52 protein-coding genes and 1 riboswitch (2 of these 53 only partly in view) are annotated in these 57,671 nt (G+C 70.3%); of the genes, 14 read left to right on the forward strand and 38 right to left on the reverse strand.

Features of this window, described 5'->3' with window-relative positions; all coding sequences use genetic code 11:
* Positions 1–282, forward strand: the 3' portion of a protein-coding gene (locus tag R9X44_RS22340; protein ID WP_319816197.1) for a molybdopterin-dependent oxidoreductase. Its footprint begins 1,815 nt before the window's first position; the window shows 282 of its 2,097 coding nt (coding positions 1,816–2,097); its start codon lies off the left edge, out of view; the stop codon is at positions 280–282.
* 103 nt (positions 283–385) lie between these two features.
* Positions 386–1,315: a Rieske 2Fe-2S domain-containing protein gene (locus R9X44_RS22345; protein WP_319816198.1), complete on the forward strand. Its 930-nt coding sequence runs from the start codon at positions 386–388 to the stop codon at positions 1,313–1,315.
* 14 nt (positions 1,316–1,329) lie between these two features.
* On the opposite strand, the gene R9X44_RS22350 is transcribed toward R9X44_RS22345, so the two are convergent.
* From R9X44_RS22350 to R9X44_RS22360, 3 genes are all read right to left on the reverse strand, one after another.
* A complete protein-coding gene (locus tag R9X44_RS22350) occupies positions 1,330–1,563 on the reverse strand; it encodes a hypothetical protein (RefSeq protein WP_319816199.1) in 234 nt (77 codons plus the stop codon).
* 31 nt (positions 1,564–1,594) lie between these two features.
* Entirely contained in the window at positions 1,595–2,350 is a 756-nt protein-coding gene (locus tag R9X44_RS22355) for a sulfite exporter TauE/SafE family protein (protein ID WP_319816200.1), read from the reverse strand.
* A gap of 67 nt (positions 2,351–2,417) precedes the next feature.
* Positions 2,418–3,206 carry an ABC transporter ATP-binding protein gene (locus R9X44_RS22360; protein ID WP_319816201.1) on the reverse strand — a complete coding sequence of 263 codons (789 nt, stop codon included), beginning with the start codon at positions 3,204–3,206 and terminating at the stop codon, positions 2,418–2,420.
* A gap of 88 nt (positions 3,207–3,294) precedes the next feature.
* Here R9X44_RS22360 and R9X44_RS22365 point away from each other — a divergent pair, with 88 nt between their 5' ends.
* A complete protein-coding gene (locus tag R9X44_RS22365) occupies positions 3,295–4,023 on the forward strand; it encodes a hypothetical protein (protein ID WP_319816202.1) in 729 nt (242 codons plus the stop codon).
* On the opposite strand, the gene R9X44_RS22370 is transcribed toward R9X44_RS22365, so the two are convergent.
* The 4 genes from R9X44_RS22370 to R9X44_RS22385 form a co-directional block, all read right to left on the reverse strand.
* Positions 4,020–5,552: a protein kinase domain-containing protein gene (locus R9X44_RS22370; RefSeq protein WP_319816203.1), complete on the reverse strand. Its 1,533-nt coding sequence runs from the start codon at positions 5,550–5,552 to the stop codon at positions 4,020–4,022. The genes R9X44_RS22365 and R9X44_RS22370 overlap by 4 nt on opposite strands.
* A gap of 78 nt (positions 5,553–5,630) precedes the next feature.
* Positions 5,631–6,305 carry an RDD family protein gene (locus R9X44_RS22375; RefSeq protein WP_319816204.1) on the reverse strand — a complete coding sequence of 225 codons (675 nt, stop codon included), beginning with the start codon at positions 6,303–6,305 and terminating at the stop codon, positions 5,631–5,633.
* Positions 6,306–6,363: 58 nt separating this feature from the next.
* Positions 6,364–6,747 (reverse strand): DUF2752 domain-containing protein, encoded by a 384-nt coding sequence (locus R9X44_RS22380; RefSeq protein ID WP_319816205.1) that lies wholly within the window; start codon positions 6,745–6,747, stop codon positions 6,364–6,366.
* A gap of 101 nt (positions 6,748–6,848) precedes the next feature.
* The gene (locus tag R9X44_RS22385; RefSeq protein WP_319816206.1) at positions 6,849–7,616 is read right to left on the reverse strand and encodes a PP2C family protein-serine/threonine phosphatase; all 768 of its coding nucleotides are present in this window, start codon (positions 7,614–7,616) and stop codon (positions 6,849–6,851) included.
* Positions 7,617–7,928: 312 nt separating this feature from the next.
* On the opposite strand from R9X44_RS22385, the gene serB reads away from it, so the two are divergent.
* Positions 7,929–9,116 carry a phosphoserine phosphatase SerB gene (serB, locus tag R9X44_RS22390; RefSeq protein ID WP_319816207.1) on the forward strand — a complete coding sequence of 396 codons (1,188 nt, stop codon included), beginning with the start codon at positions 7,929–7,931 and terminating at the stop codon, positions 9,114–9,116.
* A gap of 368 nt (positions 9,117–9,484) precedes the next feature.
* Here the strand turns inward: serB and R9X44_RS22395 are convergent, their stop codons facing one another.
* The 4 genes from R9X44_RS22395 to R9X44_RS22410 form a co-directional block, all read right to left on the reverse strand.
* Positions 9,485–11,530 (reverse strand): FUSC family protein, encoded by a 2,046-nt coding sequence (locus R9X44_RS22395; protein ID WP_319816208.1) that lies wholly within the window; start codon positions 11,528–11,530, stop codon positions 9,485–9,487.
* A 35-nt stretch (positions 11,531–11,565) separates the two neighbouring features.
* The gene (locus R9X44_RS22400; RefSeq protein WP_319816209.1) at positions 11,566–12,030 is read right to left on the reverse strand and encodes a SixA phosphatase family protein; all 465 of its coding nucleotides are present in this window, start codon (positions 12,028–12,030) and stop codon (positions 11,566–11,568) included.
* Between the two features lie 355 nt (positions 12,031–12,385).
* Positions 12,386–12,751 (reverse strand): ATP-binding protein, encoded by a 366-nt coding sequence (locus tag R9X44_RS22405; RefSeq protein WP_319816210.1) that lies wholly within the window; start codon positions 12,749–12,751, stop codon positions 12,386–12,388.
* A gap of 5 nt (positions 12,752–12,756) precedes the next feature.
* Positions 12,757–13,104 (reverse strand): STAS domain-containing protein, encoded by a 348-nt coding sequence (locus tag R9X44_RS22410; RefSeq protein ID WP_319816211.1) that lies wholly within the window; start codon positions 13,102–13,104, stop codon positions 12,757–12,759.
* A gap of 195 nt (positions 13,105–13,299) precedes the next feature.
* On the opposite strand from R9X44_RS22410, the gene R9X44_RS22415 reads away from it, so the two are divergent.
* The gene (locus R9X44_RS22415) at positions 13,300–15,540 is read left to right on the forward strand and encodes a DEAD/DEAH box helicase (RefSeq protein WP_413774971.1); all 2,241 of its coding nucleotides are present in this window, start codon (positions 13,300–13,302) and stop codon (positions 15,538–15,540) included.
* Positions 15,541–16,886: 1,346 nt separating this feature from the next.
* Here the strand turns inward: R9X44_RS22415 and R9X44_RS22420 are convergent.
* The 9 genes from R9X44_RS22420 to R9X44_RS22455 form a co-directional block, all read right to left on the reverse strand.
* The gene (locus tag R9X44_RS22420) at positions 16,887–18,434 is read right to left on the reverse strand and encodes a hypothetical protein (protein WP_319816213.1); all 1,548 of its coding nucleotides are present in this window, start codon (positions 18,432–18,434) and stop codon (positions 16,887–16,889) included.
* Positions 18,435–18,477: 43 nt separating this feature from the next.
* Entirely contained in the window at positions 18,478–19,416 is a 939-nt protein-coding gene (locus R9X44_RS35795; RefSeq protein ID WP_413774974.1) for an Rv3654c family TadE-like protein, read from the reverse strand.
* A 131-nt stretch (positions 19,417–19,547) separates the two neighbouring features.
* The gene (locus tag R9X44_RS22425; RefSeq protein WP_413774975.1) at positions 19,548–19,958 is read right to left on the reverse strand and encodes a TadE family type IV pilus minor pilin; all 411 of its coding nucleotides are present in this window, start codon (positions 19,956–19,958) and stop codon (positions 19,548–19,550) included.
* The gene (locus R9X44_RS22430; protein ID WP_319816215.1) at positions 19,955–20,128 is read right to left on the reverse strand and encodes a DUF4244 domain-containing protein; all 174 of its coding nucleotides are present in this window, start codon (positions 20,126–20,128) and stop codon (positions 19,955–19,957) included. Before R9X44_RS22430 ends, R9X44_RS22425 begins: the two co-directional genes overlap by 4 nt.
* Positions 20,129–20,228: 100 nt before the next feature.
* The gene (locus R9X44_RS22435) at positions 20,229–20,912 is read right to left on the reverse strand and encodes a type II secretion system F family protein (protein ID WP_319816216.1); all 684 of its coding nucleotides are present in this window, start codon (positions 20,910–20,912) and stop codon (positions 20,229–20,231) included.
* Between the two features lie 114 nt (positions 20,913–21,026).
* Positions 21,027–21,713: a type II secretion system protein gene (locus R9X44_RS22440; protein ID WP_319816217.1), complete on the reverse strand. Its 687-nt coding sequence runs from the start codon at positions 21,711–21,713 to the stop codon at positions 21,027–21,029.
* Positions 21,710–22,885: a TadA family conjugal transfer-associated ATPase gene (locus R9X44_RS22445; RefSeq protein WP_319816218.1), complete on the reverse strand. Its 1,176-nt coding sequence runs from the start codon at positions 22,883–22,885 to the stop codon at positions 21,710–21,712. The genes R9X44_RS22440 and R9X44_RS22445 overlap by 4 nt, the downstream gene beginning before the upstream one ends.
* Before the next feature lie 74 nt (positions 22,886–22,959).
* Positions 22,960–23,952, reverse strand: coding sequence for a septum site-determining protein Ssd (gene ssd / locus R9X44_RS22450; protein ID WP_319816219.1), 993 nt, complete (start codon positions 23,950–23,952; stop codon positions 22,960–22,962).
* A 661-nt stretch (positions 23,953–24,613) separates the two neighbouring features.
* Positions 24,614–25,369, reverse strand: coding sequence for an oxidoreductase (locus R9X44_RS22455; protein ID WP_319816220.1), 756 nt, complete (start codon positions 25,367–25,369; stop codon positions 24,614–24,616).
* Positions 25,370–25,517: 148 nt separating this feature from the next.
* Here R9X44_RS22455 and acs point away from each other — a divergent pair, with 148 nt between their 5' ends.
* The 4 genes from acs to R9X44_RS22475 all read left to right on the forward strand — a co-directional run bounded on the left by acs (position 25,518) and on the right by R9X44_RS22475 (position 29,236).
* Positions 25,518–27,440 (forward strand): acetate--CoA ligase, encoded by a 1,923-nt coding sequence (acs, locus tag R9X44_RS22460; RefSeq protein WP_319816221.1) that lies wholly within the window; start codon positions 25,518–25,520, stop codon positions 27,438–27,440.
* Positions 27,441–27,557: 117 nt separating this feature from the next.
* Positions 27,558–27,956: a phage holin family protein gene (locus R9X44_RS22465; protein ID WP_319816222.1), complete on the forward strand. Its 399-nt coding sequence runs from the start codon at positions 27,558–27,560 to the stop codon at positions 27,954–27,956.
* Complete coding sequence (locus R9X44_RS22470) at positions 27,946–28,818, forward strand: alpha/beta hydrolase (protein ID WP_319816223.1); 873 nt, start codon at positions 27,946–27,948, stop codon at positions 28,816–28,818. Before R9X44_RS22465 ends, R9X44_RS22470 begins: the two co-directional genes overlap by 11 nt.
* Before the next feature lies 1 nt (position 28,819).
* Positions 28,820–29,236 (forward strand): DUF309 domain-containing protein, encoded by a 417-nt coding sequence (locus R9X44_RS22475; protein ID WP_319816224.1) that lies wholly within the window; start codon positions 28,820–28,822, stop codon positions 29,234–29,236.
* A 9-nt stretch (positions 29,237–29,245) separates the two neighbouring features.
* Here R9X44_RS22475 and R9X44_RS22480 read toward each other — a convergent pair whose 3' ends face one another.
* From R9X44_RS22480 to R9X44_RS22495, 4 genes are all read right to left on the reverse strand, one after another.
* Positions 29,246–30,457: a MarP family serine protease gene (locus tag R9X44_RS22480; protein WP_319816225.1), complete on the reverse strand. Its 1,212-nt coding sequence runs from the start codon at positions 30,455–30,457 to the stop codon at positions 29,246–29,248.
* Positions 30,458–30,542: 85 nt separating this feature from the next.
* Positions 30,543–31,130, reverse strand: a complete 588-nt coding sequence (locus tag R9X44_RS22485) for a CoA pyrophosphatase (protein ID WP_319816226.1) — start codon at positions 31,128–31,130, stop codon at positions 30,543–30,545.
* Between the two features lie 164 nt (positions 31,131–31,294).
* Positions 31,295–33,712, reverse strand: coding sequence for an FtsX-like permease family protein (locus R9X44_RS22490; RefSeq protein WP_319816227.1), 2,418 nt, complete (start codon positions 33,710–33,712; stop codon positions 31,295–31,297).
* The gene (locus R9X44_RS22495; protein ID WP_319816228.1) at positions 33,709–34,464 is read right to left on the reverse strand and encodes an ABC transporter ATP-binding protein; all 756 of its coding nucleotides are present in this window, start codon (positions 34,462–34,464) and stop codon (positions 33,709–33,711) included. Before R9X44_RS22495 ends, R9X44_RS22490 begins: the two co-directional genes overlap by 4 nt.
* 86 nt (positions 34,465–34,550) lie before the next feature.
* On the opposite strand from R9X44_RS22495, the gene R9X44_RS22500 reads away from it, so the two are divergent.
* The gene (locus R9X44_RS22500) at positions 34,551–35,156 is read left to right on the forward strand and encodes a response regulator transcription factor (RefSeq protein ID WP_319816229.1); all 606 of its coding nucleotides are present in this window, start codon (positions 34,551–34,553) and stop codon (positions 35,154–35,156) included.
* Here R9X44_RS22500 and R9X44_RS22505 read toward each other — a convergent pair whose 3' ends face one another.
* The 4 genes from R9X44_RS22505 to R9X44_RS22520 form a co-directional block, all read right to left on the reverse strand.
* Positions 35,157–37,274: a histidine kinase gene (locus tag R9X44_RS22505; RefSeq protein WP_319816230.1), complete on the reverse strand. Its 2,118-nt coding sequence runs from the start codon at positions 37,272–37,274 to the stop codon at positions 35,157–35,159.
* 46 nt (positions 37,275–37,320) lie between these two features.
* Entirely contained in the window at positions 37,321–37,977 is a 657-nt protein-coding gene (gene nth, locus R9X44_RS22510) for an endonuclease III (RefSeq protein WP_319816231.1), read from the reverse strand.
* A 389-nt stretch (positions 37,978–38,366) separates the two neighbouring features.
* The gene (locus tag R9X44_RS22515; protein WP_319816232.1) at positions 38,367–39,683 is read right to left on the reverse strand and encodes a HEPN domain-containing protein; all 1,317 of its coding nucleotides are present in this window, start codon (positions 39,681–39,683) and stop codon (positions 38,367–38,369) included.
* A 77-nt stretch (positions 39,684–39,760) separates the two neighbouring features.
* The gene (locus R9X44_RS22520) at positions 39,761–42,154 is read right to left on the reverse strand and encodes a hypothetical protein (protein ID WP_319816233.1); all 2,394 of its coding nucleotides are present in this window, start codon (positions 42,152–42,154) and stop codon (positions 39,761–39,763) included.
* A gap of 257 nt (positions 42,155–42,411) precedes the next feature.
* On the opposite strand from R9X44_RS22520, the gene R9X44_RS22525 reads away from it, so the two are divergent.
* Entirely contained in the window at positions 42,412–43,248 is an 837-nt protein-coding gene (locus R9X44_RS22525) for a hypothetical protein (RefSeq protein WP_319816234.1), read from the forward strand.
* On the opposite strand, the gene R9X44_RS22530 is transcribed toward R9X44_RS22525, so the two are convergent.
* From R9X44_RS22530 to R9X44_RS22570, 9 genes are all read right to left on the reverse strand, one after another.
* A complete protein-coding gene (locus R9X44_RS22530; RefSeq protein ID WP_319816235.1) occupies positions 43,155–44,312 on the reverse strand; it encodes a hypothetical protein in 1,158 nt (385 codons plus the stop codon). The genes R9X44_RS22525 and R9X44_RS22530 overlap by 94 nt on opposite strands.
* Entirely contained in the window at positions 44,309–45,442 is a 1,134-nt protein-coding gene (locus R9X44_RS22535; protein ID WP_319816236.1) for a hypothetical protein, read from the reverse strand. The genes R9X44_RS22530 and R9X44_RS22535 overlap by 4 nt, the downstream gene beginning before the upstream one ends.
* On the reverse strand, positions 45,439–45,714 hold the full coding sequence (locus R9X44_RS22540; protein WP_319816237.1) for a DNA-binding protein: 276 nt from the start codon (positions 45,712–45,714) through the stop codon (positions 45,439–45,441). Before R9X44_RS22540 ends, R9X44_RS22535 begins: the two co-directional genes overlap by 4 nt.
* On the reverse strand, positions 45,711–46,433 hold the full coding sequence (locus R9X44_RS22545; RefSeq protein ID WP_319816238.1) for a hypothetical protein: 723 nt from the start codon (positions 46,431–46,433) through the stop codon (positions 45,711–45,713). The genes R9X44_RS22540 and R9X44_RS22545 overlap by 4 nt, the downstream gene beginning before the upstream one ends.
* A gap of 9 nt (positions 46,434–46,442) precedes the next feature.
* The gene (locus tag R9X44_RS22550; RefSeq protein ID WP_319816239.1) at positions 46,443–48,086 is read right to left on the reverse strand and encodes a hypothetical protein; all 1,644 of its coding nucleotides are present in this window, start codon (positions 48,084–48,086) and stop codon (positions 46,443–46,445) included.
* Positions 48,087–48,276: 190 nt separating this feature from the next.
* A complete protein-coding gene (locus R9X44_RS22555; protein WP_319816240.1) occupies positions 48,277–48,888 on the reverse strand; it encodes a hypothetical protein in 612 nt (203 codons plus the stop codon).
* Positions 48,889–48,977: 89 nt separating this feature from the next.
* Positions 48,978–49,601, reverse strand: coding sequence for a Crp/Fnr family transcriptional regulator (locus tag R9X44_RS22560; protein WP_319816241.1), 624 nt, complete (start codon positions 49,599–49,601; stop codon positions 48,978–48,980).
* 486 nt (positions 49,602–50,087) lie between these two features.
* Complete coding sequence (locus R9X44_RS22565; protein WP_319816242.1) at positions 50,088–50,486, reverse strand: hypothetical protein; 399 nt, start codon at positions 50,484–50,486, stop codon at positions 50,088–50,090.
* Positions 50,487–50,540: 54 nt separating this feature from the next.
* On the reverse strand, positions 50,541–52,130 hold the full coding sequence (locus R9X44_RS22570) for an oleate hydratase (RefSeq protein ID WP_319816243.1): 1,590 nt from the start codon (positions 52,128–52,130) through the stop codon (positions 50,541–50,543).
* Positions 52,131–52,490: 360 nt separating this feature from the next.
* Here R9X44_RS22570 and R9X44_RS22575 point away from each other — a divergent pair, with 360 nt between their 5' ends.
* A complete protein-coding gene (locus R9X44_RS22575) occupies positions 52,491–52,850 on the forward strand; it encodes a YciI family protein (protein WP_319816244.1) in 360 nt (119 codons plus the stop codon).
* Positions 52,847–54,352, forward strand: a complete 1,506-nt coding sequence (locus R9X44_RS22580; RefSeq protein ID WP_319816245.1) for an RNA polymerase sigma factor — start codon at positions 52,847–52,849, stop codon at positions 54,350–54,352. The genes R9X44_RS22575 and R9X44_RS22580 overlap by 4 nt, the downstream gene beginning before the upstream one ends.
* On the opposite strand, the gene R9X44_RS22585 is transcribed toward R9X44_RS22580, so the two are convergent.
* The gene (locus R9X44_RS22585; RefSeq protein WP_319816246.1) at positions 54,336–55,493 is read right to left on the reverse strand and encodes a PfkB family carbohydrate kinase; all 1,158 of its coding nucleotides are present in this window, start codon (positions 55,491–55,493) and stop codon (positions 54,336–54,338) included. The two genes, R9X44_RS22580 and R9X44_RS22585, sit on opposite strands and share 17 nt — an antisense overlap.
* A 1,143-nt stretch (positions 55,494–56,636) precedes the next feature.
* Positions 56,637–56,839: riboswitch (cobalamin riboswitch) on the forward strand.
* A gap of 90 nt (positions 56,840–56,929) precedes the next feature.
* Here R9X44_RS22585 and R9X44_RS22590 point away from each other — a divergent pair.
* Positions 56,930–57,671, forward strand: the 5' portion of a protein-coding gene (locus tag R9X44_RS22590; RefSeq protein ID WP_319816247.1) for a ribonucleoside-diphosphate reductase subunit alpha. Its footprint extends 1,484 nt past the window's final position; only the first 742 of its 2,226 coding nucleotides appear in the window; the start codon lies at positions 56,930–56,932; the stop codon falls past the right edge of the window.

A 57,671-nucleotide genomic window follows, 5' to 3' on the forward strand; every position in this document is an offset into this window, starting at 1 on the left:
GACGACGCCGCCGAGCTCGGCATCGCCCCCGGCGCGCGCGTCAAGGTCGCCTCGCGCACCGGCGCGGTCGAGGTCGAGGCCGAGCCGCACGACGAGATCATGCGCGGCGTCGTCAGCCTCCCGCACGGGTGGGGCCACGCGCGGCCGGGCACAAGGCTCGGCATCCCCGCCGAGCGCGCGGGCGTCAGCGCCAACACCCTCACCGACGAGTCGACGATCGACGTGCTGTCCGGCAACGCGGTCTTCAACGGCGTCCCCGTCACCGTCACGCCCGTCGGCTGACGCACGCTCCCGGGGGTGCTGCCCACCCGCGTCACCCAGCGTGTGGGTTAGTGTCGAAACTGTCGGCTTGGCCCGTAGCGAACACCCAGAGGGGGTCCAGTCTGTGAACCGGGGAAGAGCAGGCAGGCTGATCAACAGGGTGGCGACGCCGATGCGCCGGGCTGCCGCGCGCGCCCATCCGGTGGGCCTCGCCGAGCGGCTTGAGCTCGACTCGCGCGCCGACGCCCGCATCCGCGACATCAGCGCGGTGATCAAGCGGGTGCTCCCGCGCGGGACCGTGCGCAACACCTTGTACGGGGTGCCTTTGGGCCATCCCGCGCACGCGCCCCTCACCGACCTGCCTATCGGCGCGTTCGGCTCGGCGGTCCTCCTCGACTTCCTGCCCGGCACCCAGCGCGCGTCCAAGACGCTGATCTTCGCGGGGCTCGTCGCGTCCGCGCCCACCGCCGTCACGGGGTGGGCGGACTGGTCGGCGCTGCACCGCGAGCAGCAGCGGGTCGGCCTCGCGCACGCCGCCGCCCAGGGCGCGGCGAGCCTCATGTTCGGCGCGTCGCTGCTGGCGCGGGTCAGGGGACGCACGGCCACCGGCAAGTTCCTCGGCCTCGCCGGGCTCGGCACCCTCGCCGCCGGGGCCTACCTGGGCGGCCACCTCGCCTTCCGGATGGCCGCGGGAGCCAACCACGCGCCTTCGGCGGCCCACCTTGTGCCGCTCGGCTGGCACGACCTGTGCGCGCTCGATGAGCTGCCCGACGGCTGGCCCGTCCACCGGACCCTCGGCTACATCGACCTGTTCGTCCTGCGCCAGGGCGAGACCGTGCACGTCCTCGCCGACGCCTGCGCCCACCTTGCCGGACCCCTGCACCAGGGCCGCGTCGTCGCCGTCGAGGGGCAGACGTGCGTCATGTGCCCCTGGCACGGCAGCACCTTCCGGGTCACCGACGGCGCGGTGGTCGACGGGCCCGCCACCGCCCGCCAGACGGCGTTCGACACGCGGGTCGAGGAGGACGGCAGGGTCCAGGTCAGGCCGATCTAACCGGACCAGCCGGACTAGCCGGACTGCTCGGCGTCCTCCGCCGGGTACTCGACAAGCGCGACGACGCGTCCCGCCATGAACCGCGCGGTCCGCACCGGCGTGCCCGTGCGCGTCACCTCGGCCACCTCGACGAGCCCGCGCCGGTTGACGATCTCGACACGCCGCCCGGCCTTGGTGGCGACGACCTCGTAGGTGCGGGGCGAGCCGTCTCCGGCCTCGACGACGATCTCGACGCGGTCGCCTTTCAAGGGTCACCTCCGGGGAACTCCTGTTCGAGTTCTACCCGAGGACGAGGTTCGCAATCGCCGTCAAACCAACACAAACAATGACAGTTCTCAGCGCCCACGGCGGCAGTTTCCGGCCCACCGAAGCACCGAGGTACCCGCCGAGCATCGCCCCGATGCCGATGAGCAGGACCGCCCACCAGTCGACCTCGGCGATCACGATGAAGATCACCGCCGCGGCGGCGTTGACGATCCCGGAAAGCCCGTTCTTGATCCCGTTGACCGTCTGCATCTCGTCGGCGAGGAAGATCCCCAGCAGCGAGATCAGCAGGATGCCCTGCGCCGCGCCGAAGTAGCCGCCGTAGACGCCCGCGAGGCACACCAGGAACCACAGCAGGACGCCGCCGTGCGCGACCGCGGTCTTGCGCCGCTCGGCCACCCACTTGTTCAGCCTGGGCTGCACCACGACCAGCACGAGCGCGATCGCGATCAGCACCGGGACGATCATCTTGAACGCCTCGTCCGGCAGCCGCAGCAGCAGGATCGCGCCGATCACCGAGCCGATCAGCGAGGCGCTGCCCAGGCGCACCAGCAGCTTGGAGCGGCCCGCCAGCTCCTTGCGGTACCCCCAGGTCCCGGTGATCGCGCCGGGCACGAGGCCGATGTTGTTGGAGACGTTCGCGACCACCGGCGGGTAGCCGAGCGCCACGAGGGTCGGAAAGGTGATGAGCGAGCCCGACCCCACGACGGCGTTGATGCCGCCTGCGGCGGTGCCGGCCACGAGGATCGCGGCCGCTTCCCACGGTGTCATGGACCTCGATCGTAGACAGCGACGCCGGTCACCCGGCATGTGGGGTCGGGCGACTCCCGAACGCCGCTCAGACCGGCAGGGCGCGGGCGAACCAGCGCCCGTTCGCCTTCTCCACGCTCAGCGGCAGGCCGAAGCACTCCGTCAGGTTCTCGCCGGTGAACACCTCGTCCACCTTGCCCGCGGCCACCACGCCGCCCTTGCGCAGCAGCAGCGCGTGGGTGAACCCCGGAGGCACCTCCTCCAGGTGGTGCGTCACCAGCACCATCGCGGGGGCGGTGATCTCCTCGGCCAGCCGGGACAGCCGCCGCACGAGGTCCTCGCGCGCGCCGAGGTCGAGGCCCGCGGCGGGCTCGTCGAGCATCAGCAGCTCGGGGTCGGGCATCAGCGCCCGCGCGATCTGCACCCGCTTGCGCTCGCCCTCCGACAGCGTGTTGAACCGCCGCCGCACAAGATCCGACGCGCCCAGCGCCTCCAGCAGCTCCACCGCGCGCGCCACGTCCGAGGAGTCGTACTCCTCCTGCCACCGGCCGAGGATCGCGTACGACGCGGTGAGCACGAGGTCGATCACCGTCTCGTTCGCCGGGACCTTCTCGGCGACCGCCGCGCTCGCGAACCCGATCCTGGGCCGCAGCTCGAACACGTCGGTCGCGCCGAGCCGCTCGCCCAGCACATGGACGGCGCCCTCGGTCGGAAAGAGCGTGGTGGCCGCGACCTGGAGCAGGGTTGTCTTCCCCGCGCCGTTCGGTCCGATGACCACCCAGCGTTCGCCCTCGTTGACCGTCCAGTCGACGCCGTCGAGCAACCTGGCCTGTCCGCGCCGGATCACGACGCCCTCAAGCCTCAGTACCTCACCCATTCAGTCCTCCGCGCACCACCCTATTGCAGCGGGCGCGCGGCATCACCGGTCAGGCGAGCGCACCGGGACGCCGGTTACTGTTGATGTCATGCGTGACCGCCGTCCCTCCCCCAGCCTGGTCGCCTGGGCCAACGCCTGGCTCACCGGGCACACCGGGCTCGACCAGGCCGTAGACGCGATCGAGCGCTCAGGGCCGCACGTCGTCGGCGAGGTGCCGTTGCGCGCCTGGCTGGCCGGGCTGCGCCCGTCCGGCCTCGCGGGCCTGCGCCTCGCCCTGCCCGCGCCCGGCGACCCCCTCGGCCTGAGCGGCCCGCCCGAGTTCAACACCGCCGCGATCGAGGCGGGCGAGGCGGCCGTCGCCGTCCTCGACGGCACGGCCGTCGGGCTCGTCCCCGCCGCCGACCTGCGCGGCTCCTCCTACACCGGCACCGCCTGGCGGGTCCTGCCCGCGCGCACCGAGCAGCCCGACGTCCCGTCGCTCGCCGAGGCCGACCGCGCCCTCACCGCCGCCATGCGCGAGGTGACGGAGATCATGACCACGATCGACGACGTCAACGGGCAGCGCTCGGCCGTCCTGAAGGCGCTGCGCGACGACGCCGACAGCGGCCTCGCCCCCGGCTACCCCGCCCGCGCCCACCGCGTCGACGCCCAGGCTTGCCGGCTCGCGATGATCCTCAAGCTCGCCGACCGCACCGCGGGCCACACCCTGACCTCGCGCCAGGCCCTGGCCCGCGCCGAGGCCCTGGCCGTCCTCGACCGGGCGGTCCGACGGGCCCACGTCGCCGCGCACGCCGCGGTGTTCGAGCCCGCGCGCTAGCGGGTCATCACCCTCGCCAGGCAGACCTTGTCGGCGATGGTCTGCTTCTTGGGGTCCCACAGCGGCCACAGGAAGCCGATGAAGCAGGTCAGCCAGTTGAGGATCTGCGCGAAGACCCGCGCGACGCCCCGCGCCATGCCCAGCGGCGCGCCGGTGCGCTCGTCCAAGACCTGGAGCCGGAACAGGCCCTTGCCCGGACCGAAGCCCAGCGCCCCCTCCATCGCGCCGAAGACCAGGTAGACCAGCGCCCAGACCGTCATCATCGCGTACCCCTGCGGGTCGCTCAGCTCGGCCTCGCGCGGGTCGTTGACGGTGATCACCGCGACGAACGCGATGACGATCACGAACGCGATCACCCAGTCCACGGCGAACGCGGCGAACCTCCGCAGATACGAAGGATCCCTGACATGCGGGTTGCCGACCGCCCAGGGCGGCAGGGCGTAGGCCCCGGGATGCTGCGGCGGCGGAACAGGCGGGCCGGCGAACTGCTGCGGCGGGGCCGTCGGCAGCTGCGCGAACGGCTGCGGGGTCGGCGTCGGCGGCTGGGCGAACGCCTGGAGCGGCGGCTGCTGGGTGTGCTGAGCGGGCTGCTGGAACGCGAACGGCAGCTGGGTGCCCGCGCCGCCCGCGGGCTGGGTCCCGGCCTGCACGGGCGGTCTGGTGAACGCCTGCGGGGGCGGGGTGTGCGGCGGGGCGGAGCTCATTCCGCCGAACCCGGTCGCGGGCCCGTCGAAGCGCACCGCCTCGAGCCTGGCCAGCGCCTCCTCGGCGGAGGCGGGCCGCGCCGCGCGGTCCTTGGCGAGCAGATCGAGGATCAGCCGGTTCAGTGACTCAGGAAGGCCCGGATTCACCGCGCGCGGCGGCTCGGGCTCCCGGTACAGGTGCGCGGCGACGAACTCGGGAAGCGTCTGGCACTCGAACGGCATCCGCCCGGTGAACAGCTCGTACAGCAGGACGCCGAAGGAGTACAGGTCGCAGCGCGCGTCCACGTCCTTGCCGGAGAACTGCTCGGGGGCCATGTAGCCGGGGGTGCCGATGACCGAGCCCGTCATCGTGGAGTCGGCGAAGCGGGAGATGCCGAAGTCGAGGATCTTGAGGCCGCCCTTGTCGAGCAGCATGACGTTCGCGGGCTTCACGTCGCGGTGCACGACGCCCTGGTTGTGCGCCGCGCCGAGCGCGCCGAGCAGCTCACGCGCGACGGTCAGCGCCCTGTCGCGCGGCAGTCCGCCGGACTTGAGCGCGCGGGACAGGTCGTGGCCTTCCAGGTACTCCATGACGACGTAGAGCGTCTGCTCGTACTCGCCGATGTCATGGACGACCGTGATGCCGGGATGGGACAGGCTCGCCCCGATCTGGGCCTCGGCCCGCAGCCGGCGCGCCGCCTCGGCCGTCGGGCTGACCGCGAGGGTCTTGATCGCCACACGGCGGCCGAGGGTCTGGTCGAGGCCCTCCCAGACCGCGCCCATCCCGCCCTGGCCGAGCTTGCGACGCAGCTCGAAACGTCCCGACAGAACAAGGCCCTCGTGCACGGCCCCCCACCTTCCCGGATGCGACCCGGACAAAACGGGGCGTCCCCCAAGGGACGCCCCGGTACGGCGTATTACGCGTCAGTGCGAGCGGACGACGACGGTGGTCATGACCTTGTCGGCGAACGTCTGCTTCTTGGCGTCGAAAGCGGGCCACAGGAATCCGATGAAGCACGGCAGCGCGTCGAGAATGTGCGCGATCTTGCGCACGAACGCCATGCCGAAGCCGATCGGCTGCGAGGTCCGCTCACTGATGAGGCGGATGTTGACCAGGCGCTTGCCCGGGGTCTGGCCGGTGTTGCCCTCGAAGTAGGCGAGGATGGCCCAGCCGAGCAGCGAGAACACGATGCCGATGACGTTCGCCAGCAGAATCCCGCTGGTGTTGACGTAACCCGTCTCGTAGTCGATCGACGTCGTCACCAGCACGTTCTGCAGGATCGCGTTGATGATGCCCAGCGGAATACCGATGATGATGGCGTCGACCAGGTAGGCGGCGAACCGCGAGCCCCAGCCCGCGTAGGCGCCGAACGCGCCGCCCGCGTAGCCGTACTGCTGCTGCGGGGGCACCCCGTACTGCGGCTGGGCCGCCGCCGGGAACGCCGGCTGCGCCGGGTAGGCGGGAGGCGGCGTCGCCTGGTAGGCGGGCGGCTGCTGCGGGGGGTACTGCTGGCCGTAACCCGGCTGCTGCGGCGGCGGCTGCTGGCCGTAGCCGGGCTGCTGCTGGCCGTACGGGTCATAGGGAGGGGGAGTTCCCACGTTCACTTCTCCTAGGTTCTATGGGGTTGTGCGAGGGCCGGGGGTACGGCGCGCGCTATCAGAGGACTCCGCATCTGAACGACTGCCAGACACCGGAACCCGCGATGGCCGTGCCGAAAAGCCAGGCACGCGCCCGCGGACTCACCGTGCGCCATCGGGCCTCCACCCCCAAAGGAGCGACCGCGAAGACGATCGCGCCGACGAACACGAGGGGGTTGGCGAGGAGGGCCCGGACGGGGTGACCCGAACCGAGCTCGATGAAGACGGTGGTGCCGCCGCAGAAGGGACAGGGGATTCCAGTCAGCAGCCTGAGCGGGCAGAGAATCCCGGGATCGTGGACCCCGTGCGCGGTGGCGACGACGAGCGCCGCCGCCGCCATCGCCGTGACCCGTGTGACGGCGACGCCGACGGGACGCCGGCGCAACGCCATGGCCCCCGTCATCGTGCCTCCACCCGACCTGGCTGTCCTTAACTGGCCCTTATACCGGCATGGCGGTGCGGACCGTCAAGCCGGGGGACCGCCCCGGGACCAGACCGTTATGGTCAGGCTCCTGCGACCGCTCCCACGATGGTGGGACGCTGGTTTTCCGGCAGAGGTTCCGGTTCGACGACATCCAGTACGACACAGGTGATGTTGTCCGGTCCGCCGTGATCGCGCGCCGCGGCGATCAGCCGGGACACCGCGCGCGGCAACTCCTTCTCCTCCGACAGGATGTCGAAGATCTCCTGCGGGCCGACCGGGCCGGACAGGCCGTCGGAGCACAGCAGGTAGCGGTCGCCGACCTGGGCGTCGCGCGTGGCGAGGTCGGGCTCCCGGTCCGGGCCGCCGTCGAGCACCTTGAACAGCATGTGCGACAGGTGCGAGTTCTCCCCCGCGTCCCCGCCGTCGGCCAGCAGCTGCGCCAGCGTGTGGTCGCTGGTGATCTGGAACAGGACGCCGTCGCGCAGCAGATAGGCCCGGGAGTCGCCGATGTGGGCGAGCGCGAAGCGGCTCGTGCCGTTCCACAGCATCGCCGTCAACGTGGTGCCCATCCGGTTCAGCTCAGGATGCGCGGCGATCGCCTGGCCGAGCGCGCCGTTCACCTCGGAGACGGCGCGGGCCAGCGTGCCCTGCAGCTCGGTCTCCGGAACCGGCGCGTCGAAGCGGGCCAGGGCGTTGATCACCGTCGAGCTGGCCACCTCGCCGCCCGCGTAGCCGCCCATCCCGTCGGCGACGGCAAGCAGGAACAGACCGGCGTACCCGGAGTCCTCGTTGTTCTCCCGGTTACAGCCGATGTCCGAACCCGCTGCGTACCTGATTGCGACGTTCATAGCAGTTTCGATGACGATCTCCTTGCGGCGGTTCGTGCCACCCCCGCGGCCGGCGACCCCACGTGCGGTCTGGCATCAGAGTAGTGGGTCAGCGTATCGCTCACCGTTCACCAATCCGTTTTCCCCGGCGTCGCGACGCCCCGACTTTCCATGACGCTACCTCTCCGCGCGCGCGTGCGGATCAGTCTCTGGTTCTACCCTTGTTCACCCGCCGTACCGCGTACGGATGATTCGCCATCGGAGGCGTCATCCGTCCACATCCTGGACTCGGTGCCCGCTTCCCGGCTACGGAACGGTAGCGTGGTGCCAGCTATGGAACGGACGCTGCTCATCACGCTGACCGGCAGGGATCGCCCAGGGGTGACCTCCCGGCTGTTCTCCACCCTCGCCGCCTTCCCGTTGCAGGTCGCCGACGTCGAGCAGGTCGTGATCCACGGCAGGCTCATCCTCGGCGTCCTCGTCTCCCACTCCGGCGACGAGAGCGTCGACGGGGTCCTGGAGGCCGTCAAGACCGTCGCCGACGCGCTCGAGATGGAGTTCGAGCTGTCCACCGGCGGGTCGAAGACGCCCCGGCGCAAGCGCTCCCACCTGCACGTCACCGTGCTTGGCAGCCCGCTCACGCCCGCCGCGGTCTCCGGCGTCGCCGGGCGGATCGCCGCGCACGGCGCGAACATCGACCGGATCGAGAAGCTCGGCAGCTACCCGGTCACCGCGATCGAGCTGCTGATCTCCGGGGCCGACCCCAAGTCGCTGCGCGCCGCCCTGGCCTCCGACGCGGCCGCCCTGGGCGTCGACGTCGCCGTCCAGCGCGCGGGGCTGCACCGCAAGGCCAAGCGGCTGATCGTCATGGACGTCGACTCCACCCTGATCCAGGGCGAGGTCATCGAACTGCTCGCCGAGCACGCCGGGCAGCTCGACAAGGTCGCCGAGATCACCGAATCGGCGATGCGCGGCGAGCTCGACTTCGCCGGGTCGCTGCGCGAGCGCGTCGCCCTGCTCGCCGGGCTCGACGCCGCCGCGATCGACGCCGTCCGCGCCAAGATCGAACTCGCCGCCGGGGCCCGCACCCTCGTGCGCACCCTCAAGCGGCTCGACTACAAGTTCGCGATCGTCAGCGGCGGCTTCACCCAGATCACCGACGGCCTCGCCGCCGACCTCGGCATCGACTACGCCTCGGCCAACACGCTGGAGATCGTCGACGGCAAGCTCACCGGCAAGGTGATCGGCCCGATCATCGACCGCGCGGGCAAGGCGGCCGCGCTGCGCGAGTTCGCCGCCAAGGCGGGCGTCCCGGTCTCGCAGACCGTCGCGATCGGCGACGGCGCCAACGACCTCGACATGCTCCAGGCCGCGGGCCTCGGCATCGCCTACAACGCCAAGCCCGTCGTCCGCCAGGCCGCCCACACCGCCGTCAACGTCCCCTACCTCGACTCCATCCTCTTCCTCCTCGGCCTCTCCCGCGACGAAGTAGAAGCCGCCGACGCCGAAGACACCCCCTAACCCCCACCCCACCCCCAACCCCCCACCACCCCCACACACATCCAACCGCCCCGCGCCCGTCGGCCTGTCCGCGTCCGGGCGGGCTCGGTCAGTCGTCCTCGTCGCGGCCGCCCACACCCAGCCGCCCCCGGCCGACCGCCCCTCGGCGCGGCCGCCCGCATCACTCCCGGCCAGTCACCCAATCGCGACCGCCGCGCCCAGCCGCCCTCGGCCGATCACCTTTCGGCGGCCGTCCTCACCGCGACCGCCCGTCGGTCCCGGCCAGTCGTCCTCGTCGCAGCCGCGCGCGTCCAGTCGTCCTTGGCATCACCTCTCGACTTGCCGTCGCGGCCGCGCGCGGCGAGCTGGCCGCGTCCGGGCGGGCTTGGTCAGTCGTCCTCGTCGCGGTCGCCGAAGGACTCGGAGGTGAGGCTGCGCAGTGCCGAGCGGACTGCGGCGGCGTGCAGCAGCTCGCGGCGCAGCGGCGTGTCGCCGGGCTCGCCCGACCTGACCTCGGCCCTGCGCGCCTTGGCCAGCTCCGACAGGTGGGCGTCGAGCCTCCCGAGCTGGGCTTGGGCGTCGCAGCTGCCGCCCTCCTCCAGGCTGTCGGCGACGAGGTCGAGCAGCTCGGGCACCGGGCCCGCGTCGACCGCCTCGTCCTGGCGCAGGCCCCGCAGCGTCACCATGTCGTCGCGGATGCGCTGGGCGGTGTCGAGCACGCGTTTCAGCGCCGCGATCCGCTCGGTGTCGGGCGTAGGCTCGGCCGCCAGGCGGTTGCGCGCCTTCGCGAGGTCCCCGGCCGCGACGCTCGCGTCGTGGTAGGCCGCGTCGTACTCGTCGGCCTCCTTGTCGAGGACCGCGGACATCGCCCTGACCAGCGCGGCGTGGGTGCGCCGCACCTTCCGCTCAAGGTCGGAGATCCGCAGCCCCCCGCGCGGCCACAGCAGCCGTCCCGCGACGAGCCCGATCAGCACGCCGGCGGCGGTCAGCACCACCCGCAGCGCCGCGACCTCCCACCCGAGCGGTGAGGCGAAGTCGACGAGCGTCATCATCGTCGGCGTCACGAACAGCACCCACGCGGTGTGCCCGAGGTCGCGGAACCCGAACGCGAGCAGCGCGAAGGCGCACACGACAAGCGCCAGCAGCAGCTTGTCGTGCACGAGCTGCAGCACAAGCGCGGCGAGCACCCCGCCCACCAGGACCCCGATCATCCGCGCCCGCGCGCGCTCAAGGGTGTCCCCATAGGTCGCGCGCGTGGTGACCATCGCCGAGATCGCCAGCCAGTTCCCGTACGGCGGCCGCAGCGCCGCGACCACCGCGAGCGCCACCGCCGTCGTCAGGAACAGCCGCGTGGCGTACCGGAAGTTCGGCGACCTGTCTTCGACGTGCCGCAGCACCTTGCGCCAGCCGCGCAGCGGATGCGGCGGCTCGGGCAGGGCGGGCCTCGCCCGCTCGAACGTCAGGCGCCCCGCGAGCCGCACCGCCGACTCGACCGCAGTGTGCACGCGCCGCAGCAGCCGGAGGATCTGCTCGAGGACCAGCAGCCTGAGGTAGATCTCCTCCTCCCGCTCACCCGCGTCGTGCTTCGCCCGCCACTCCTTGCGCAGCCCGTCGATCCGCTCGGCGAGCCGGTCGAGCGTGTGCGTCTCGGCGGGCGGCAGCGGAAGGGCGTGCTCGATCGCGTCGGCGAGCACCCGCAGCCGCGCCGCCTGGAACACCACGGCCTCGTGGACCTCCGGCGGCGGGTCCTTGAGCCCGTGCAGCAGGCCGTGCAGCGTCACCGACGCGTGCAGCACCCGCACGAGCGCGTCGATCAGCCGCTCGCGGCGCAGCCCGCGTTCGGTCGGCCTGGTCAGCTCGAGCGCCTGCCGCGCCTCGCCGAACGCCTCCGACGCCTTCGCGCGCAGCGCCTCGTCCGTGCGCGGGGCCTCGAGCAGCTCCGCGACCGCGCGCGCCGCCTCCGAGACCGTGTTGCGCAGCTGCTTCTGCACCCGCCATCGGAACGGCAGCAGCATCAGCACGAGCATCCACAGCGCGCCGCCCGCCACCGCGGGGACCAGGTGCGCGAGGTTCGCGTCCGGCGGCTGGGTCGCGGCGACGAGCACCGTCAGCGGGCCCGTCATCCCGATCCACGGGACCACCGCGCCCGCGGCCGCGATCACCGGCACCACGGGAACCGTCCACCACAGGCCGCCCGCCGCGACGCCGAGCGCCGCGCACACCACGATCACCGCGAAGCTCGCCCAGATCCGGCTCGTGGCCAGCGAGTACGGGCCCTTGGGCGCGACGAGCGCGAGCAGATACGCCCCGAGACCGACCCAGGCCCCCTCGGAGTACGCGCCGAGCAGCGACCCGACGATCAGCGGGACGCCGACGCCGACCGCCCCGGTCAGGCCGTAGTCGACCGACGCCCTGCTTCTGAGCCAGCCCCACACAAGATCATTGTGCGTGAGCGCGGCTCAACGGCGGGTCATCGCAGGGTCTTGGGCGTCCGGTGCGCGAGCAGCGTGCCGCCGTGCGACTCCCAGCTCTCCAGCTCCACGACGGCGAGCGCGCACGTCGGGAACTCCGCGACCGGCGCGTTGCCGGTGATGACGGCGAGTTCGTGCACCGCGGGGTTGTGGCCGACGATGAGCAGCGTGCCGACCTCCTCGGGGGTGATCTGCACGAGGGTGAGCAGGTCGTAGCCGTCGCCGGTGTAGATCCCGCGTGTGAACTCCACGGGGGCGTCGAGGGCGAGGCCGTCGAGGGTCTGCCTGGTGCGCAGCGCGGTGGAGCACAGCACGAGGTCCGGGAGCAGGCCCTCCCGCTTGAGGTGCGCGCCCATGGCCGCGGAGTCCCGCAGGCCGCGTTCGGCGAGGGGACGCTCGTGGTCGGCGAGCCCGAGCCCGACCTCGGCCTTGGCGTGCCGCAGGACGAGCAACTTCTTGTTCAAGGCGCGACCTGCGAGGCGACGAACCACAGGATCGCCATGATGACCAGCATCGCGGCGAAGATCATCGCAAACCCTTTTGCACCACTCATGCGCCCCAGCGTAGACGGCGTCGCGCGGGGTCGGACACCGCCTGTGGAAAACCCGACGATCTCCGCCCGACCGCGCCCGGGACGCCCTCCGAGGCTCCCGGGCGCGGTCTCAGCGTGAGATTTCCGTCTCACCGCCCGTGCGGCCGCCCACGACCGCTCAGGGATTCATCGGCCCTTTTCCCGGACGAAGCGGGAATTTCGCCTATCTTCCCAGAAAAACAGAAAAGGCCCCACGATCACGGAGTGGGGCCTTTTCTGTGGATAAGTCAACGCGTGGGCCAGCTCATACTGATCGTCGTGCCCTCCGCGGTAGAGACGATCTCCAGCTCATCGGCGAGGCCCTTGATCACGGCCATGCTCAGGCCGTCATCCTCCGGCTGCGCCCGGGCGCTGTCACTGACCGAGACGGAGAACCGCTCTCCCCCGTCGGTCAGGGCGAGCCGCACGGGCTCCTCCGGGCAGTGCTTCTGATGCGCCTCCACCGCACGCGAGCACGCCTCGCCGACGGCGAGCCGCACCTCGTCCAGCAGCGGCTCGGCGACGCCGGAGCGCACCGCCACGGCCTTGGTGACCATCCGGGCGGTCCGCACATGGATCGGGAGCGCGCTGAACGCGACTTCGACGGTGCCCACGGCGGCTACTTCGCCCGTGCTTCCCGTGCCTCGTCGATCGAGGTGTGGATGCCGAACACCTTGGTCAGGCCCGTGATCCGGAAGATCTTCAGGATGCGCTCCTGCGTGCACACCAGCTCGAGCGACCCGTCGTGCGCGCGCACCCTCTTCAGCCCGCCGACCAGGACGCCGAGACCGGTGGAGTCCAGGAACTCGACCTTCTCCATGTCCACGAGCAGGTGGAACTTGCCCTTGTTGACGAGGTCGATCAGCTTCTCCCGGAGCTTCGGCGCCGTGTAGACGTCGATCTCTCCCTCCACGTTGATGACGGTGATGCCGTCTTCACTCGTGTAGTCGGTCACCTTCAGGTCCACGGAACCTCCAGCGCATTTGCCGCAAAGTAAGCAATGTAATCGGACGTTGCAGCGTTCGCCCGTCGAAATTCAACCACGCTCCAGCGCCGTGTTCACACGAAATCCTCTGTTCGCGCGGTCTGACCTGCCGATCACGGGGCTTTGGGGTGTCGGAACGTTCTCCTGTCCCTTCCCACGATGTCAGACTGGAAACCTGTGTCAGCGCAACATCTTCTCGACGTCCTGCGAAGCGACCCCCGGCGCCGCGGGCGGCTGACGCACGTCGAGACCGTGCCCGCAAGGGCCGCGCGCACCGCGCCCTGGCCGTCGTGGGTCCCCGCGTCCGTCGTCTCCGCGCTAGACGTGTCCCACCTGTGGGAACACCAGGCGCGCGCCGCCACCCTCGCCCACGAGGGCGCGTCTGTGACCATCGCCACGGGCACCGCCTCGGGCAAGTCGCTCGCCTACCTGCTGCCCGCCCTCACCGCGGCCTTCGACGGCGACACCACCCTCTACCTCGCCCCCACCAAGGCCCTCGCGCACGACCAGCTCCGCGCGATCGAGGCGCTCGGCCTCGCCTCCGTCCAGGCCGCCACCTACGACGGCGACACGCCGGGCGAAGCGCGCGACTGGATTCGGCGTTACGCGAACATCGTCCTCACCAACCCGGACATGCTGCACTACTCGCTGCTTCCCCGGCACTCACGCTGGTCGGCGTTCCTGCGACGCCTCCGCTACGTGGTGATCGACGAGGCACACGGCTACCGCGGCGTGTTCGGCTCGCACGTCGCGCAGATCATCCGCCGCCTCCGGCGTGTCTGCGCCCGGTACGGGTCATATCCCACCTTCGTCCTCGCGTCCGCGACAGTCTCCTCTCCCGCCCGATCCGGGACCGTCCTCACCGGCGTGCCCGTCACCGCCGTCGACGTCGACGCCTCCCCGCGCGGCGCGATGACCTTCGCCCTGTGGGAACCGCCCCTCGTCGACGGCGACCTCCGCCGCCCCGCCCCCGCCGAGGCCGCCGACCTCCTCGCCGACCTCGTCGCCGCCGGGGCCCAGACCCTCGCCTTCGTCAGGTCGCGGCGCGGCGTCGAGACCGTCTCGCTCGCCGCCCGCGCCGCGCTGTCCGAGGCCGCGCCCGAGCTGCGGGACAAGGTCGCGGCCTACCGGGGCGGGTATCTGCCCTCGGAGCGGCGCGAGCTCGAATCCGCGCTGCGCGCGCGGTCGCTGCTGGGGCTCGCGACCACCAACGCGCTCGAACTCGGGATCGACGTGTCCGGGCTCGACGCCGTCCTCGTCTGCGGGTGGCCCGGGACCCGCGCGTCCCTGTGGCAGCAGGCCGGACGGGCGGGACGCGGCGGGCAGGACGCCCTCGCCGTCCTGATCGCCCGGGACGACCCACTCGACACGTACCTCGTCCACCACCCGTCGGCGATCTTCGGGGTGCCGGTCGAGGCGACCGTGCTCGACCCGGCGAACCCCTACGTCCTGGAACCCCATCTCTGCGCGGCGGCGGCCGAGCTTCCGCTGACCGTTGAGGATCTTGAGCTGTTCGGGCCCTCGGCCCCCGGTCTTGTCGAGGGGCTCACCGCGCGGGGCGTATTGCGGAAGCGGCCCGCAGGGTGGTTCTGGACCCACCGGGAGAGGCCCTCGGTCGACCTTCGCGGCAGCGGACCCTCGGTGATCCAGGTAGTCGAGGGCGACACCGGGCGGCTGCTGGGGACCGTGGACTCGTCGTCGGCGCACGGTTCCGTCCACGAGGGGGCCGTGTACGTCCACCAGGGCGAGTCCTACCTCGTGGACGTCCTCGACCTCGAAGACGCCGTCGCGCTCGTCACCCCCGCGACGCCTGACTACTCCACCAACGCCCGTACCCTCACCGACATCCGGGTGCTCGAGGAGGAGCGCAAGACCGAGTGGTCGCCGCACGCGAGCCTCCACTTCGGGACCGTCGAGGTGCGCCGCCAGGTCGTCGCCTACCAGATGCGCCGCCACGCCACCGGCGAGATCATCGGCGAGAAGCCCCTCGACCTGCCCGAACGCGTCCTGCGCACCAAGGCGGTCTGGTGGACCCTCGCCCCCGAGGTCCTCGCCCCCTACGAGGACTTCGACGCCGCCGGCGCCGCCCACGCCGCCGAACACGCGTCCATCGGCCTGCTCCCCCTCTTCGCGACCTGCGACCGCTGGGACATCGGCGGCGTCTCCACCGAACTCCATCCCGACACCTCCCGTCTCACTGTCTTCGTCTACGACGGCCACCCCGGCGGCGCGGGCTTCGCCGAACGCGCCCACGCCTCCGCCCGCCCCTGGCTCCAGGCCACCCTCGACGCCATCCGCGCCTGCCCCTGCGACCACGGCTGCCCCTCCTGCATCCAGTCCCCCAAATGCGGCAACAACAACGACCCCCTCTCCAAACCCGCCTCCCAATCCCTCCTAACCCACCTCCTAACCCCCTAACACCACACCCCCGCACCACACCCCAAGCCCCCCGCACCACAGCCACCACCACGCCCCTTCCCCATCCGCCCCCTTTGCGCCGCAGCCACCACCACACCACTCGCGCCACACCCCACGCTCCACCCCCTGCACCCCACACCCCCTGCCACACCTCCGACGTCACGCACCCATCCCGCCCTCACCACGCACTACGCACGCCATACGCCCACGCACCATGCACCACGCATGCCACGCGCCACGCACCACTCACCACGCACTACGCGCGCCACGTGCGCCATGCACCCCACGCGCGACGCACTACGCGCGCTATGCGCCACGCACGTCACGCACCACATGCGCCATGCGCCCACACGCCACGCACCACATGCGCCATGCGCCCACGCGCCACGCACGCCACGCGCCACGCGCGCCACGCGCGCCACGCGCGCCACGCACGTCATACGCGCCACGCACGTCATACGCGCCATGAGTCATGCGCTATCCGCGCCACGCGCCATACGCCACAGGCCACGCATCACCCGCTCAGTGCGCCACGCATCACCCGCTCAATGCGCCACGCATCACCCGCTCAATGCGCCACGCGTCATGCGCCACGCCACGCGCCGGATCCTTGTTCTCCTGTGCCTCCTCATGATGGATATTCGGTCGAGCCGCACTGGTCAGTGCTCTCACTAGGTAGTGGTTCGGCGACCGGCATCGTTACAACCCGGTTCGCAGGAGAAACCGGACCCCAGACCTGGGCCTTGCAGACACCCGGGGCTTATCCCCGTGAGGGCTCGCCCAGATGGGTTCTGGTGCGCGCGGGACCTGCGAAGGGTCCGGGCGCGCAGGGGCTCAGCCGCACGAAGACTCAGGAGCGCGAGGACTCAGCCGAACAAGGACTCAGGAGCGCGAGGACCTCGGGCGCGCGAGCACTCAGGAGCGCGAGGACCTCAGGCGCGTGAGGATCCCGGGCGCGTGAGGACTCAGGCGCGTAAGGGCTCAGGCGCGTAAGGGCTCAGGCGCGTAAGGGCTCGTGCGGGCGAGACCTCGGATGCGCGGCAACTCAGGCTCCTGAGAACCCGTGCGAGTAGTGAGGGCTCGTGCGGATGGGGGCCAGGCACGTGAGAGATCGTGCACACGAGGGCTCAGGCGCGTGCACGTGACGGTCAGGCCCGTGCGGGTCAGGCATGTGCGGGTCAGGCATGTGCGGGTCAGGCATGTGCGGATCAGGCGTGTGCGGGTCAGCGCGCATATGGGGGTCACGTACGTGAGGGGTCAGGTATGTGAGGGCTTAGGTGCGTGCGGGTGAGAGTCAGGTGCGCGAGGGCTTAGGCGCCTGCGAGGGGGGGGTGTTGAGGGGTGGGTCAGCGGCGGGGGAGGCGGAGGCCCCGGCGGCGGGGGCGGGGGTGTTCGAGGACCTCGGTGAGGTTGGCGGCGGAGGCGTCGGGGGAGGCGTCCGGTTCGCGGGCCGAGGCGATGCCGATGAAGGCGTTCAGGGCCTCGTCGTACTGGCGGGGTTCGGAGGGCGCGGCGGAGTCGTCGGGCGCGGTGACGGGCTCGGCGGGCGGCGTCGCGGGGTCGTCCGAGGCCGACGCGGGGTCGGGGGTCGGGGCGGGCTTGGGCGCGTCGGCGGGTGTTTCCGCGGGGGTGGGTTTGAAGCGGGCGTCGGCGTCCGGCGCGTCCTTGGCCGGGTCGGCGAGGGTCGCGGTGTAGCGGTCGTGGGGGAAGACGGCGGGCGTGTACTCGAGGTTGAGCTCCTCGACGAGTTCGCCGCCCTCCGTCTCCAGGATCTCGGTGTCCTGGGCCGGGTCGGGCACGGTGTCCTTCGCCCCGCCCTTGCGGGCCGGCTCGTCCTGCGGGGTCCCGCCGCGGGCTCGTGCGAGCGCCGCCTCGATGCTCTTGCGGCTCGCCTCGACGCGGGCGTGCGCCGACCCCTGCACGCGTGGCGCGAGACCGGGTCCGCCCGCGCGCGCGGTGCGCAGCCGACGCGTCCACGTCCCCAGATGCGCCGCGCACAGCAGCAGCACAAGGGCGATCGCGAGGCTCTTGCCCCACTGAAGGCTCTCGCTCGCCATCGTCCCGGCGGCGGTCTCGCCGCCGTCGAGAATGATCATGTCGTCGGAGGCCGCGGCGTCCGGCGTCGGGTAATACTCGCTGACCGACGGGCTCTCCTCGCCGAACACCGAGTCGTCGGGCGCGACCTCGGGGTACTGCGGCCCGGCCGCCGGAGGTTGGTAGGTGTACCCGGGCGCGGGAGGCTGCGGCGCGCTTCCGTTGCCGCTACCGCTCCCGTTGCCGTTCCCGGTCGGCGACTGCACCGCGTTCACCTTCACGGTCCTCGACGCGGCCCCGGAAGCCTGCGCGCCGGATCGCTTCGCCACCACGCTGACGGTCGCGCGCCCGCTCGCCGTCCCCGAGGACGCGAACGTCACGCTGCACCGCGCCCCGCACGCCCCGATCGAGACGTTCTTGGTGCCGAGGTCGCCGGAGACCGTGTACCCGGTGAGGTCGGGCTCGGCGCCCTTGTTCCACTGGACGGTGACTTTCTTGCCGGACGACGCGACGCTCAGCCCGCTCGGCCGCAGCGCGGGAACCGCCATGCGGAACGTGCTGTCGGCGGTGTCCCACGGGATCAGCGCGTCGAGCCGTACCGTGTGGGTGCCGTTCGGCTCGGTCCTGCCGTCGATCCGGTACGTCAGCACGGTGTTCTTGCCGCTGCCGACCTTACGGCCGTCGACGTAGAGCGTGCCGCCGCCCGTCGCCGTCTTCACCCGGACGGTCACGCTCGACGACGTGATCACCGAGCCGTTCGCGGGGGTGATCTTGGGTGCGGCGGCTCCCGACGCCTGCACCGGCGCGGCCCCGAGGACCGCGACCAGCGGAGCCATCACCAGCAGCGCCCTGACCCACACGCGCCGACTCCCTCCGTCACCAGCTCCTGCGCGGCAGCGTATATCACCCACTAGTGGCAGATATCACAGAATGGTGACGAACCCGACACCACCCCGACGCCTCCAAGCCGCCCTCTGTCCGTTTCCGGCCCACTCTCCCCCTCCCCACCCCCCAAAAACCACACCCCCACAGATGAAACCCCCTCCCTTTCCACGCACTTCCGCCACAAATCCCACCCCCGGGGCCCTCCCCCCACCCCACCCCGCCTCCCTCCGCCACTCTCCCTCCCCCGCCCCCGGCCCTCCCCTCTCCCCCTCTCTCCGCGCGCCCCCTCCCCGCCCCCACTCCTCTCCCTCGTCCTCCTTCGTTCGGCTCTTTCGCGCCCTCCCTCTCCTGCGCCCCTTCGCACCCTCCTCCACCCCCGCTGGCCTGCCCGTGCCTGAGGGCGCTGGCCAGGGTGGCGCCCGGAACAGGCCGGACTCGAACCTTGTAGCGAACCTGTCGAAGAACGGCTCGCCACGGCGGAGCGCGGAACAGGGCGGGCTCGGACCCGGGGACCTCGGCTAAGGCGGGCCCGGGGGCCAGGGCGGGGCGGGGCGGGGGCCGGGGCGGGGTCGGTGACTGGGGCTGGGGTGGGTCCTGGCCCGGGGGCGCGGGCTGGGGTGGGTTCTGGGTCGGGGGTGGTGGGGTGCCGGCGCGGGATGTGGCTTGGAGGTTCAGGGTCAAGCCGAGGAGTGTGCGGGTCACTACCGTGACCGTGGTTTGGACGGTGACGGGCAGGCCGACCGATCCCGTCACCTGGCAGGCCGTCAGCTGCGCGCCGGATCCTGCGGCGACCCTTCGCGCCGCCTCGCAGCCGTCGGTGTAGCCGCGGACGGTCCGGGCCGCCCCCGCCAACGCGGCGATGTCCGCCGCCATCTCCGCCTCCTTCCGCACGCCTCGAACGCCTCCCGCGACCATCACCACCGCCGCCAGACTCCACACGGCCCCCAGCGCCGCCATCACCCAGACCACCCCTGCTCCTTTCTCCCGTGCTCTCCTCCCTCCGCTCGCCTTTTCCGGCGATCCCCAGCCCTGCTCCGCCGACCCCTTTCGGCCTCCGACCTCGTCCCCGCCTCGCCCTCTCCCGCGCCTCACCAGCCCTCCCGCAGGCCCTCGCTCCCTCGCTGCACTCCGTCCTCGCTTTCTCCGATGTCGCGGTTTCCCCACGCCGATTCGGTGAAGGCTTCGGCGGTGACGGTGAAGGTGAGCGGCGGGAAGGGCAGTCTGGTGGGTGGGGAGTAGGTGGTCGTGACGGTGAGGACCGTCGTGTCGGCGGTTCGGGTCAGGGTGAGGACGGAGTTCGGCGGGGCGGCGCGCAGCACACGCGCGCGGACCGCGTCGGGCGGCTCGCCGCGTGCGGCGGCGCGGGCGCCCGTGTGGGCCGCGTCGACGCAGGCGAGGCGGGCGGCCGCCGCCGCGATCCCCCAGAGGGCGAACGCGACGACGGCCAACAGGGCGGGCAGCGACATCGCCACCTCGACCGTCGCCGAACCACGGCTCAGCCGACGAGCTGGAGCGCCCGTTCGACGATGTTTAAGAGCGCCTGCTGCACCGGATCGCTTGACACGATCTTGAACAGGACCCCGGCGAACGCGGCCGCGGCCACCGTGCCGACCGCGTACTCCGCGGTGGTCATGCCCGCATCCGACCGGCTGCCTCGCAGCTCGCACATCTGACCTCCCGGTCTCGGTGCCGGACCCCTCGTCCGGCCTCACCCACCAGCATCCACACTTTCTGTCAAGATCGTTTAACAGCCTGTGGACAACTTTTTCTCACGGCAGCGTGATGCCACGCGCGATGCCGGCGATCGCCGGAACGATCCCCAGCAGGACGAAGGCGGGGAGGAAGCACAGGCCAAGCGGGGCGACCGCTTTGACCCCGGCGGCGCGCGCCCGTTCCTCGGCCGCGGCAGCGGCGGCGCTTCGCTGGTCCCTGGAGAGGCGGGTCAGGACGGGCGCGAGGGGCGCGCCGCCGCGTCCGGCGCGGGCGGCGGCGCGGGCGAGCGGCGCGAGCACAGGGTCGGACGCCCTCGCCGCCCACGCGTCCGCCGGGTCAGCGCCGAGCCTGACCCGCGCCGCGACCGCCTCGAACTCCTCCCCGACGGGCCCGCCGAGCGCCTCGCCGACGGCTTCGACGGCGTCCGCCCAGGCGACCCCGGCCCCGAGGCACGCCGCCAGCAGCTCGACGGCGACCGGAAGGTCCGATTGCAGCCTCTGCCTCCTCCGCCCGACCTCCGAAGGTTCCCGACGCGCCCACCACCACCGGCACCACACCGCCGCCGCCACCCCCGGCAACACCCCTCCGATCCCTCCGAAGAACACCCAGACGCCAACCCCGACCCCGCCGCACAGCACAACGCCGAGCATCGCCCCCTCGGCCCTGCCCTGCGCCCCCTCCGCCTCCCCTCGCGTAGCCCGCTCAAGCCGCCGCGCGGCCCGCCTACCCCCGACCCACATCGCACCTCTCCCCCGAATCTCACTTATCGCCCAGAACCCCACACCGTCTCCCACCCCACCCCGAGCCGCCTTCAGACGCGCAAGGCCCTCAGCCCGTCGAGCACGCCCCGAATCTCAGGTGCGGCCCGTGTCTTCGCCGTGTTCGGCCGAGGTGGCGATCCTCGTCGTCCATGCGAGGCCCGCGGCGTCCAAGGCCAGAGCTGCGGCGAGGCAGGCCAGGCCCGGGAGGGTGGTGAAGAGGAAGGAGAGCGGGTCCGCGCCCAGGGACCAGGACATGGCGAGGCCAAGGGCGGGCAGGACGGCAAGCAGGCGGGCCGTGGTGCGGGCGCCCGCCAGCTGGGCGCGGACGGCGGCACGGTGGTTCCTGTCGTCGCGCAGCGCGCCGGCGAGGCCGTCCACGACGGGCGCGAAGGCCGCGCCGCGTTCCACGCCGATGCTCCAGCACGCCGCGAGGAGGCGCAGGGCCTCCGCCCCCGGCCGGACGGCCAGCTCACGCAAAGCCTGCGGAACGTCCGGAGCCGACGGGAGCCCGGCGAGGGCTTCACGCTGCGGCGACGGCAGGACTTCCACGGCGGCCGCCATGGCCTCCTCCGGACCTCTGCCCGCCACGAGCTCCGCGCCGAGCCCGTCGCAGAGCTCCACCACGGCCGCCGACCAGCCTTCGGCCTCCTTCCCCCGCCCGCGCAGTAACTCCGCGAACCGCTCCCGCAAGGCTCCTCCCGGTGGACGGTCGTTCCCGCGCAGGGCCGCGAGCCGCCGCGCGGACGGCCCCTCGAACATGGGCGTCACCCACGCCCTCATGCCGCCCGCTCCGCACGCGACACGGAAGCCCCCGGTGGCTCCCACCCGAGACGTTCCAGCAAGGGCCCCGCTGCAGGTGTGAGGCTGAGGCCGCCGGGCGTAAGCCGAACGGCGGTATGCGCCTCTACGAACCCGGAAGGGCTCCGGACGAGTACGGCGATCTGTCCGACCTTCCGCTGAGCCCCCTGCCGTTCCACATGCACGACGACGTCAAGGGCCGCCGCGAGCTGGCTGTGCAGCGCCTCGCGGGTGAGCCCCGCCGCGCACCCGAGCGCCTCCAGCCGCGCCGGTACGTCCTCGGGCGCGTTCGCGTGAAGCGTCCCGCACCCTCCCTCATGTCCGGTATTCAACGCATTGAGAAGTTCTACGGCTTCCGCGCCCCTCACCTCCCCGACCACAAGACGGTCCGGACGCATCCGCAACGCCTGCCGGACGAGGTCGTGAAGGGTGACCCCGCCCGCCCCCTCGATGTTGGGCGGCCTGGTCTCCAGCCGGACCACATGGGGATGGTCCGGCCGCAGCTCCGCCGAGTCCTCCACGAGCAGCAGCCTTTCCGCCGGGGAAGCGAGCCCGAGCAGGCAGCTCAACAGCGTCGTCTTCCCCGTTCCCGTCCCTCCGGTCACGAGGAAGGCGAGCCGCTTCCTGACCAGCGCAGCCAGCAGTTCCGCTCCGGCCCGGCAGACGCTCCTCTCATGGACGAGTTCGGGCAGCGTGAAGGCACGTCCGCGTGGTGACCGCAGAGACAGGCAGGTGCCTCCGGGAGCCACGGGCGCGAGGACGGCGTGCAGGCGTACGCCGCCCGGCAGCCGAGCGTCGACGTACGGCGCGGCGTCATCAAGCCGTCTGCCCGCCGCCGCAGCGAGCCGTTGGGCGAGCCTGCGTACCGTCCGCTCGTCGGCGAACCGTACGTCGGTGCGCAGGAGCTCTCCCCTGCACTCCACCCAGACCTCGTCGGGTCCGTTGACGAGCACGTCGGTCACCTCCGGGTCGCGTAGCAGCGGCTCCAACGGGCCCGCGCCGACGAGGTCGTCACGCACCTCGCGTGCAAGGCTGAGCACCTCTGTGTCTCCCAGCGCGCGTTCCTCGGCGCGCAGAGCGGCGGCCACCGCTCCGGGCGTGGCCGCGCTCCGGCTCTCGGCGAGCCGTCCTCGTACCGCTTCGGCCCAGTTCACCGGACCCTCACCCAAATGATCATGGTTTCCTCCTGTCGATTCGGCCTCTCCACCCCGGAGAGGACCCGGGAATGTCAGGCCGCGAGCGGGCCGTCGAGGAGCCTGGCGCACAGGCGTGCGAGCCGCCCCCGCACCGGTGGCGCGGCACGTTCGACGGCGGCGGGAACGCCGCGTTCGAAGTCGTAGTGGCCCGCGAGCGGAAGGCACAGCGACTCCGCGACGGCGCGCGGCGCGAGCCGTCCCGGCGCCGGCCCGCGCGTGACGAGCAGGGTCTCGTCCGGCCCCGCGGGGACCGACCGCGCCGCGAGGACCCCGCGCACCTCGGCGGGCACGAGCAGCACCGCGCGGTCGCCCGTTTCCACCGGCAACTCGACGTCGCGCGGCCGATCGGCGACGACGAGGTCGTACGCGCCGCGCGCGGCGGCGAGCACCGACGACAGGACCTCGTGCCGCACCTGGCACGGCCTGTCGTGCGCGTGGGAGAGCACGCCGACCCCTCGGGCCGAGGGCACCGCCTCCTCCAGCGCGCGGGGCGCGAGCCGTCCGCGCAGTCCGGCGAGATCCGGCCACCGGGTGCCGGGGACGCCCTCAAGCCCCAGCAGCGCGTCGAGGCCGCCGCCTCCCGCGTCGAGGTCCACGAGCAGCACACGCGCCCCCGCGCGCGCGGCCATCAGCGCGAGGGTCGTGGCGAAGACCGACGCCCCCGCCCCGCCGCGCGCGCCGGTGACCGAGACCTGACGCCCGAACGCGCCCGGCAGGCAGGCCCGCGCCATCCGCTCGGTGAGCCACGCCTCCTCATCGGGCAGGACGGCGACGCGTTCGGCCCCGAGCTCCATCGCCCGCCGGTAGACGGGAACTGTCGCGCCCCTCGCCAACACGATGACGCCCTCACGACGCGGAATACGCCCCGGTAAATCCGCTCCTATCAGGACAAGAGCGGCGCGTTGCAGCGCGTTGCGCGCCTCCGCGGCGTCACGCGCGACCGTCACCTCGACGGACGCCGCCGCGGCCAGCCGTCTGACCTCGTCGACCAATCCCGGATTCGCGGAAATCACCAGCGCATTCATGCCGACCAGACTCCACGATTCGCGCGCGTCCCGCTTCGCGGCCTGTGGATAAGTGCGACGACCCCCGCCGGGGGGAGAGCGGGGGCCGTCGCGATGGCCCGGCTCCGGGGGGGTAGAGCCGGGCCCATCCTTTCGGAAATGGCGCGTGCGCCGAGCGGGCGTGACGGGCTCGTGCGCGATCCCGTCCACCGCCTTGTCGGCAGATAGTTCATATGCTGCCCGATCACGGACGCTTGCGTCGAGGATCGGCGTTGATAACCGTGAGCTTTTTTCTGGTCCAACGGCGCGGATCACCGAGGGTGATCGAATTCGCCCCCGCCGAAGACCGAGCACAAAGCAGACCAACTGTGTCTATGACTGCGTTGGCCACATCCCCATAACCCTCGCACAGGCGACCGGCGAAGGGCGAGCCATTTTCCCGTCGGCCCTTGTCAGACGGGCTCGGGAGGCGTAAACCGGAAACACGGACGAAGTGTCCGGGCACGGCCTCCCGGTACCCACGCGCGACCAGCCACGGAAGGCGTCGCCGCGACGGGCACAGCCCGATCCGGCGAGACGAATTGCACGCCTGGTAGCCGAGAGTGATGTGACGGCGGGCGGCGTCATCCGGGACAAACCGGACGGCGCCGCCCGCCACGTTCGTTCCAAGGGACCCGCGCGCTCAGCCGCGCTCGATCGCCTCACACAGGGTCTGGGAGTCGCGCGCCCCGTACACGATCGCGTCGGCGCAGTGCCTGACCCACTCGGCGACGCCCTCGGCGGTGCCGGACAGGTAGCCGTCGAACGCCTTGCGGTACTCCGCCTCGAGTTCCATGTGGCCGACTTCGGGCGAGACCAGCGCCTTGGGGTCGAGGCCGCGGTCGATGAGCGTCAGCCGGGCCGCCGCGCGCGCGACGATCCCGTCGGCGGAGCCGAAGGGCCGCAGGGCGAGCAGTTCTCCGTGGACGATGGCGGACACCACCACGGCGGGAGCCTTGGACTTCGCCGTCAGCAGGTCGCTCAGCGCGTCGAGGCGGGCCGCCACCTCGACGGGCGAGGGGTCGCCTTCGTTACGGGGACGTCCGAGCCGGTCGGAGGAGACGGCGTCACGGGCCGCCAGTACGTGGAGCCGTGCGAAGACCTGACGGGGCGCGCTCTTCCACGTCGCGCCGAGCGGGCCCATCTCGCCGGAGATCCTTAGCGCTCCCTGGAGCAGCGGGTGGTCGGCGTGTCCGGAGCGCACCTCCTCCAGGTGCGCCTGGACGCCCTCAAGGGCCGCCGACGCGCGCGCTCCGCGCAGCAGCGACTCGGTCGAGACCTCGGTGCTCTTGCGCCGCAGGACGCGGTGCCCGCGCAGCCGGTCGACGGCCTTGCGGGCCGTGTCGCAGGCATCCTCGACCCCGGGCAGCAAAGAGACTTGAAGAAGAGCGTCGTCCACGGGCCCGAGGGTACACAGGCAGTCGACGTGTCCTGCGTCACGTACTGTTTGTAAGGAAACCTTGAAGTAAGTCGGTACTTGACAGCCCGCGCCGGGTCCCCGATTAAGTGGAGATCCAGGGCAAGTACCGCGGCACGAAGGAGTCCCCGTGAGCCAGGAAGCGCTGTCGAATCTGTTGCGGGAGAACCGCAGGTTCGCGCCGCCGCCGGACCTCGCCGCCCAGGCGAACGTCAAGGAGCCGGCGTACGCGGAGGCCGCCGACGACAGGCTCGGCTTCTGGTCGCGGCAGGCCGAACGGCTCGAGTGGGCGACGCCCTGGACCCAGGTGCTCGACTGGAGTAACGCGCCCTTCGCCAAGTGGTTCGTGGGCGGCGAGCTGAACGTCGCCTACAACTGCGTCGACCGCCATGTCGTGGAGGGCAGGGGCGACAAGGTGGCCTTCCACTGGGAGGGCGAGCCGGGCGACACAAGGACGATCACGTACGCGGAGCTCAAGGACGAGGTCTGCAAGGCGGCCAACGCGCTCGCCGAACTGGGCGTCACCAAGGGCGACCGGGTGGCGATCTACATGCCGATGATCCCTGAGACCGCCGTCGCGATGCTCGCCTGCGCCCGCGTCGGCGCGACCCACTCCGTCGTCTTCGGCGGCTTCTCCGCCGACGCCCTGCGCGCCCGTATCGAGGACGCCCAGGCCAAGCTCGTCATCACCGCTGACGGCGGCTACCGGCGGGGCGCTCCCAGCGCGCTCAAGCCGACCGTCGACAAGGCGGTCACCGACACCGTGGAGAACGTCCTCGTCGTCCGCCGCACCGGCCAGGACGTCGAGTGGGGCGACCGCGACGTGTGGTGGCACGACCTCGTGGACAGGCAGTCCGTCGAGCACACCGCCCACCCGCACGACGCCGAGCACCCGCTGTTCATCCTCTACACCTCGGGGACGACGGGAAAGCCGAAGGGCATCCTGCACACCACGGGCGGCTACCTCACGCAGGCGTCGTACACCCACTGGGCGGTGTTCGACCTCAAAGCCGACACCGACGTCTACTGGTGCACCGCCGACGTCGGATGGGTGACCGGCCACTCCTACCTCGTATACGGGCCGCTCTCCAACGGCGCTACGTCCGTCATGTACGAGGGCACCCCCGACACCCCGCACAGGGGCCGCTGGTGGGAGATCGTGGAGAAGTACAAGGTCACGATCCTCTACACCGCGCCTACGGCGATCCGTACGTGCATGAAGTGGGGCGACGCGATCCCCGCCGAGTTCGACCTGTCGAGCCTGCGCGTCCTCGGCTCCGTCGGCGAGCCGATCAACCCCGAGGCATATGTCTGGTACCGGGAGCGCATCGGCGGCGGACGCACCCCCGTCGTGGACACGTGGTGGCAGACCGAGACCGGCGCGATGATGATCAGCCCGCTGCCCGGGGTCACGCACGGCAAGCCCGGCGCGGCGATGCGCCCTCTGCCGGGTATCTCCGCCGACGTGGTCGACGACGAAGCCAACCCGGTGCCTGACGGCTCGGGCGGCTTCCTCGTCCTGACCGAGCCGTGGCCGTCGATGGCACGGACGATCTGGGGCGACCCGGACAGGTTCGTCCAGACGTACTGGTCCCGCTGGCCCGGCCTGTACTTCGCCGGGGACGGGGCGAAGAAGGACGAGGACGGCGACCTGTGGATGCTGGGCCGCGTCGACGACGTCATGCTCGTGTCCGGCCACAACATCTCCACCACCGAGGTGGAAAGCGCGCTTGTCGGGCACCCGAGGGTGGCCGAGGCCGCGGTGGTCGGCGCGGCCGATCCCGTCACCGGGCAGGCGATCGCGGCGTTCGTCATCGTGCGCGGCGACGGCGAGGTCGACGTCGAGGAGCTGCGCGCGCACGTCGGCAGGACGCTCGGGCCGATCGCCAAGCCCAAGCAGGTCCTCGTCGTGCCCGAGCTGCCCAAGACCCGCTCCGGCAAGATCGTCCGGCGCATCCTGCAGGACATCGCCGAGGGCCGCGAGATCGGCGACGCCACCACCCTCGCCGACACCACGGTCATGGACTCCATCAGGAAGGCGCTCGGCATCTGACGCCGTCGCGGAGCCCCGGATCGGTCCGGGGCTCCGCGATGTCGGACCGCCCGGATACGATCGGTGAAAGATCGGCGGCGCGACGCGCTCCACACCGGCATCCATTAGGGGGTCCCCATGGGTCGATCCAACGTCGAGGAGCAGAGTCTTGGCGAGCTCGTGGCCTCGGCCACGGGCAATGTCCAAAAGCTCGTCCGCGCCGAGCTCGAGCTCGCGAAGATCGAGCTCAAGGAGGACGCCAAGAAGGCGGCCATCGGCGGTGTGCTGTTCGCCGTGGCCGGTCTGATCGCCGGCATGATCGTCATCCTGCTGTCCATCGCGTTCGCCTATGCCCTCGTCGGCCTCGGCATGTGGCACTGGGCGGCGTTCGCGCTGGTCGCGGCGCTGTACCTGCTGCTCGCCGCGGTGCTCATCCTCGTCGGTTGGATGCGGATCAAGAAGATCGACGGCGCGCCGCGCACCCGCGAGACCCTCCAGGACGGCGTGAAGATGCTCAAGAGAGCCCGTGAGCATTGAAATCCCCGGTCCCTGGACACACCGGGACATAAGCGCGGGGGGCACCAGGTTCCATCTCGCCGAGCAGGGCGAGGGGCCGCTCGTGCTGCTCCTGCACGGCTTTCCGGAGTTCTGGTGGAGCTGGCACCACCAGCTCGAGGCGCTCGCCGCCGCCGGATACCGCGCCGCGGCGGTGGACCTGCGCGGCTACGGGGGCAGCGACAAGCCTCCGCGCGGCTACGACCTCGTCACCCTCGCGAGCGACGCCGCGGGGCTCGTGCGCGCGCTGGGCGAGGCGAACGCGGTCGTCGTGGGGCACGACTGGGGCGGGCTGCTCGCCTGGACGATGGCCGTCTACCACCCGAAGGTCGTGCAGCGGCTCGTCGCGGTGTCCGCGCCGCACCCGCTGCGGCTGCGGCGCGAGCCGCGCACCCCGTGGATGGCCCAGGCGCTGCTCAACCAGGCGCCGTTCCTGCCCGAGCGGCGGCTGACGGAGTTCAACGGGGCGAGGGCGTCGCGGCTGCTCGAGCGCTGGTCGTCGCCGGGCTGGCCCGATCAGGCCACCGACCGCCATGTGCGGGCCGCGGTGCAGATCCCGGGCGTCGCCCACTGCTCGCAGGAGTACCACCGTTGGTTTCTGCGCTCGGTACTGCGTCCCGACGGCCTGCGTTACGCGCACCGCATGGCCGCGCCCGTCCAAGCGCCCACCTTGCACCTGCACGGGGCGAAGGACCCCGCGCTGCCCCCTGCGGTCGCCCAAGGCTCAGGCCGGTACGTCGAGGCTGACTACACCTGGAAGACGATCGACCGTACGGGCCACTTCCCCCACGAGGAGCGGCCCGACGCCTTCAACGCCGAGCTCCTCGGCTGGCTGAGCCGCTGACATGCGCGACCGCGACACCGGCGGACGCCCCCGCAACGCCCGTCCCCGCGACGCCTACGGCCGCCCCCTCCCGTACGGGGCCGAGGGCGTCCCGACGACGCCGGACGACCTCACCCTCGACGCGCAGGGCACCGTCACCGAGGCACGCCGCCTCCTGGCCGCCGACCGCCCGTTCCACGCGCACGAGGTCCTCGAAGCCCGCTGGAAGTCGTGCCCGGACGCCGAGCGGCCCCTGTGGCGCGCCCTGGCCCAGCTCGCCGTCGGTCTGACCCATCTGCGCCGCGGCAACACCAGGGGCGCCGACGCCCTCTTCACGCGCGCCCTGAGGGATCTGAGGGCCTACGACGGGCCCTCCTGCGGCCTCGACCTCCCGGCCGTCGTCCGGGCCGCCGAGGACGAACGCGAGGTCCGGCTGTAGCGCGTCGCGTCAGTCGGCGCATCCCCGGGTGTCGGCGGGCCTCGTCGCGTCTCGGCCCGCGTCGGCGTCCGGCGCGACCTCGTCGGCGGTGAGCGCGTAGCCGGTGTCCTGGTCGGACATCGCGGCCGCGAAGATGACGCCGAAGACCGCACCCTGCTCGGTGAGCAGCGGGCCGCCCGAGTTGCCCGGTTCGACCGTGCCGCGTAGCGAGTAGATCTCCCGGGTGACCTGGGTGCTGCGGTAGATGTCGGGGCCCTTGGCCTTCTGCCGCGAGCTGATCTTCGCCGCCCGTACCGTGTAGGGCCGGTTCTTGGGGAAGCCCGCGACGACGGCCGCGTCGCCGCGCTGCGCCTCGGTGTCCCACTTCAGCGGCTTGGCGCGCAGGCCGGGCACGTGGATGACGGCGATGTCACGCGACGGGTCATAAAGCACGACACGTCCGTCGAACTCGCGCGAACCCACCTGGACCGACAGCGGCCCCTCGGTGCCCGCGACGACGTGCGCGTTCGTCATCAGCCGCTCGGGCGCGAAAACGAAGCCGGTGCCTTCGATGCGGCGTTGCCGCGGCTCGGTGGCGCAGTCCGGCGCGGTGCCGATGATCTTGGCGATGCTGCGCCGGGCGTCGCGCAGAGCGGGTGAGGACTCGACGGACTTGTCGGGCGGCCCCACGTCCACCAGGGGCTCGCCGCCGAGCCCGTTGAAGACCTTCGGGAAGTCGGTGCCGCCGACGAACTTGTCGAACGACTCGGCCCACCTGTCGGCCGCGAGCGGCATCGCCTGGTCGACGCCGCGCAGCACCGCCGAGTTGTGGACCTGTTTGGACAGCGCGCGGATCGGCGACTGGTCGAGCAGCACGACCCCGATGAACCAGGCGACGAGCATGAGCGACAGCACGCTCACCACCGCGCCGCCCGCCGCGTCGATGGCCCGTGCGTTGTCCCCGGTGACCCGGTTGCGCAGCACCGCGCCCGCCGAGGAGGCGATGAGCTGGCCGAACGTGGCGGCGAGGAAGGCGATGACGATCGCGAGCAGCGCCTGCTGCGCCTCCCCCTCGACCACCCAGGTGACGAGCGGGGGCGCGATGAGCACGCCGAGGACGCCCCCGCCGACGAAGCCGACGAAGCTGAGCAGCCCGACGATGAAACCCTGCCGGTAGCCAGAGACCGCGAAGAGCACGATCAGAACGATCAGGATGACATCGAGAAGGTGGTCGCCCAGCACCGCTTCAACGTACCGGGAGATCCACGTTTTGAGAGTCCCCTGACGGGAGGAGATGGCGGCCGGGCGTGTCACCGTACAGAGTGATTCATCCCCTTGCGGCCATATTGATCACTTCTGGGGGGAGATCCTCCACCCGCGTCTGGTCCCAAGGCACCGACCAGCCTCCGGCGTCCAGGACCGTCGTCAACAGGCCCGCCGTGAAGCCCCACACAAGCATGTCCCGCACGTTGAACGCCGGGCCTACGAAGCCTCCGGGCGCGCGCAAGGCGACCCGGTTGCTCGGATCGACGAGTTCGGCGATCGGCACCCGGCTCACAGAGGCGACCTCGCCCGGGTGGCCCGGAGACACCGCGCAGGGGTCGTGCCACCAACCGGCCACGGGGGTGACCCGGAAGTCGCTCCGCGAGAGGTACAGCTCGGGAAGGGCGCTGAGGACCGTCACCCCCGACGGGTCCACTCCCGTCTCCTCCTGCGCCTCGCGCAACGCCGCGCCCACCGGGCCGTCGTCCTCCGGGTCGAGGGAGCCGCCGGGGAACGCGGGCTGTCCGGCGTGCTTCTTCAACGTCGCGGCGCGTTCGAGGAGCAGGACGTCGGGGCCGTCGACGCCCTCACCGAACAGGATCAGGACCGCGGCCGGACGCGCCGTCGGCGCGGGACGCATGAAAGGGGGCACCGGAAGGTGCGGCGCCCGTTCGCGGAACAGGTCGAGCCATGAAGGAATCACGTTCGGGCAACACCCCTTGAGACGAGAATATTCGCGATGGAGACCGGCGGGCGGCCCCGTACAGGGCCCTGCGGCCCTCTGCGAGGCTACCCGCCGGTATCGTCGCGGGCCCCCTATTCCCGGACCCCCAGCGCGTCAGCGGGACGCGGCCGCAGCGCCGCCCGGCCCGCCAGCAGCAGCGCGGCGAAGGCGGGCAGCACGCCCGCCGCCACGACCGCCGCGTACGTCGTGCCGGGGAAGGTGAGCGCGCCGCCGGCCATCGCCGCGGCGTAGGCGTTGAGCGTCACCAGGGCGATCGCGGTGCCGAGCCCGGTGGCCAGCAGGACGAGCGGCAGCGTCTCCCAGGCCAGCGACCGCAGGATCTGGCCCTTGGTCGCACCCACCAGCCGCAGCAGAGCCATCTCCCTGCCTCGGCCGAGGGTGGCGACGGAGAGGGTGTTGACCAGGGAGATCACCGCGAAGGCGATGATCAGCCCGAGGGCGGCGTAGTTGGCCGAGGAGGACCCGGGCAGCGCCGCGGAAGCCGACGTCACGCCTACCGCCCCGCCCAGCGCGGCGGAGATCTCCGCGCCGGTGACGCCCTGGCCCGCGACCAGAAGGAAGTCGCTCATCGGGTCGTCCACATGGTCCGCAACAGTCGCGTAGGGAAGGGTCACCTGCGCGAAGCCGAGGCCGCTGCGGTACACCGCGACGACTTCCGCGCCCACCGGCGTGCCGTCCCCCAGTGCCATCTCCACCTTGTCGCCTAGGGCCATGCCGAGCCGCTCCTGTACGGCCATCGTGCCTTCGCGCAGGTCCGCGAGGGAGCCTTCGACCGTACGCAGGTCCATCGTCTTGTCCAGCCCTTCGGGGGTGATCCCTTGGACGCTGTACGGCGAGGAGACCGTACGCACCGTCGTACGCACGACCGCAGTGACCGCCTCCACGCCCGGCAGCTTCCGGAGCGTCTCGGCGTCCCGTGCCGGGACCTCGGGGCCGACGACGAGTCCGGCTTTGATCCCGTCGCGCAGCTGCTCCTCGGCGGCTCCGTCGAGGGTGCTTCCGGCGGCCAGGAGGGTGCAGCCGAGCGCGACGACGAGGGTCAGCGGCGCGACCACCGCGGCCGCCCGGTCCGCGCCCGTGCGCAGCTGCTCGGCGGCGAGCCCGCCCGGCACGCCCGTCCGGCGCAGCGCGGGCGCGATCACGGCGGCGAAGAGCCGGACGAGCGGCGGGCCGAGCAGGGACGCCGCGAGCGTCCACACGAGCGCGGTCAGCGGGGTGAGCGGGCCCGCGCCCCGGTCGGTGGACACCGACGCCAGCGTCAAGGTGAGGGCGACGGCGCCGCCGACCGCCGCGAGGCCCGCGACGACCCGCAGGGGCGCGATGCGGAGCCTGCCGGGGGCCGCCTCGCCCAGGGCCTCGACCGGACGGACCCGGCCCGTCCTGCGCCCCGACAACCGCGCCGCCGCCCAGGCCGCCAGCAGGCTCCCGGCGATCGCGACGGGCACCGGCAGGAACCCGGTCACCAGGGGCAGGTTCGGCGGAATCGCCCCGAGCTCGACGAACGCGTCATGCAGCGTCCCCGCGAGGACAAGGCCCGTCAGCGCGCCCGGCACCGCGGCGGCGAGCGCGACGATCAGCGCCTCCCGCCCCAGCATCCTTCTGAGCTGGCCCGGGGTCGCGGCCACCGCGCGCAGCAGCGCGAGTTCCCTACGGCGCTGGAGACCGGCGAGGGCGAAGATCCCGGAGACGGCGAGCACGGCGACGACGAGGGAGGTGCCCGCGAGCGCGCCGCCCATGCTCATCAGCCGGGTACGCGCGGCGCTCGCCTCGGGGAACTCGGCGTTCCCCCTGGCGTCGCCCTTGTGGACCTCGGCTTCCGTGCCGGAGAGCGCCGCCCGGAGGTCGTCCGCCGACGCCGTGCCGAAGACGCCGAACACGGCGGCCTGTCCGGGACGGGCGAGGGCCGACGCCTCCTCTGGCGCGAAGAAGACCGAACGCTGGGAGGCGAGCCGCTGCGCGGTCACCCCGACGACCGTGTAGTCGCGCGTACCCGTCGGCGTACGTGCGGTGAGGACGTCGCCCGGCTTCGCCCCCGCGTCAACGACGATCTCTCCGGGCTCCCGCGGCTCCCGGCCCTCGCCGATCGTGAACGGGGTGAGGACGGCCGAGTCCCACGAGTGCCCCCAAGACCGTTCAGCCGACCCGCGCTCAAGGTAGACGGGTATCTCCACCTCGGGGACGACCTCGCGTACGCCCGGCACAGCACGCAGCCTGTCCGCGATCTCAAGGGGAAGCCACGGCCGCTCCGTCACAGGCTTGTGCTTGATCTTCTCCTTGTCCTTCTTCCGCTTCACTAGGTCGATGCTCAGGTCGCCAGAGACGACGACAGGAGTCCCGGCGTAACGCTCGGGCGCTACCGAGCCGCGCAGGCCGGTGTCCATGAGCGTCGCGCAGGCCGACACAAGGGCGGCCGCGCAGAAGAGGGCGACGAACGCGCCAGCGAAAGCCGATCTGCGGTACCGCAGTGAGTTCAGGACCAGGAACCTCATGCCCAGGCCCCCAGCTTCGTCATGCGGTCGGCGACCTGCCCGGCGGTCGGCGCGGCGAGCGTGTCGACGATCCGCCCGTCGGCAAGGAACAGCACCGCGTCGGCGTAGGAGGCCGCCACGGGGTCGTGGGTGACCATGACGACGGTCTGGGCGAGTTCGTCGACTGTCTCGCGCAGCAGCGTCAGCACCTCGCGCGCCGTCATGGTGTCCAGCGCGCCGGTCGGCTCGTCGCCGAAGACCACCTCCGGGTCGGCCACCAGCGCGCGGGCGATCGCCACCCTCTGCTGCTGGCCTCCGGACAGTTCGGCGGGCCGGTGGCCCTCGCGTCCCTGCAGGCCCACCCGGGTGAGGATCTCCCGGACGCGTGCGTGATCGACCCTCGCGCCCGCCAGACGCAGCGGAAGGGCGACGTTGTCGCGGACGGTCAAGGACGGGACCAGATTGAACGCCTGGAAGACGAACCCGATCCTTTCGCGGCGCAGTATCGTCAGCCGCTTCTCGTCCATCCGCGTCAGGTCGGTCTCGCCGAGCCGTACCGTCCCGGAGCAGACCCGGTCGAGGCCCGCCGCGCAGTGCAGGAACGTGCTTTTGCCGGAGCCGGACGGCCCCATCACCGCCGTGAAGCGCCCCCGAGGCAGGTCGACGGTTACGTCCCGCAGAGCCGCGACCGCCCTCCTGCCCTTGCCGTACACCTTGCTCACGCCGTCGAGCGCCACCGCGTGTCCGGTGGCCGCCTTCACCCTGTCGTTCATGCCTTCCATGCTGGTCAACAGGGGGTGACCGGGACAGGGACGCCGTCATCGATCACCTATGACCTCGTCATGGGTAGGGTCGTGACGTGATCCGTCTGCTGCTCGCCGAAGACCAGCACGTGGTCCGTGCCGCACTGGCGACCCTGCTCGGCCTCGAGCCCGACCTCCAGGTCGTCGCCGAGGCGGCCACCGGCGAGGAGGCGGTGGCCAGGGCCCTGGTCGAGCTGCCGGACGTCGCGGTCATGGACATCGACATGCCCGTCCTCGACGGCCTCAGCGCGAGCGAACTGCTCCGCGAGAAGCTGCCCGACTGCCGGATCCTGCTGCTCACCGGCCACGGCAAGCCCGGCCACCTCAAGCGCGCGCTATCCGCGGGCGTCACGGGGTTCCTGCTCAAGACCGCGCCTCCGGACCGCCTTGCCGCCGCCATCCGCGACGTCGCGCAGGGCCGCAGGGTGCTCGACCCCGAACTCGCCGTCGCCGCGTGGGACCTCGCCGACAACCCCCTGACGCCGCGCGAGACCGACGTCCTGCGGCTCGCCGCCGCCGGGGCCGACGCCGCCGAGATCGCAAGCACGCTCTTCCTGTCGGCCGGGACCGTGCGCAACCACCTCACGGCGATCGTCGCCAAGCTCGGCGCGCGCAACCGCACCGACGCGGTGCGGATGGCCACCGAGTCCGGCTGGCTGTGATCACGGCAGCTCGGCGGTCAGCCTGAACCACCTGCCGTCCCGGGTGACGGTGAGCGCGCCGCCGCGCGCGGCGAGGCGGGTCGCGAGGTTGCCAAGGCCCGCGCCCGGCGGTCCCGGACGGGCCGCGGGGTCGAGCCCGTCGCTGGACACCTCGAGGCGGACCCGCCGCGGCCCGGGCGTCAGCGTGATCTCGCACCGGCCCGCCGCGCCGTGCTTGAGCGCGTTGGTCACGGCCTCGCGCAGCACGGGCCCCAGCACGGCCGTCGCGGCTCCGGGCACCGGGCCGCCGTCCCTGATCCGCACGGCGATCCCCGCGCTCTCCAGGACCGATCTGGCCGACGCTAGCTCCTCGGCCATGGCGGACGCCGGGGCCGCGTCGGCCGTTCCGCGCAGGTCGGCGCGGGCGTGCTCGGCGAGGCGGGCGGCGTCGTCGAGTTCGGCGCGGGCCCGCCCGGGATCGGCCGCCAGCAGGCGGGCGGCCACCTCGCACTTGAGCAGGACCGCGGCGAGGTTGTGGCCGAGCAGGTCGTGCAGGTCGCGGGCCGCGCGCAACCGCTCCTGCAGGGCCGCCGCCCGGGCCATCCCCTCCCCCGCCGCCCTCAGTTCCCGCACCTGCCGGGCGAGCAGGACGAGCCCGCGCACGACGACCCCCGTCACCAGGACGCTCACCGCGAGGTTCACGACCACGGGAGGCGGCTGCCCGAGCAGCACGGCGGCCCCCGCGACCACGGCCATGACCAGCGCGGTGAGCGGCCACGCGACCGCCGCGGGCAAGGCGATCAGCAGCGATCCCGCGAAGAACCCTGCGGTGCCCGTCCACGGGACGCCGAGCCAGGGAAGAGGCAGGAAGGTCAACGCGCCTTGCAGGAGGAGCGCCGGAGCTGTCCTGCGGTAGCCGCGCGTCCAGCCGAGCTGTACGACGCAGATGGCGCCGAGCAGGACGACCGCGTAGGGCAGCGAAGACAGCGGCGTCTGGAGAAGTCCCTTGACGCAGAAGCCCACAACGACGGTGGCGAGCAGCGCCACGGAGAGCCGTGCGGACGCGCGGTCGACGGGCGGAAGCGCCCCCTCAGTGACGGGGGCGGACGCCTCCACCGTGAACCGGCCGTCGGGTCCCAGCTCCGAGGTGAGGGCCCCGCCCGCCTTCCCGAGCCGTTCCGCGAGCGCGTCAAGGGCGCTCGCGGGCCGCTCGGCGGTGTGGACGCCGTCGTCGCCCACCCGTAGGACGACGCGGCCGTCACGCTGCCCGGTCTCGATGGCGCAGACCCGCGCGGTGCCCTCGGCGACCACCCGGGTCACCGCCTCGCGCAGGGCGGCGGCCAGAAGCGCGCCAGTCGCGCCGAGCGGCTCGGTGTGGTCCACCGCGACCCGCGCCTCGATGCCCGCGGCGGCGAGCAGGGTCCTGGCCGCGGAGACCTCGGGGGCCAGCGAGAGGCCGCGGAACTCCGCAGCCGTCGTGCGGACCGCAGTGAGGGCGGCGCGGGCGTCGGCGAGCAGCGCGCCGAGCGACGCGGCGGTCGGGTCGGGCCGCGCCGCCTCCCGCGCGAGCGCCGCGAGGCCCGCGTCGAGCCCGCCGCGCAGCTCCTCGGCGATGCGCAGGCGCTCCTCGGCGGCGGCGTTCCCCGCCGCGGTGAGCCTTGCCGCCGCGACCGCCGCGACCTGGTCGGCGAGACGGGTCAGGCCATAGACGACGAGGCCGATGACCGACGCGGTGATCGCCGAGTCCAGTGCCGCCGCGCCGAAGCCCGTACGCAGCGCGGCCACCGGAAACGCTACGGACGCCGCAAGCAGGGCCCCTGCCTTGGCCGCGCGCCCTTCGGTGAGCAGAAGCGACCCTAGGAGGAGTCCGAAGAGCCCCACGGAGACGTCGAGCCAGAGCACGGCGGTAAGGGTGAGCGCCATCTGGAGCGCCAAGGGGACCGGCCCCGGCCACCGGTAAAGGGCGTGCCGCAGTTGGAGCGCGAAGAGCGCGAACACGGACGCGATCGCGAGACCGGCACCCCAAGGGCCCGGCGCACGGGACGGCGCGGCCAGCACGTACACGGCGCAGAAGCTGAGCAGCACAAGGACGACAGTCACCCGCGCGGAAGCCGCCGCGCCGCCCACCGAACTTCTCAAAATCCCGACATTTCCCCCGAGCGTGCAGGAGGATCCTAGCCCCGCGTCAGGCGAAGGAACGGTCGCGGATGAGCTTGCGCGCGACCTCCGGGTCGGTCGGCCCGAGCCCGAACGACGGGCAATCCTGCGCGAGCGGGCAGGCCCCGCACGCGGGCCGACGGGCATGGCAGCGCCGCCGCCCATGCCAGATCAGCCGGTGCGAAAGCAACGTCCAGTCCTTCTTCGGGAACAGCTCCGCGACCGCCGCCTCGACCTTGACGGGATCGTCCTCCTCCGTCCACCCGAACCGCCGCACGACCCGCCCGAAATGCGTATCGACCGTCAACCCCGGCACCCCGAACGCGTCGCCGAGGACCACGTTGGCGGTCTTGCGACCGACGCCCGGAAGCGTGACGAGGTCGGCGAGACGGCCAGGGACCTCGCCGCCGAACCTGTCACGGATCGCGACCGACAGGCCCATGATCGACTTGGTCTTGGCGCGAAAGAACCCCGTCGGCTTGATGATCGCCTCGACGTGCTCGGGGTCCGCCGCCGCGAGATCATCCGGACTTGGGTACTTCGCGAAGAGCGCCGGAGTCGTCAGGTTCACCCGCGAATCCGTCGTCTGGGCGGAAAGAACCGTCGCCACAAGCAGCTGAAACGGATTCTCGAAGTTCAACTCACAGTGCGCGTCCGGGTACGTCTCACCCAGCGTCCGGTTCATCCGCCGAGCCCGCCGCACCAACCCAAGCCGCGTCTCCTCCCGAAACCTCTTCGCCGTCTGCCGTGGGTTCACCTGCGTAGCCATAACGTCAGGGTAGGACCTCAAGACATGGAAGCCGCTCCCCACAGAACGCGCTAACCCTATGGAGTGATGGCCTGCGCATGCTGGAGGCGAGGCTGGCGAGTTGGCCAGATCGCCACCAGGGGCTGTCCGGGAAAAAGACCTTCGATCACTCGGGGTCCTCCGCCGAGACGACAGCGGTCGCTGCTAGGCATTCAGCAGAGTCCGCTTCTCTCGCACCCGCCTTGGCCTGAAATCGCAGCCCTGCGCCTGTCTACGTTAATGATCTCTATGGCGCTGGGGAGTCCGTCGCCGTCTTCATGACGGGCCTAACACGTTCCGCTCGGGTAAACCTCGGGAAGCCACAACCGGGCCCTGCGCAGGAACTGGGAGTAAGAACCGCTACGCGCCAGCCGTTGTCTCAGCGTCTCCGCGGGGACACCGATGGCGAGGAAAAGCCGCATCGCGATCACCCAGTACAGGGATTCGTGCAGGACGATGTAACTGGCGGTACTGTCATGCTTCGTCACGTCCTGATGAGCGAACCGATTCCGGGCGGTGACGACCTTCGACACCCATATGTCAACCTGTCCCGTGGCCTCAGGGCACACGTCACGAAGATCGTTGACCAACCCCTGAACGCTCTCTCGATACTTCCGTTTACCATGAAGAGCCGTATGGGTTCCTTCCAGGACGCTGGTCAACTCCTGCAGCATCGACTCGATCGTGTGATCGGCCCGAGCGTGGAACTCCGACACCTGGTCCATGCTCGGTTGGATTTTCGGCGCGATGTTCAACCATGCCGCGATCCCCTCGACCCCTAGGTCTGCGAAAGGAAGGAAGATCCTGTTCCGATCAATCGGAGCGCTCTGGGGCTGAGCACTCCTGACGGTAACGTCCACCCAGGGGCCCTTTGGTTCCTCAGCCAGGGACAGGGCCGTCAGTTGGGTGTTCCTCCCCAAGCAGAGCCGGATGAGCGACCGAAGTGGCGCGAGTATTCGACGGTTGACCTCGTCGAAGGTCATCGGTGCCGCGCCCAAGACACGGACGGAGACGGTGCGGCTGATAGTCCTGGCCGTGACCGAATTAGCCAGGAGTTCCACGTGTTGGCCCAACGTCACCATGCCTCCGGACTCCAGTACCGCCTCCGGAATATCGGGGAGCGTCAACTGTAGCGCATAGGTCCTAGCAGACATTTCCGAGGACTCGAAACCGGCTAGACCGGCCCACTCATCCAGGTGCTGAAAGCCAATCTCAACGCAGGTGAAGAGCGGCCGGTCGAGATGCTGACCAAGCAACAAGTAGCGGCCAACGAGGGTCTGGGTTCCCACGCTGGGATTGAGAAATCCGGCCAATCCGTGGGTCCGGCTCGAGGTAAAAGCCTCCATCAGAGTAATATCCACTTGTGGTGCTAGCAGCCTCCCATGGATGGTGAGATCCTCGCACTCCGGTCCACCATCAGCCGGTTCGTAGCATGAATATTCGCCATCAGTTGAGACCAGGCGCATGCCGGGAGTGAGCATCTCGTCCAGCTCAATCCTTGGTGCGTCATCGGCCAAGATCAATCGGCCGTGACAGGTGCTCTCTGGCTGACCCGCGACCCAGAACGCCCCGGGATACGAGCCTGTGTTCAGGAAAGACTTCATTTACCCTCCCTACGTGCAAGATCAAAGCAGGTTTCGTTTGGGCCATCTGGCGCGGCTGAGCTGTCTATTCGTCTCCTTCATGTGGTCCGTTCCAGGAGGTCGAGCCAGGTCCATGGCCGCGACGGTGATCCATCGGGTTCCCAACCGAACCGGTGGGGCCGTCTTTTAAGACCGATGTCCGGTGTAGGACGCCCTTCGGGTGGATTCTGTCGGAGCATTCGGAGGTAGGGTTCCGCGCGCAGGCTACGTAGGACTCGATACAACCGTCGGTAGGAGACTCCGTCGAGAGTTCCGACGGAGTCAAGCGGACCCCGTTCGGTGAGGAAGGCCATTGCCAGGTCCGGCATTCCCGTGCGCCTCATCGACTCGAGCAGAGCGGACACACCGACGAGGTCGGTGGCATCGGTTCGCGTCAGGGCTGCCTCCGCCAGTGCTCGGGCGTCCTGCGCACAGGTGGCGGCGCGTGTCACCAGCAAGAGGAAGGCGACGCCACCCGGGTCTACCAGTTCGGTGTCAGTGAGGACACGCCTGACCAGTGCCGCAGCGGTCTCCGCCTGACCAAGCGAGCTCACTTTCTTCAGCAGGTTCGCGGCTTCATGCGGATCCCGTAGATCAATCAACGCAGTCTCGGTGCAAATCCGGTCGGCCAGGTCGGCGAGTGCCGGGCTGCCGGAGTGCGCCAGTACAGAGATCAACGTGGCGAGGCCGCGCGGATCACTGAGATCGAGGGCTTCAACCTCCACTGTGAGACTCTCTGAATAGATCGGGTCGCGTCCGATGCGTCGCAACGCCTTGAGCAGACAGGCCACCGCGCGCGCATCGGTTGGATCGAGGCATGCCTTGGCTCGGTGCGCGAGTCTCTCAACGAGTTCGGTAGACGTATGGCGCCGTGCCGCCACCAGGAGGTCAGCTGTGCCCTCTGGATCAGACAAATCCAGCGCCGCAGCCTCGACGGCCACTCGTTCGAACAGCACTCCGAGCGCGTCGTCCGCCGAGAGCTCGGCCAGAATGCGCGACAACGACGCGATCGAAGATGCAACACGAATCTGTGCCCGTTCAACAATCCACAGGGACGCGTCGGGAATCGCACGGGAATCGACAGCACATAGCGCTTTCAGCAGGTGACTCGCGCCGCTGGTGAACCCAGAGCGGACTGCCTTGAGGTTGAGCAGCGAGGCAAGGCGCGCCAGGTCGGCCTTCGCGGCCTCACCTGCCAGGCCCGGCAGATACTGTGGGTCTCCGTGATCGAGGAGCGACTCCCAGAGTACCGCGCTGGGGAGACCTACCCTCTCCTTCCGCCCGACATAGTCGAGATATCCAGCCAGCACAAACGGAGGATCCGTCGTGGCGGATCTCGATGACAGCCGTGTCAGCGACAGCGGTCCGGTCGACCCGGCACACGGAGCGGTGAGGTAGGCGGTCGCCTGTTCGAACCAGTCGTCGGCGGCCGGACCGGGAGCGTCGCCTTCGCCTTCTGTTTCGAGAAGGGAGAAGGCAGCCTCCCGCAGGAAGGGCGACGGCAGTGCCTTTCCATGGCCGAGTCGCCGGGCGTCCATCGCCGAATGCAGCACCGCCCGCGCCACAGACCCCGCATTCCAGTAGCGCTCCAGCAGTTGCGGCACACCCGCCAGATACTGCGTGGTGCGTCCACGGACCGCATGGCGCACCGCCTCCTCCAGCCTCGGGTCGGTTGTGGCGAGTGCCTCGGCCAATTCGGCCTCGTTGAACCGCTCTGGCACCCGGAATGTGTTCCCAGTGAGCAGAGCGCGGATCTCGTTGCTGACGGGCGTCGCGAAGATTCGCTCCCACGAGGAGGTCCACAGGGTCCCGAGGACGAGTACAGGCGCACGTTCCGGGTCGCGCAACAGGTCACGGAAAGTTGCGGCGAACCGCACACCGAGCCCGGGGTCCGGGGTAAGGAGGTGGTCCTCCGCCCGGTCGAGCCAGATTACGGTCTTAGGCCGGACCCGTTCGAGTCTCCGGAGCAAGGACGACGAACAGTCCGCGGCTTCGGGATGCCAGACCCGCCACTCTCTGCTGACGTGTTGCACAGCCTCCCAGAGGGAACGGGTCATCCCGCTCGAGGGCTCGCCGACCAGGACTGCCACCGAACTCTGGCCATCCTCGGCGAGGGCAAGTCGCCTTCGGAGGTCCACGTCGTGGCGTCGGTTCACATAGGGAGGGAGCGCGGGTCCATTTGGGCCTGGGACCGGAATGGGCCTGTGAACCCCGAAGGCGAGAGGGTCAGTGAGATCGGTGACCGGTGAGCCGAGTTCGCCTTCGGCGAGCGCCTCACTCCAGAGCCGTCGGGCCAAGGCGACGGTGTCGGGCACATTCCACCGCGCCATCCTGGCAAGCACAGCGACGGTGGCCACCGTGTCGGCCTGAGATCTGGGAAGTTCGGCCGCGCAGATGATGTGGCGAATCGCGTCTTTGCCAGGGGACCCTGGCAGGCCGTCATCGTCCGCCATCCGGTGCGCGATGGTTTCCAGAGCCGGTGTCTCCGCTCGTAGATAGAGCTCGTAGACCAGCTTTTTGAGTTCGCCACGCGGCCCAGGACCAGTGCGTGGCCGGGGTAGCGGGCGAGGCCTGCGGACCATCAAGGACTCGTCTTTTCTCATCGGGATCATCCGCTCCCCACCTGGCCACAGCCTAGGCCGATTCCTTCCGAAACGGCGGTCTCGTCGGCACTCATCGGGTGGAGTTCACGCCAGTCCATGCTCGCCTCATGAAGAACCGAGCTGACCAGCGGCATCCCGTGGTTATCCTCACCAGCGACGACGTGATCTACGGGAGAGTACGGGATCACCTCCTGCGGCTCCGCTCGCACCGCCACAGGGCGGGAACGCTGTTCGAATCCGGGGAAGCCCGGACGGCTGCCAGGCTTACTGTCGCCCTCGGAATGACGGCTACAAGTGGCATCGACGCGGCACTGGTGGCCGAACGGGCGGTCGCGGAGTTCGCTCCAGCGGCGATGTTCTTCATGGCGGTGGGGAGCAGCGTGTCCGACGACTCCGCCCCAGGCGACGTCGTCGTCGGCACTCGGGTGTACGCCTGCCCGGACGGGGTGAACGGTACGCAGGGGCTCCTGCTCCGTCCCCACAGCTGGGCGTCCTCCCATGAACTCGAACAGCTCGCCAGGCACGTCGCTTCCTCCGGCTCTTGGCTGAACCTCCTTGTGTCCGGACGCGAACCGAGGGTGCAGTTCAAACCCGTCATCGCGTCGGACTTCACTGCGGACAGGCCCCTGATCTGGTCGATCCACGAGTTCCGCGAGGATGCGGTGTCGATCGGCAGCCAGGGCGCAGGCTTCGCGGGTGCCGCGCACCTGAACCCGTCTGTTCCCTCCCTCACCATCGCCGCGATCCGCAGCCACGTCGACGGGGACGGAAAGAAGGAAGCCGCGGCATTCGCCATCGCGCTCGCTCGGCGGATAATTGACCCGCCTGGTCTCCCCGATACCCGTCCTGTTCAGCATGGAGAGTCCAAGAAGGGGAAGAGGTCAGGCAGCGAGCTCACGACGGTGCCGCCTCCAAGCGGATCACCACTCTGGCTCCGCAGATAGGCCGCAGCCTTTTTCTCCGCGACCACGGCCGTCGCGTAACCTGCCGCACAGGCCAGGAAGTAGAGGTCGCCCAGATCGTTCCGTTCCCAGCGGTCGCCCGGGTCGCGGACCCGGCGGTGGGTCGCCCGGATGACACGACCGACGAACGGGAGAGTTGCTAGATCGGCGTAAGGATCTGCTGCGACCCAAGCCTGGAACAGCTGGGGAGACAGTCCCGCCTTCGTGGCGGCCATGGCGAGTTCAGTGCGCATGTCCGCGAGCGACAGGGCGAAGGCAGCAAGTTCTTTCTGGCTCCGGGTCCTCGGGTTGCCACCGAAGAAGTGCGCGAGGTCGTTGTGCTTGCCGACCCAACCGAGGACCTGTTCAACACCCGCGTCCTCATGCTCGTCGGCAAGCAGGACGGAGGAGGTACTCAAGATATCTACGACCCTGCGGCCGACTGTGCCCAGGCGAGGTGAGGCCGGTTCCGCCATCGACCAGATAGCCATCGGATTCGATGTGAGAACTGCGTTCCCTCGCCGCTCTCCTTGTCCCGCCAGGTCCGCGAAGATACGTTCGAGTTCCTGGTCCCTGACGGCGAGCGGGTCGAGCATCCGCCACCCGCGCGACATTTCCAGCATCACCGCCGCGAGGGTGAGTCTGCGGTGGCCTACCGCGCGCGCCGTCTCTGTGAAATGGTCGGCCGAGAGAGGCAGGATGATCTTTTGGGAGCGGGCCAGATCCATAACCTGATAAGCGGCGTCCAGGGTGCGCCGATCCCCGATCTTGTCAGGGCTGTGCCGCGCCCGTGCAAGGGAGATCCAGTGGTTCTGATCAAGGTAGACGACTGGCCGACGAGCGATCTGCTGGAGATCCTCCGCAGGATCGAGCCCGAACTCCACCTCGATGTTCCCGGTCCTGAGTTCCAACACCAGGGTCCGCTCTCCAGCGGTCCATGTGGCCGAGAGAATCTCGTCACAAGCGGTGGCGCAGCCAACGTCAAGAGGACCATGAGCACGCCGTCCGTCGGCCAGCGCGACTGTGATCCGCTGCCGGGCAAAGCCCATAGTGATACTCTTGATCATTTGAGATTCTGCCCTTCTAGAAGGCTCTGGGCGATCCCGGCCCAGTTTTGGAAGAAGGAAAATGCTTTCTCCACCCTGCCAATCGCATCCGACATTCTCCGGAACGGCTTTCGAATTGCCGAAGAGCTGTTTCCGGCCCAATTTAGAAAGGAGGAGAATTCCCGGATCTCAGAGGGCTGCTCCTCATAGGTACCGGCCAAAGAGGCAATCTCACGGAGAAAGCTCTCGGCCTCATCCGGCCACTGCGTCTGAGGGGTGGACGCCATGAATTCCAGGACTCCGCGGAGCCCGGTGTCCAGGCTCCGCATCCGCTCAAGGAAGCGGGCCGCAGCGTCGTCAAGGGAATTCGCCGGGCCGCTGACCGCAGCGGCGTAGCGGACGGCCACCGCCCTGCCCGCCTTGGGCGAGCCCGCGTCCCCTATTCGAGTGAAGTCCGCGCCGAACGCCTCGTTTACGGCTCCGAATGCCTCGAACGCGGCCTTGATCTCCGCAATGTCCTCAGGGATCGCCTCAAAGTCCTCCTCGATGCGGACCATTGCCTCGAATAGCCCAAGACGGTCCTCGTCGTCCGGAACACCAAGCAGATCGTCGTGCTTCGCGACGACGACACCGTTGAGGATCCGGGCCGGGGTGAGGATGTCGAATCCGTCGCGCAGGCCCGCCTCAAGGGTCCGCCGCAGTTCTTCGCGGGCCTGGACCATGCCGTGCGGGGTTCGGCGGAAGCGGATGGTCCGTACTTTCGAGAGATGGTAAGGAAGGTCACCACCGTCCGATAGTTGGATCGTGGTCTTGCCGGTGCCTTGCCGCAATGCCAATTCGAAGACCACATTGTGATTGAGGCCGCTGAGGTCGGCGATGACCAGGTCAGCATCCTTTACCTGCTGACACACCTGATCGAGGATCTCTCCGGTTCCCGGCAGTTCGTCTGCCCTAAACGGGGTAATTCCGAAGGGGAGGCACGCGGCCTGGGTGATGTTCTCGTAGACGTAAAGGGCGCTCTCGTGAATCTCACGGGCTGGAGTCCCCAGTTCGGCCAGCGCGTCGCCGAGCGGACCGATGGCAAAGCAGGTCCACGCTCGGCCGGGCGCGTCCTCGGGCCCGCCGGTGGGCGGCGGTGCTGTGACGGTCACAGGTAGTCGTTCCTCTTCTCCTCGTATTCGATGCCGCGGGCGAGGTCATCGGTATAGATGGGCAGTTCGTCGATGCAAAGTGCCCTGAAGACACCGGCGGTCGGAACCCGGTAGTGGCGACCGACGCGGATCACCGGGCAAGGGAACTCGTTCTTCCGGTTGAGCCGGTAAGCGGTGGAGGTGCTGATGCCGAAGGCCAGCGCGGCGGTCCGCAGGTCGAGGACCGACGGCAGCTGGAAGAGTTCTGGAAAAGACAGCGGAGACCCGGTCATCGTGCGGCTCCGGCCGGACGGAGCCGCAGAGTCCCCACTCGGACGCCTTTAGCGGGCCTGCGCGCCCTGTAGACGAACTCCGACAAGCCCATGCGGCTGGCGAGTGCACCTACCCTGATGCCCTCAACCTCGGTCGCCGAACCCACGACCCGGAGTGAGGCGGAAAGGCGGTCTCCGCCAAACGGCGGCTGAATCTCCAGTTCCCATAGGTCGGCTGAGGGGATATCCAGGCCATCGGCGAAGGGCAGATCCGACGGGAGTTGGAACTCGATCCATTTGGAAAGCTTTTGGGCAGCACGCCAGACGGGAGCGGAGGCTGCCCTGAGCAGGCGGTCACCGAGGTCGGGCGGCTCCTCGTCAATCACGGACAACGCTTCCAGGAAACTCACCGTGAACTCGGCCTCGAAGTCCTCGTGCGTGACCCCGAGCAGGGTGCGCACCAGAGTCAGGGTCCTGCGCAACCATGGGTCGGCGAGCCAGAGGGCGAACAGGCGTGTGCGGTCGTCCGCGTGCTCGTTTCGCGCGGTCAGGATCACGGCCCGCCAGACAGCGGCTCGCAACGCGACGTCCCCGTCCCGCGCGCGGACCGCGTCCCGTGCCTCATGCGCGGTGAGGTGCAGGGGGCCTGAATCAGTGATGATCTGGAGACCGGGGTGGCCGTCAGGATCGACGTGTTCTTCGAGCGCGCGTGACAGAACGTGACAACCGGAGAAGGACATGGACGCTCCTCAGCTATTGTGGTGAAGGTCATGGAGGAACTCCTGGACTTGGGGATGCCCATCGGTACCCACCGCCTCCAGAAGATCGCCGAAGGTGTCAGTGTCGAAAGGGCACCGGGAGGCCAAGCGCTGCCAGGTCGCCAGGACGTCGCGGAGCTTTCCTCCAGGTCCGTGGAGGCGGAGCGTGCGCTGGATGAGCATGACCGTGTAGGCCCCTTCACCGCCCCGCCCTATCCGATCGTGAAACCAGTGCAGGTCTGTCTGGACAAGGCTGGGGAACAGCATCGTGGCGTAGACACCCTCCGCCTCGCCGTACGAGGTCCATGCGACCAGTTCGTTCAGAATCCTGTGCCGGTTTCCGGCGCGGAAGTGCGTAAGGACGGCCTCCCGCGCAGCGTCGTCGGTTGGCCGGTGGTAATCGGCCTCAAGGCGACGGGCCAGCCGACGGATGAGCGTCAGAGAAGGTCCAAGCGGCGCGGTCGCAGAACCGAAACCACAGGTCAGGGCCGCCAAGTGGTGGAGATTCTGGCTGTCACCACAGGTCCAGCCGCCGAGGAGTTTGGCCGCCTCATCGTAGTGAGCGGATTCGTTCAGGAGCGCGCGCAGCGCTGCCGCTGCCACCTGCGTGGCCAGGGGTTCTTTCCGCAGCGCGCAGTTCCGGATCTCGGTGGGACGGAGCGGGCGCAAGCGCGGGGGTATCGAAAGCCCCAGCGCCCATCCGGCCTGCTCAACCAGCGCGCGATCAGCGACACCAGCCAGCCACCGTGAGAGAAGCCCCGACCGGCGATCGCGCCAAGCGCACCTCAAAAGCGCGTCCGCCCAGCCGGAACGCGAGAAGAAGATCCGGGATTCACCATGATCCGCCGCTTCCAGCCGGATTCCCGCGAGCCGGGCTGCCGCAGACAGCGCCTTGGCCCCGTCGAACCGCACACTGTCGGGTGTTTCGCTCAGTGAGGCCAGACGCTCGGCTTCACTGAGCACAACCCGCAGAGGTTGCCCACGGAACACCGCCGCGGCGATCAGCACATCCATGACGTCCTGATCCGTGACGCCCTGGAGAAGCCCGGCAATCTCCAGGTCAGCCTGGTGATCGGGGCTCGCGCGGACGTCGTGCGTACGCTCCCTCGTCAGCCCGTCCGGGCTCTCGTGGAGCGTCAGCGCCTCGGCGACATCCACAGCGTCCTGCGGAGACGACCAAGGAGGGAGGAACCGCGAGAGGAATCCATCGGGAACAGCACTTAGAAGTTTTCGCGGATCTTGAGCGTCGGCCTCGACTCGCGTGGTGAAGACCTGCCGGGGATCCGGTGGCAAACACTGCACCAGGTACTCGGCGGCCGTTATCGCCGCCTGCTCGGTAAGCCGTTGCCCGGAGGGCACGACGATGACCAGAGTGGCGTGGGCACCCCGTAGTCGCGCAATCAAGCGCGACAGCGATGCCGGGCATTCCAGGAGACGGGTGGCCGTACCCCGAAGGAGATAGCCGCCGTCACGATCCGGCAGCCAGTCCTGGAAGTCGAGCCCGTCCGGTAGCTGGACCGGCACGGTGCCCGGCGTGCAGACCTCCACGAGGAGGCGTACTGCCGTCGTCTCGACGCCATTGGCTCCCGTGAGAACGACGAGGCCGCGCCTCGCCTTTCTGCGGGCCTCACGCATCCGCCCCGGCACGACGAATCTGGTCTCAGGCCTTCGTTCGGCGGGCTGGCCGACCAGGGCGCCTCGGTTTCGGACAATGATCGTGGATGAACCTCGTGGACATTCGGGCATGTCGAACCTCGCGGATGTGGCCGGAACGTACCGGCGGTGAGGTGGGATGAGGTGGATGGAAGCTTGCGGACCTGAGCCGTCAGTCCTCGGCTCGGTCGTGGTGCTCGGTATCCGCCAGAGAAGGAACCGGCACATGGAGGTAGCCGGTGTGCTCGAAGTTCCGCACACGGACCTGGCAGGGGACGAACTGGGCCGGGTGGAGTTTTGTCCAGCCGCCGGCGACATAGTGCGTGAAGACCTCGGCCGACAGCAGGAGCGCGACGAAGGTCACGTCCGGATGGCTCCGGCTCAACGCCTCGCGCAGGGCGGTGCTGTCTACCAACCGGCTGACTTTGACCTTGGGCGCGGACGTGGTGCGGACGTCATCCACTAGCCCCGAGTCGATGGCCACCCTGAGCCGGATCCGGGCGCGCTGAGCACGCAGATCCGGATCTCGGTCATGGAGGATCCTTTGGAGCTGAGCCGGGAAGGTGTCAATGAGCCGGGGAAGCGCTCGATGGGACATGACCACGAGGGCACCGTCTCCAGCCCCCTCCCGAACTGCCGAGACCCAGTGGCTGGTGAGACCCGAAAGCGCGCACGCTGCCTCGACCGCTTGGTGCAGGGTCCGCTCCAGGGAGGGGAGCTGGACGGCGGAGTGACCGCTGAACCGCTCCATGTCGTAGCTGAAGAACGCGCAGTAGGTTTCCACTGCTACCTCCTGTAAGGACGGGGGCGAACGGTTCAACTGTGTAATGGACCGGGAAGGTGCGGTAGGGGAAATCCTGTACCGCGCCGAGTTCACTCCACGAGCCTGCGGAGCGGAGCTGCATCCACGATCGTCACAAGTCTGGGGACGGTCCTGATGAACCCGCTCTTGCGCAACTCACGCAACACCGCGGAGACGACGGTGAGATCCCGGCCGATCGCCTGGCTCAGTTCAAGTTGGGTGAGACCGAGAGTCGACTGGCCGCTGGGTCCGGCGTCCGACAGCCGCAGCAACGCGTGGATGACCTGCGCTCGGGCCGGCAGGGTTGCCTGCTCTATCCGCCACTGCTCTGCTTCGGCGAAACGGGCCATCATCTGCCGACTCACCTCGCCCTCCAGCCGGTGCTCGGTCAGGAGGGAGCGGAACCGAGCTGCGCCGAGCACCGTGGTTACACACGTGGACATCGCGGTAACAGTGGCCGTGCGCGGGTTCCCGGTCATGACACCCAGCGCGCCGAGAGTTTCGGTGGGCCTTCTGACCGCCGCCAGAAGGATGGCCCCCTCTGAGTCACGGATTTCCACCTTGCAGCAACCTTCGCGCAGAAGCACGACATGAGTGGGCTCATCACCCTGCTCAAGAATCGTTGTGCCTTTGACGAACGTCCGCTCTTTTCCGGACGCCATGATCAATTCTGCCAGCCTCGATGATGTTTGCATGAACACATTCTTGCCCCACCCGGTGAAAAAGTATAGTAACCCAGCGCCGAAGGCATTAAGACCGGATTGTCACGCAATTAACCCTTGCCGGAATCTAGATTTCGGCACAAATCATCGGTACGCGAACTGAACGCACGATCGCTCATATGCCTTTCCATTGACCACAATTCGCCTTGACGCCGGGAATCTCATTCCCGCTCCATGAGCGATGTGATCGACGTCCGCCACGCCACAGGCACGAACGCTGCCAAGTCCTCCTACCAGCTGGGAAAGACGAGATCGCGCCGATGAAGACCCCCACAGGCACGGCCGTCATGAGGGGCCAGGAGGATGCGGATCGACTGACTGCGCCTGAAGTACGAAATGCGCCAGGGCCAAAGCGGCGTCGAACCTGGCTGCGATCGGGCGCTTCCGTGCCATCTTCAACGGAGACGCCACTTCGATGCCGCGCTCTACAAGGGCCGAAGGACAGTACAACCAGTACGCTCACCACCCTCGTGGCCGCTTCAGCTCTCCGTTACGGGCCTCGTCCTCTGCCCGCTCCCGCGCGTGCAGCCTGACGAGTCTGTTGGCGAAGGAGTACGCGTCGCCAGGTTCCCGGCGCAGTACGTGCGCGTCGGCGAGTTCGGCCAACAGGGCGGCACTGGATCGCCTGTCCAACGCGTCAGCGAGAACCGCCCGCACATCGGCGAGATCCGCGCCGGAACTCTGGCAGTCGACATAGATCACCCCGCCCGGGAACAGGTGCCCGTACAAGGCAGCGAACCGCCTGGTGACCTCGCGTTTCCCCACCCAGGGCGGGCCGCCGAGCCCGAAGATGCGCGGCGCGTCGACCATCTCCTGCGTCCTGGCGAGCAGCCGGGCCACGGCCCGCACCCGGTCCACTAAGTCATGGCAGGGAGCGGGCGGAAACCGGTATTCGGATGGGCTGTGGTCTTGTCAGCCCAGGGCGGTGCGCAGGGCGGTGAAGGCGACCTTGGGGTCCGCGAGGCCGTGGTACATGGGCGGGATGGGCTTGGTGACTCCGTAGTGGTGGTAGACGGCGATCATCGCGGTGCGGACGGAGTACTCCACGGTGAAAACGACGCCTTCGGGGACTTCCGTGAACTGTCCTAGGAAGGCGTAGTTCTGTGCGCCCTTCGGGATCACGTACGGGCGGTCGCTTATGGCGCGCGGCATGAACTGGGCGTCGATGTAGGGCATCTGCACGGTGGTGATCTGGGTAGTGCGGCGTACCTCGTCGGCGATGTCGTCGAAGCCCAGGTGGCCGAGGAGTTCGTCGAGGATTTCCGCGCCGGTGCAGTCGTCCATGGGCTTGCGTAGGTAGTCGCCGGGGCGGTCGCCGAACAGGCCGTAACCCCACAGCGTGTACGTCCCGGGCTCCTGGTCGCGGAAGTGGGGCTGCGCGGGGACGACGACGGACAACAGCCAGGAGGAGTCCTTCCACGTCATCAGCGCTCCGGAGCCCGGCACGTTGCCCGTGTAGGCGGTGATTCGTTCGAGCAGGGCCGGGCTGTGCATGGTGAGCGTGAAGGACTCCCACTTGCTTTCGTCGACCGAGGAGCTGAACGCCTGTGGCCGTCCGAAGTCCGGGGCCTTGGCGGCGATCCTCTCCCACAGCCTCCAGGAGCCGTCGCGCTTGTCCCTGATGAGCTCAGGCACGGTGTCGCGGTCGCCGTAGGCGGTGTCGGCCGTCATCGAGCCGAGGGTGAGGAAGACCCTGTCGGCGGGATCGAGGTCGATGACCGTCGTCCCCTCGGCGCGCTCCACCTCGAGCGCGGACATGCGGCGGCATGACGCGTCGGCGAAGCGCACGTCGGTGACCGTCGTGCCGTACTCGGTGCGGACGCCCGCGCGCTCAAGCCATCGATGGATCGGCAGGATGACCGAGTCGTACTGGTTGTACTTGCTGCGGCGGACGCCCGAGAGCGTGTGTATCCGGTCGAACTCCTGCACGAAGGCGAGGAAGTAGCGGCGCAGCTCGATGGCCGAGTGCCAGGTCTGGAACGCGAACGTGGTCCGCCACATGCACCAGAAGTTCGTCTCGAAGAACGGCGGCTGGAAGAACTCGTCGATCCGCCGGGAGCCGATGAGGCGTTCCGGCATCGCGAGCAGCCGCATCAGATCGGCCCTCGAACGGGTGTCGAAACCGAGGTCCGCCGCGTCGGCGATGGACCTGTCGCCCCTGATGACACGCGCCCTGGAGCGGGTCGGGTGCTCGATGTTGAACGCTAGGAACTCCTGCCGGACCGAGACCGAGGGATCGTCCAGCGTCGGGATCGACTCCAGGAGGTTCCACAGGCAGACGTAGTGCTCCTCCTCGAACATCCGGCCGCCTCGGGTGACGTACCCGCCTTCGGCCGTGGGCGCCTTGGCCCCGTCCATGGAACCGCCGACGACGGGCAGCTGCTCAAGGATCGTGATGTCCGTGCCGGGCACTCCCGCGTCACGCACGAGGAAGGCCGCGGCGGCGAGCGCGCCGATGCCGCCGCCGACCAGGTAGACCTTGCCCGCCCCGTAACGAACCATCGATCTCCCCCGATCGTCGCCTTTCTCGGCAGACCTGCCCGGGTCTCGGGCCAGGCATCGCCCCACTTTTCCGACGAAACGCCCATCTCTTGGCAACGCGCGCCGCACCCTCCGACCAAAGCCGACGAGTTATGGCAAAACCGCTGTTCACCGGCATTGTGGATCACCTATCGGCGGTACGTGGAATGACCGCGAACGGATGATGTGCGGGGCGGGGTCGATCGCCTAGCTTCGGTGGGGATGGATGAAGGGGGCTGAGAAAATTGTTCGGGAGATCGAGCGGCGGATGTCGAGGTGGCGCGCACGGCTCCGACCATGGGGTGGCAGCGCGCCGCAGGGGCGCGTCGGAGAGGAGCGGACATGAAGTACCTGCTGATGATCTACGGCAACCAGGAGAAGTGGGACTCGCTGCCCGCGGAGGAGTGGCCCAAGGTCGTCGCCGCGCAGGACGCGTTCAACAAGCGCTTCATGGAGTCCGGCGAGCTCATCGGCGCCTATGGCCTCGCGGACGCGGTGAACGCCAGGCTGGTCCGCCGGGTAGAAGGGGCGCCCGCGGTCACCGACGGCCCGTATCTGGAGACCAAGGAGTACATGGCGAGCTTCTATCTGCTCGACGTCTCCTCCGAGGAGCGGGCGTACCAAATCGCCGCGGAGATGCCGATCGCCGACCAGGAACCCGTGGAGGTCTGGCCCGTCCCGCACGAGGCGCCGCGCCCGTGACGTCCGGCCAAGCCGTCGAGGACCTGTTGCGCGACCTCGCGCCGCAGGTCCTCGGGAACCTCGTGCGCCGGCACGGCCAGTTCGAAGCGTGCGAGGACGCGGTCCAGGAGGCGCTCGCCGCGGCCGTCGCGCAGTGGCCGGGTGAGGGGGTTCCCGACAACCCGCGCGGCTGGCTCGTCACCGTGGCCTCGCGCCGGCTGCTCGACGCGTTCCGGTCCGAGCACGCCCGGCGCGCGCGGGAGGAGGCGTTGGCCGTCGCCACCCCGCAGTCCGAGCTGCTGGGGGCGGCCGCCGACTCCCCGCCCGATCGCGACGACTCCCTGACGCTGCTGCTCCTGTGCTGCCATCCGGCGGTGTCGATGCCGAGCCGGATAGCGCTGACCCTGCGCGCGGTCGGCGGGCTCACCACCGCGCAGATCGCGGCGGCGTTCCTAGTGCCTGAGGCGACGATGGCGCAGCGGATCAGCCGGGCGAAACAGGCGATCCGGGAGTCGGGGGCCTCGTTCACGCTGCCGGCGGAGAGCGAGCTTCCCGAGCGGGTGCGGGCGGCGTCCCGGGTGCTCTACCTCGTCTTCAACGAGGGCTACACGGCGAGTTCCGGCAGCGAACTCACCGCGCCACCCCTGGCGGATGAGGCGATCCGGCTCACCCGGATGCTTCGCGCGGCGCGCCCGGACGATCCTGAAGTCTGCGGCCTTCTCGCCCTGATGCTGCTGAACGACGCACGTCGCGCGGCGCGCACCACACCCGACGGCGACCTTGTGCCGCTCGCCGAGCAGGACACCGCCCTGTGGGATCGCGACCTCATCGCCGAAGGACTCGCCCTCATCGAGGAGGCGCTGAGCAAGGGCCCTTTGGGCCCGTACCAGCTGCAGGCCGCGATCGCCGCCGTGCACAGCGAGGCGCCCTCACCGGAGGAGACGGACTGGCCGCAGATCCTCGGCCTCTACGACCTCCTCGCCCGCTTCGAACCGAGCCCGATGGTCACCCTGAACCGCACGGTGGCCCTCGCCATGGTCGAGGGCCCCGCCACGGCCCTCGAAGCGCTCACCGCCCTGGCCGAGGACAAACGCATCGCGTCCCACCACCGCTACCACGCCACCCGCGCCCACCTCCTGGAACTCCTGGGCGACACCCGGGCCGCCGCCGACGCCTACCGCAAAGCCGCCCGCCACACCCACAGCCGAGCCGAACACCGCCACCTCACCACCAAAGCCCAAACCCTCCGCCCCCACCCCACCCCCTTACCCCCAGACCAGACCCAGCCCAACAACCCCGCTGAACGCCTGAACCTGCTACACGATCGAACACCAACCCGCGACACCAACCCGCGACACCAACCCGCGACACCAACCCGCGACACCAACCCGCGACACCAACCCGCGACACCAACCCGCGACACCAACCCGCGACACCAACCCGCGACACCAACCCGCGACGCCCGGTGTGGGTGGGTGGGTGCGGGTGGGGGCTTGGTGGGGGTGGTCAGGGGGTGGGGTTGAGGTGGGGGAGGAGGGTGGTGAGGGAGAGGGGGGTGGTGTGGATGCCGGGGGTGGTGCAGGCGTGGTGGCCCGCGATGGCACCCGCGTGGAGGGCGGTCTTGAGGGGGAGGTCGTTGAGGTGGGCGTAGAGGAAGCCGGAGACGAAGGCATCTCCGGCGCCGTTGGAGTCGACGGCGGGGGTGCCCGTCACGGCGGGGTAAGGGCGGACTGTGCCTTCGGCTCGGGTCAGGTACCGGCCGCCGGCGGCTCCGTCGGTCGCGATGACGGTGTGCGCGCGGCCGCGGTCGAGGATGCGGCGCATGACCTCGGGCGTACGCGGGCCCAGGGCGGCGGAGCTGAGGAAGACGAGATCGGAGGAGTAGGCGAAGTCCTCGTGGTAGGTGGACGCGCCGTCCCAGTCGTGCAGGTCCGTGGACGAGGAACGGCCGTCGAGCAGCGGGTAGACCTGCCGGGCGAAGTCCATGATCGAGACGTGGACGTGGCGTGCGTCGCGCAGGAGGCGCCGCAGGGTCTCCTCGGGGACGCGAGTCCCGGGCTCGTCCTGGCCGTCGTAGAAGGACATGCGCCGCCCCGACGGGTCCACCAGGTTCACCGACCGACGCGTCCGCCGCGCGGGCAGGACGGTGACCGTCACCCCGCTGTCGCGGAGCCGCTGGAGGACGATGTCGGCCTGCGGGTCCCGTCCGAAGAAGTCGACAAGGCAGGCGCGCAGCCCCAGCGCCGCGCAACCGACCGCCACGCCGGTTCCGGTGTGCCCGGCGTACTCGGTGATCCCGGGCGCGGGCACGGAGTCCGCGAACGGCACGGGCAGCGCCGCGACCCTGACGACGGTGTCGACCCCGGCCCCGCCCAGCACGAGCACGTCAGTGGGCACCTCGTCGACGAGCGGCCCCGTGGCCCGGTGCCGCAGCAGCGCCGCGACGACTTCCCCCGCCATCTCGTCGGATAGCCCCGCCACCCGCTCGACCAGGGCCGCACGCTCGAGTGCGACGACCTTGCCCACGCTGTCGAGGCCGGCCCGCATGAGCGCCCGGTACACCCGCACCGGAAGCCCGAGATCCTCGATGGGCGTCCGATGCCGGACCGTCGACTCCGGCGTCACCGTGTACCCCTCCGCCACACCTTCGGACTTTTCCTCCACACCCCCACCTTCCACCCCAACCCTCCCGGACTCCGCAACCCACACTCGTCCGGTGTGTCGCGCCCACGCCTTCAACGCCCAGAAGGCCGCTCGACCGCCGTACCGCCACGCGGACCCCGACCACTCCCAGCAGGGCGCGCGCATGGGCGGCGGCCGCTCGCCTGCAGCGCACTCACGCAGACCTCCAGTCCGTGCCAGGCTCCGCACCTCTTGAACACCCGGCGTGGACGGCGGGCGCCCACTTGCAGCACGACCACGCAGACCACCGCGCTGCGCTGGCGTCGCTGCGCCTTGCGTACCCGGTGCGGACCGCCTGGCTGTGCCAAACTTCGCGCGCCTTGAGCACCTGTCGTGGACGGCGGGCGCCCACTTGCAGCACGGCCACGCAGACCGCCGCGCGGTGCTGGCGTCCCGCGCCTTGAGCGCCTGGCGTGGACGGTAGGCGCTGGATTGCGGCGCGACGCGCCGGACGCCGGGCTGCGCCTGCGCTGCGCGCCTTGGGTGCCTGGTGTGGGCGGTGCTGGGGCTGCGGGAGTGTGAGGGTGCTGGTGTGGACTCACGGGCCGCCGGGCTGTGCTGGCGTTGTGCCTTGGGTGCCGTGGTGTGGGCAGCGTTGGGGGGTGCGGGGGGGTGCGGGGGGGTGCGGGGGGGTGCGGGGGGGTGCGGGGGGGTGCGGGGGGGTGCGGGGGGTGCGGGGGGTGCGGGGGGTGCGGGGGTGCGGGGGTGCGGGGGGTGGTGTGGTCTCGCGGGCTGCTGGGCTGGGCTGGCTTTGTGTGTCTTGGGTGCGGGTGGTGCAGGTGGTGCGGGGGTGTGCGGATGCTGGTGTGGATTCGTGCGTCGCCGGTCTGTGGCGGCTTTGCGCGCCTTGGGTGCGCGTGGTGTGGGCGGCGTTGGGGGTGTGGGGGTGCTGGTGTGGGCTTGCGGGCTGCCGGGCTGGGCTGGCTTTGGGTGCCTTGGGCGCGCGTGGTGTGGGCGGTGTTGGGGGTGCGGGAGGGTGAGGGTGGTGGTGTGGGCTTGCGGGCTGGGCTGGCTTTGTGTGTCTTGGGTGCAGGTGGTGTGGGGGGGCGGGGCGGTGTTTGGGTGGGGTGGGGGAGGGCGGAGGGGGCTAGATGTTGAGGTTGTTGGGGGGTGGGGGTACTAGATGTAGAGTTCTCTTGCGCTGGTCCGCCCCGGGAGGGGTGGGGTGAGAGGGAATCCGGTGGGAATCCGGAGCTGCCCCGCAGCGGTGAAGGGGAACGGAAGCCGTCACAGAGCACTGGGTCCGGGAGGGCCTGGGAAGCGACGGCCGGTAGGCGAGTGGTGTGCGCCCCTGAGTCCGAAGACCTGCCCGCGCTGTTACGTCCATACGCCTCGAGGGAGGGCGGCGGACGCGTGCGCGGAGCTGTGCCGTGCGCCGTCCTCGCGCGCCTTCGGGCACATGCTGCGAGGGAGAGCAGATGACGGTGACCGTGGCGGCCCACGATCGCGAGCAGGCCATCCGGGAGGCCGCCGCGCGGGTCGCGGCAGACCCCGACCAGTCACGCGTCGCGGCGGGCCTGCTGGCCGGGCTGATCGCCGACGAGGCCGCCGGGGAGGGCGCGGTGTCGTTCGCGGCGTCGGTGGCGCTGGCGCACGCGCAGGGGCTGCTGAACGAGCGGACCGCGGCGTTCGTCGCCGAGCACGCGGCCGAGCTCGACGCGCTGGTCGACCACGCCGCCGACGCGCGCCTCGAGTACTTCGGGATGCGGACGGTCTACGACAGGTACCTGCTGCGCCACCCCGTCACGCGCCGGGTGATCGAGCGGCCGCAGTACTTCTTCCTGCGGGTCGCGTGCGGGCTCGCCGACACCGTCGCCGAGGCGGGCCGGCTGTACGGGCTGATGTCGCGGCTCGAGTACCTGCCGTCGTCGCCGACGCTGTTCAACTCGGGCGCGGCCCGTCCGCAGCTTTCGTCGTGCTTCCTGCTGGATTCGCCGCGTGACGAGCTCGAGTCCATCTACGAGAGGTACGCGCAGGTCGCGCGACTGTCGAAGTACGCGGGCGGGATCGGGATCGCCTGGTCGCGGATCCGTTCGCGCGGTTCGCTCATCCGCGGCACGAACGGGCACTCCAACGGGATCGTGCCGTGGCTGCGCACGCTTGACGCGTCCGTCGCGGCGGTCAACCAGGGCGGGCGGCGCAAGGGCGCGGCGTGCGTGT

It is taken from the genome of Actinocorallia sp. A-T 12471 (genome assembly GCF_033875155.1).
Lineage (GTDB): Bacteria > Actinomycetota > Actinomycetes > Streptosporangiales > Streptosporangiaceae > Actinocorallia.

Coding starts and splice junctions, on each gene's coding strand:
- R9X44_RS22355 (WP_319816200.1), bottom strand. CDS start 2,350: ATGACACCGTGGGAAGCGGCCGCGATCCTCGTGGCCGGCACCGCCGCA.
- R9X44_RS22360 (WP_319816201.1), bottom strand. CDS start 3,206: ATGGGTGAGGTACTGAGGCTTGAGGGCGTCGTGATCCGGCGCGGACAG.
- R9X44_RS22365 (WP_319816202.1), top strand. CDS start 3,295: ATGCGTGACCGCCGTCCCTCCCCCAGCCTGGTCGCCTGGGCCAACGCC.
- R9X44_RS22380 (WP_319816205.1), bottom strand. CDS start 6,747: ATGACGGGGGCCATGGCGTTGCGCCGGCGTCCCGTCGGCGTCGCCGTC.
- R9X44_RS22385 (WP_319816206.1), bottom strand. CDS start 7,616: ATGAACGTCGCAATCAGGTACGCAGCGGGTTCGGACATCGGCTGTAAC.
- serB (WP_319816207.1), top strand. CDS start 7,929: ATGGAACGGACGCTGCTCATCACGCTGACCGGCAGGGATCGCCCAGGG.
- R9X44_RS35795 (WP_413774974.1), bottom strand. CDS start 19,416: ATGGCGGCGCTGGGGGCCGTGTGGAGTCTGGCGGCGGTGGTGATGGTC.
- R9X44_RS22430 (WP_319816215.1), bottom strand. CDS start 20,128: ATGTGCGAGCTGCGAGGCAGCCGGTCGGATGCGGGCATGACCACCGCG.
- R9X44_RS22435 (WP_319816216.1), bottom strand. CDS start 20,912: ATGTGGGTCGGGGGTAGGCGGGCCGCGCGGCGGCTTGAGCGGGCTACG.
- R9X44_RS22440 (WP_319816217.1), bottom strand. CDS start 21,713: ATGAGGGCGTGGGTGACGCCCATGTTCGAGGGGCCGTCCGCGCGGCGG.
- ssd (WP_319816219.1), bottom strand. CDS start 23,952: ATGAATGCGCTGGTGATTTCCGCGAATCCGGGATTGGTCGACGAGGTC.
- R9X44_RS22465 (WP_319816222.1), top strand. CDS start 27,558: ATGGGTCGATCCAACGTCGAGGAGCAGAGTCTTGGCGAGCTCGTGGCC.
- R9X44_RS22475 (WP_319816224.1), top strand. CDS start 28,820: ATGCGCGACCGCGACACCGGCGGACGCCCCCGCAACGCCCGTCCCCGC.
- R9X44_RS22490 (WP_319816227.1), bottom strand. CDS start 33,712: ATGAGGTTCCTGGTCCTGAACTCACTGCGGTACCGCAGATCGGCTTTC.
- R9X44_RS22495 (WP_319816228.1), bottom strand. CDS start 34,464: ATGAACGACAGGGTGAAGGCGGCCACCGGACACGCGGTGGCGCTCGAC.
- nth (WP_319816231.1), bottom strand. CDS start 37,977: ATGAACCGGACGCTGGGTGAGACGTACCCGGACGCGCACTGTGAGTTG.
- R9X44_RS22515 (WP_319816232.1), bottom strand. CDS start 39,683: ATGAAGTCTTTCCTGAACACAGGCTCGTATCCCGGGGCGTTCTGGGTC.
- R9X44_RS22520 (WP_319816233.1), bottom strand. CDS start 42,154: ATGGCGGACGATGACGGCCTGCCAGGGTCCCCTGGCAAAGACGCGATT.
- R9X44_RS22525 (WP_319816234.1), top strand. CDS start 42,412: ATGAAGAACCGAGCTGACCAGCGGCATCCCGTGGTTATCCTCACCAGC.
- R9X44_RS22530 (WP_319816235.1), bottom strand. CDS start 44,312: ATGATCAAGAGTATCACTATGGGCTTTGCCCGGCAGCGGATCACAGTC.
- R9X44_RS22540 (WP_319816237.1), bottom strand. CDS start 45,714: ATGACCGGGTCTCCGCTGTCTTTTCCAGAACTCTTCCAGCTGCCGTCG.
- R9X44_RS22545 (WP_319816238.1), bottom strand. CDS start 46,433: ATGTCCTTCTCCGGTTGTCACGTTCTGTCACGCGCGCTCGAAGAACAC.
- R9X44_RS22550 (WP_319816239.1), bottom strand. CDS start 48,086: ATGCGTGAGGCCCGCAGAAAGGCGAGGCGCGGCCTCGTCGTTCTCACG.
- R9X44_RS22560 (WP_319816241.1), bottom strand. CDS start 49,601: ATGCAAACATCATCGAGGCTGGCAGAATTGATCATGGCGTCCGGAAAA.
- R9X44_RS22570 (WP_319816243.1), bottom strand. CDS start 52,130: ATGGTTCGTTACGGGGCGGGCAAGGTCTACCTGGTCGGCGGCGGCATC.
- R9X44_RS22575 (WP_319816244.1), top strand. CDS start 52,491: ATGAAGTACCTGCTGATGATCTACGGCAACCAGGAGAAGTGGGACTCG.